Below are 57,671 nucleotides of genomic sequence, written 5' to 3'. Positions count from 1 at the left end.
AAATGATGCAGTCACTTTGAAAATAAAAAAATGGAGCAGTTGCCCGCTCCATTTTTCAGATCATACGTTTATATTACTCGAATGAAGAATCTTTCGCTGGACGACGTCCTTCGTTGCTGCTTGGACGCGGTTTGCGGTCACGGTTGTAACCACCTTCTCTGCTTCCACCGCCAGTGCTGCTGCCGCTGTTACGATCACGGTTGTAACCGCCGCGTCCGCCACCACTGCTGTTGCGATCGCGGTTGTAACCACCACCACTGCCGCCGCTACCACTTGTGCGGTTACCGCTGTAACCTGATGGTTTACGTCCGCCAGAGCGAACATCCGGTTTACGACGTTTTGCACGGATTGGATCTTCAGGAGTCAGATCAACTTGAGCATCTTTCTTGTCACCTGTCAGGAGCTTCAGTGCAGCCGACAACAGTTGAACAGAATCATACTGCTCAAGCATTTGAATCGCGATACCTTTGTATTCGTTCAGTTCGCCTGATTGTACGATTTCCAGCAAGCGCTCTGCTGTCAAACGTTGTTTACCTTCAACCGCTTCTGCCATTGTTGGCAGTGGTTTACGTGGAATACGGTGACGTGTTACACGCTCGATGAAGTGCAAGTGATCAATCTCACGCGGTGTAACGAAGGACCAAGCAGCACCCTCTTTACCCGCACGACCTGTACGACCGATACGGTGAACATAACTCTCCGGATCTTGCGGAAGGTCAAAGTTAACAACGTGGGTTACGCCAGATACGTCGAGACCACGTGCAGCTACGTCTGTTGCAACGAGTACGTCAATGCTGCCGTCACGGAACTTACGCATTACCGCATCACGTTGATTCTGGGACAAGTCACCATGAAGACCGTCTGCAGAATATCCACGTTTTTGCAAAGCTTCAGCCAATTCGTCAACACGACGTTTTGTACGTCCGAATACGATCGCCAGTTCAGGAGATTCCATATCCAACAAACGGCTCAATGCTTCGAATTTTTGACGCTCAGGTACTTCGATATAGGATTGGTCAATCAATGGTGCACTAACATGTTTCGGAATCACAGAAATGTGTTCAGGATTGTTCAAGAATTGTTGTGCCAATTTTTGAATGTTAGGAGGCATTGTTGCTGAGAACAGCATGGTTTGGCGCTCGTCTGGAACTTGTTTCAGGATGGATTGGATATCCTCCATGAAACCCATGTCAAGCATTTCATCTGCTTCATCCAGTACAACAGTTTGTACATCATCTAGTTTGATTGTTTTGCGGTTGATGTGGTCAAGGAGACGTCCAGGTGTACCAATGATGATTTGTGGTTTTCTTTTCAGTGCACGGATTTGACGCACGATATCTTGTCCGCCGTAGATTGGCAGGGAGCGAAGACCTTTGAAGCGAGTAAGTTTTTCGATCTCTTCAGCAACTTGAATTGCAAGTTCACGTGTAGGTGCCATAATAAGGGCGCGGATTTTCTCGTCACTTTTTGAGATTTTGCTGATCAACGGAATACCGAATGCAGCTGTTTTACCCGTACCTGTTTGAGCTTGACCAATCAAATCTCTGCCTTCGAGTGCCAAAGGAATCGCTTTGGATTGGATCGGTGTTGCTTCTTCAAACCCGAGCTCAGTGATGGCTTGCAGCACCAGTGGTTCAAGATTGAAATCTGTAAAGTTTAAATTTGTCAAAATTATTCATGCTCCTTTTATATGGTGGACATGGTGGACAATCCACTTTGTTGTCTGTATTCTTAAGTAGCGTTAATATTTATAGGGTATCCCAACGGGACGAATTATTTTCACTAACGAATATAATTCCATGAATGGGTCCCCAACATAAGACTAAAACTACATACATGTGTTTGAAACATTTCAAAATTTTATTGCTCCATTTAGGAAAAGTTTCCTACTCAAGAATATCCACAAATTATTATATCACAAAACAATTCAAGATTACCAGCAATCTGGTTTTAAATATAAATGAGGTGATTAAATTGCCCAAAATAATTTGGCACTCTTTAGTGATCATTTTGGGTGCTGCAGCTATTGCCTGCGGCTTTAACTGGTTTTTGGTCCCCCATCAGCTTTTAAGCGGCGGGGTGTCCGGTATTTCAATGCTTCTGGGTTATTTTACAACGTTGAATCTTAGTATAATGTATTTTGTTCTTAACATTCCCCTGCTCATTGCAGGTTGGTTTATTCTTGGACGACGCTTCATTACATTAAGTATTCTTTCGGTAGCAGCCACTTCCTGGTTCATTGCGCTTCTGCCTGTTTTTGCTGTGGCTACAGACCCTTTACTTAGTTCTGTATTTGGCGGTGTCCTTATTGGAATGGGCACAGGCGTTTCCTTCCGAGTCGGCGGCTCCACAGGAGGACTCGACATTGTTGGGTCCATTTTCACGCGAAAACGAGACTTTCCGATTGGTACAGTGATGGCAGGCATGAACGGTACCATCATTATGCTAGCAGGATACCTGAGTGACAATTGGAACACAGCCTTGGCCTCGATGGTATCCATCTACATTACAGGCAAAGTGCTCGATCTGATCCATATCAGTCACGTCAAAGTAACACTGTACATCATTACTAACGAAACCGAAGCCATGTTAAAAAAATTACTTATTCGGCCTCGTGGAGTTACCAAAATTAAGACTCAGGGAGCATACACGGATATTGAAAAGGACATGCTCATGACCGTAACCACCCGCTATGAGTTGGTTGAAATTAAACGTATTATCAAGGATACAGATCCAAACGCTTTTGTTAACATTGTGGAAACGGTTGGTGTTATGGGCTCATTCCGCAGAAGTTGAGACACCTGTACGGTTAACAATTCACAACATTGTGGTATAATAACGGTGTACGGCTCCTAAATATGTTGTATAGCAGGTTCAACCCTTCAATTTCACAGGCCATATGCTTTCCCGAATCGCGCCGAATGACTTACCATTTTGGAATTCGAGTAGGAGAGGGTGATTATTGTGGATATGGAAACGGTAAAACTGTTTGAGATTGTCAACAGATGGTGCCCGGAAATGCTCCCTTTCTTGAAACCGAATGAACTCGACTCACTGATTGTCCTCCGGGATGGGCTGGGCATCCTGGAACAGGGAGACGCAATGGAAATCATTCAGTACAGTATTTGTGAGCATCAAAATGAGATTTACATTCAATAATTTTTTCAGATTGATCACGCCGCTTCTTGCAGGGGATTTCCTCAGCAGGAAGCGGTTTTCATTTTTTCCATGTGTTTCATTACTTGATTAATATGGTTAAAAGCCCAGAGGCTTTAATGTATAATTCATACATGGAATGCACACATAAGGGAGTGGAAATGAATGAACATGTTTTGGGCTTTACTGGCTATGGCCTTTGGAGGCTTTGGTGTTGCTCCGGCAGTGGCAGATCAGGGAAATCCTCAATTCCAATCGTTAACCAACAGTTTTAACACCGCAATTATCCAATCTCAAAAAGATCAGGTTGTTATCGATGCCGATAATCCACCTGCTAAAACAGACCCTCAACCTGATGCCCCCGTCGTCAAAGGTATCTATGTAACGGCATACAGTGCCGGCGGCGCACGCATGAAAGAATTGCTGGAGCTGACAGACAGTACAGAACTGAATGCCATGGTCATTGATATCAAAGACGATCTCGGATACATAACTTATCCCACAGAAAACAAAGCGCTTCAGAAAATGGGTAAATCCCAACCTTTTATTCGGGATATCGATGCCTTGATGAAACGATTGCAAAAACATGAGGTCTACCCGATTGCACGTGTCGTTGTATTCAAAGACACAATTCTTGCGAAGAAGAATCCGGAGCTTTCTTTCCGCAACAAGGATGGATCGGTTTGGGCGAATGGCAAAGGCGACAGCTTCGTGAATCCATACAGCAAGGAAGTATGGGACTATAATATCGAAATCGCCAAGGAAGCGGCCAAACTTGGATTCAAAGAGATTCAATTTGACTACGTTCGTTTCCCGGAAGGTTTCGAAACTCGTGCTGATGTACTCAAATACACCAAATCTGACAAGTCCCGGGTCGATGTTGTAGCTGAATTCGTGCAATATGCACGCAAAGAGCTGGCACCGTTAGGTGTGCGTGTCTCGGTTGATATTTTCGGTTATGCAGCTTCCGTACCTGCGGCTGAAGGCATTGGACAGGATTTTGTTAAAATATCCGAAAATGTGGACGTGATCTCACCGATGGTATACCCTAGTCACTATTCAACTGGCTGGTACGGGGTCAAGGACCCTGACAAAGATCCTTACACAACCATCAAGGGTTCAATGGAAGATACACATAAGAAACTGGACCCTACCAAAGAGCTCAAACCTGTCATTCGTCCGTGGATTCAGGACTTCACAGCAAGTTGGCTGGGAAGTGGGCATTATATCAAGTATGGCAAGAAACAAGTGGAAGATCAGATCAGAGCGATGAAGGACATGGATGTACATGAATATCTGCTCTGGAATGCGTCCAACCGATATTCCTCAGGTGTACAATATAAGTAATCCGCACTCTTTCATACTTCTCATTTCATCCAACCTCGTTCTGCTTGAAGCGGAGCGAGGTTTTTTGGTGTTCATTTTTCTCGGAGTGCCTCTCCTCTGTATCTGTCCCTATCCAAAACGGACAAAATCCACTACAATGTATAGCTGTCCAGACATGACACTTGGATGACATCTCTTTAGAATAGCGAGGCACTGCCAGTGAACATGAACACAACAAGTTTTTCCCAAAAAGTGAAGCAATTCCTGATTATATTTTTGCCCATCTTCACCACTCAAATCGCCCTCTCTGCCATGTCGTTCTTTGACACCAATATGTCAGGCAAGTTTTCTCCGGCCGACCTTGCAGGAGTTGCGATTGGCACAAGTCTATGGATGCCCGTTCAAACTGGACTAAGCGGGATTTTGATCGGTATTACACCTGTCGTTTCCCATCTGTTAGGTTCCAAACGTAATGATCAGATCGGGTATAACGTCATCCAGGCGCTGTATCTTGGAATTGCTGTCAGTCTCGTCGTGATCGGAGCCGGGGCGTTGTTACTTGGCCCTATACTGAACGGAATGCCTTTGGAACCTCGGGTTGCCCAAGTCGCCTTCTATTTTCTGTGCGCACTTGCTTTTGGCATTATCCCACTCTTCGGATATACGGTGCTGCGCAGCTTCATGGATGCACTTGGCCAGACACGGACTACGATGTTCATTACGTTGGTCTCCCTGCCCGTTAACATCTTACTGAATTATCTGCTGATATTCGGCCGCTGGGGTTTCCCCCAATTGGGCGGTGTTGGTGCCGGTGTGGCTACAGCATGTACATACTGGCTGATCTTTCTTATTAGTCTCTTTTTTGTCCATCGGGTCGAACCTTTCGCCCAGTATGGCATTTTCCGTCAATGGACCCGTGTCTCATTGTCCAAATGGAAAGAGTTACTCAAGATTGGAGTGCCCATCGGATTTGCGACTTTTTTCGAAACGTCCATCTTTGCTGCTGTGACTTTAATGATGAGCCGTTTCGATACCACAACAATTGCTGCACACCAAGCGGCGCTGAATTTCGCTTCTACGCTCTACATGCTGCCTGTGAGTATATGTATGGCTCTTACGATCCTTGTGGGCTTCGAGGCAGGTGCCGGGCGTCTGAGAGACGCCAAACAATACAGCCTGCTCGGAATAGGTGGGGCCATTGGGCTATCACTGCTGACAGCGATCGTGTTGATTGTGTTCGGCGAACAGATTGCAGGCGTGTATTCAAACGATCGAGAGGTCATTGCACTTACGCAGCATTTCCTCATCTACGCCATTTTCTTTCAGATCTCAGATGCGATTGCTACACCAACCCAAGGAGCACTACGTGGCTACAAAGATGTTAACCCGGCATTGATCATTACGTTTGTAGCGTATTGGATTATTGGGTTGCCTGTAGGTTATCTAACTGCTACGTATACTTCACTCGGTGCCTTCGGATACTGGATCGGCCTTATTGCCGGCCTTGCTGTAGGAGCAACAGCGCTTCTCTGGAGACTCTTTCGGGTACAAAAACAAGCCGCACTCCGCAAGGCGTAACATTGATATACTCACTCCGTGAAACAACAAAAAGAGCACAATCCACGTTAAAGCGGGATTGTGCTCTTTGCGTATGAATCGAATTATTGGGACAAACGTTGTGCAAGCTCGTAAGTCACCATATCGAAATCTTTTTTTGTGTTAACCACTTTATCAATATCCGTCAGGGTAAGTTCACCCTTGATAATGCCACAACCTTTGTCTGTCTCGCCTGCGATCAGACTGCGAACAGCGAAATCGCCAAGACGGCTTGCCAGGTTACGGTCGAAAGGTGTTGGCGTACCCCCACGCTGAATGTGACCCAGAACGGTTACACGTGGCTCATACGTTGGGCAACGTTCCATCAGTTCTTTTGCTACATCCTCACCTTTGCCTACGCCTTCTGCAACGATGATAATACTGTGACGTTTGCCATGTGCAAAGTTAGCTTTCATCCGATCTGCTACTTCGTCCATATCAAATGGAACTTCTGGGACAAGAATCGTTTCAGCACCCGAAGCAAGTCCGGCATGCAGAGCGATATCCCCACAGTGACGACCCATAACTTCAACGATGGAAGAACGTTCGTGTGAAGACATCGTATCACGTAATTTGTTTACTGCATCAACTACTATGCTTACAGCTGTATCAAATCCGATGGTATAGTCGGTGAATGAAACGTCGTTATCAATCGTTCCTGGCAGACCCATGGTGTTAATGCCCAGCTTGCTCAGTTTATTCGCACCGTTGTAGGAACCATCCCCACCGATAACAACCAGACCGTCAATGCCACGCGCACGCAGAATGTCCGCACCTTTTTGCTGACCTTCAGCGGTATAGAACTCCTTGCAACGTGCCGATTGAAGAACCGTTCCCCCACGTTGGATGATATCCCCTACACTCCGCAAATCCATTGGGAAAATGTCATTATTCAAAAGACCCTGGTATCCACGTTGAACTCCAAATACTTCGAGACCGTGAAACAGTCCGCTGCGAACAACCGCACGAACAGCCGCGTTCATCCCCTGTGAATCACCACCGCTCGTTAATACTGCGATTTTCTTTACTGCTGTCATGATGTTTCTTCCTCCTCTAGTTTCACTTCAGGCTCCGCAATATCACACCTGACTTACATATTTTTCCGTATCCAGCGACTGAAAATGAAGAAAAATATTCTTGTGATCGGACTATTTTTCAGCAGACGTTTGGATACAACGCGAACTTCCTGTTGTTCGCTGACTTTGGGATCAGACAGGTAAATGGCAATCAGTCCTTCGATGATCATCCGGTGAAAGGAGCTTCCCGGAATCTTCTGTACATCACTGCGTGCCATCTCCACAATAAAAGCAATTCGGTCCAGCATTGTCTCCACATTCTCATAATAGTTGCAGAAGTTGAGATCTCCCCCGATGCGGTCCTCATCCTGATCAATTAAATAATCGAGCATAATGTGCAATGCGCATACATGTGGGAAATAGGCCGTATGGATCGAGGCCGCTTGCTCTTCAGTCAACTGATCGTCACTCGCAGCCAGAAACAGCATGAAAACGCCCAGTGTAGAGCCAGTTGCAGCAGCGAATTCGTTCCAACGAAACTGAGGTGTGCGATGACGATGCTCCGACCACCATTCGAGCAGTGCCGTTTCTCTCAGTTCCGGCTTGATATGCTTATATACCTGCAGGTCCGTGTATAGGCCTGCCAGATCCTGAATTTGGGGCTTGGCGGACGTATAGCCTGGTAACTGACGGGTCAGTTCCTGACATGTGGTCACCAGATTCCGCAGATATCCACCGTCATCCTGCTCCTCACGGAGGGCATAATAATTGACGGGAATTGCTTCGGGATCTACCGCATCAAGCATGGATTGATGGAGAAGACGAAAATCATCCGGGTCCATCGAGGTGCTGCGGTCGCACAGATTGTCCAAATAATCACTAATAGTTTGATATGAAACGATCAGCGGAATCAGAATGTGCCTATTGGGCAAATCAGCTAATGCGTAGACGGTTCCGCCTTCACAGTGAAACTGTTTATCCTTCAGACTGGCAAGTGCCTGTGTACGCAACTCCTCATTCGGAATCGCCTCAGCTTGAGCACGCCATCCATTCAGTGCCTTCCGTGTTTCCGGAATGGTGTATTTGTACACCCCTCTCATCAATGCCAGCGGTCCACGCGGATATTGATGACGTTTTCGATTTGATTGGCTCAAAATAAATGTGCCTCCACTTGGTTGAATACGTATTAGAGCGATTTTTAACCATTCCTATTATAATATGATCCCTTTAATTGTACAAATGATCTGCCGCATATTCCGCATAAAAAATCGCATCGGCGTTCAAAGCTTTGTGATATACTATCCATATTTCATCCATCAAAGGAGTCGTTGACATGTCGTCAAGTGAATCACTTTCGTGGAGACGGTTATTTTCTTTTTTTGTGCCACTTGGCATTTCCGCCTCTCTCGTCACCATTTCTCACGTCATCATAAACAGCACATTAGCACGTTCCGCTCATCCCGAGACGGTTATTGCCAGCTATGCCATCGCCGGTAGCTTGTTAACCCTCACGGAACGCCCCTCCACCCTGCTGCGGCAAACCTGTTCCGCACTGGTTCGCGATCGCCTTTCCTTTCAGGCCCTCACGTTTGTGACCAAAATATTTCTTGCCTGTGTGCTTCTCATTGGGTTTCTCATCGTATACTCTCCCGTTGGTACCGGGGTGTTCAAATACTTGTTTGGTGTAAGTCCGGATCTGCTGACCAAAGTCATCGACGTATATGAAATTCTCATGTATGTGAGTATCTTTTCAGTGATCCGCAACATCTATCAGGGGATCATCATTACGAATAACCGCACCAAGTGGTTAACCATCGGCATGGTATTCCGTTTAGCCGGCATGTACGGCCTATCCCTCTATTTCATATACACAGACAGCATTGACAGTGGACGTGTAGGCGCTATCATTTTTGCTGCTGGCATGATGATTGAAGCGCTCGTCAGCTTTCTGGAGGGAAACAGCATCAAGCGCAAGATGCCAGCCAAGCTTGAGGATCATCCCGTCGAGAGCAAGGGAGACGTATTTCGCTTTTATAAGCCACTGCTGTTATCCAGCTTTGTAGCGCTGTTCATAGGACCGGTTATTAACATCGTACTTGGCAAAACGACCGGGATCGCACTAGCCATTTCATCCTTTGCCATAGCAAGCAGTCTGATGCAGTTGATGCTAAGCTTCTTTACATACATCCATCAGATCGTGCTGAATTTCTACCTTGTGGATGCCAAACTGGTACGAAAATTCGCACTTGTCACCGGATTTATTCCGTTTGCGATGATGGTGTCGATTGCCTATACCCCCTTGGGACCATGGGTACTTGAAAATGTCATGAGCGTTCAGGGCGAACTGTTGGAACAAAGTCTGTGGACACTGCGTGCGTTTGTCTTATTTCCGCTGATCTTCCCTTTTCTGGATTTCAGCAATGGCCTCATTCTGCTTCGCGGTCAGACAAAAACGATGTTTCGTTCGCAAACGGCGAATGCAATCTGCACGGTAATTGTGCTGCTTATACTGGTTAGTATTTTCCCTGCGTGGAACGGCATGATTGGAGCTATTGCCCAATCCCTTGGCCTGCTCGCCGAACTTGTCATTGTCTGGCTTGTCATCCGGCGCACGAAGCAAGAACCTACGATGTCTGTGCCGAAAGCCCGTAAATCAACATCCCTGAAAGGGTAATAAAATCATTGAATTGTTATCAAGATTGGAGTCTCTCATCATGAAATTAAGTCACAACGCCCGCCCGGATCAGAACTGGCTGCGGGCTCTCATGTTCACCATCTTTGGTTCCACCGTTCTGGTGGTATCCTACTTCCAGCTTTACTTCAGTCATCTGGGCTTCAGTCGGGCTGAGATTGGATATCTCTACGGAATTGGCCCCCTCATCTCTGTGTTCTCCAATATGTTCTGGAGCATGGCCAGCGACCGCTACCAAACGGTACGCAAAGTAATGATCATTCTGCTTGGTGGTCAATTGATCACAGGGATCATGCTTGCCAACGCGACAACTTTCGGTCAGGTATTTGTACTCGTGACTTTGTTTTACTTTTTCTATTATCCGGTCTATCCACTCTCCGATACGATGGCTATTACAACGGCCAGCAAGTACGGCCGAAATTTCACTTCCATTCGAGTCTTCGGATCGATCGGTTATGCCTTCTTTGCATTAAGTATCGGGTATTTCCTTGGATCTTTCGGTCCAGGATGGACGATATGGCTTTGCGTCGGTCTTGCTGCCACTACATTATTGATCAGTTTTCAATTGAAGGATCAACCTTCAGGGAATAGTAGCAAAATGGATCTATCGGGGTTATGGGCTATTCTGAAACGCAGAGATGTGCTCACCTTTTTTGGCTGTGTATTTTTGCTTGCCATGGGACATCGCATGAACGAAGCATTTCTTACCATCACGCTAAAAGATCTGGGTGCCAGCGAGGGGCTGATCGGCTGGTCTTTGCTGATCTCTTCCGTAAGTGAAATTCCCATTTTCCTGCTGCTTAGCAAGTATGGAAACCGTTATAAGGAACTGCCACTAATCGCTTTTGCTGCACTGATGTATACAGTTCGTTTGCTTCTTATGTCCATATCCGATACACCTGCAGCTGTCGTTGCCATTCAGACGATGCATAGTGTTACCTTTGGTATTTTCTACGTTACGGCGGTCCGCTACATCATTCGCCTAGTTCCGGACGGCTACAGAGCAACGGGTATGGCTTTGTTCACCATTGTCTGGTCCAGTGCTTCGGGACTTCTTAGTGGAACGTTGGGCGGACTGCTGCTGGAACATGCAGGCAGACAAACCTTCTATCTCACCGCTATGGCTTTCTCCCTGGCTGCATTGATCGGTTTCGGATTGAAGTTATGGTCCAGCATGACCAATCGTGTATCCTGAAACCACAGGGAAACATACTCCATATTCAACCGATATTTACACTGGAAATTTTAGAATCAAAAAAAGCACAGCCTCCCATGGGGGACTGTGCTTAGGTTCTAATATTCAGCTATAAATTTATCATATATAAGAAGTCCGTTGACCGGAAAAATTCTTACAGTTTGTTTACGTTAGCTGCTTGAGGACCACGGTTTCCATCAGTAATTTCGAATTCTACCGCTTGACCTTCTTCCAATGTTTTGAAGCCGTCTCCTTGGATTGCGGAGAAATGTACGAATACGTCCTCGCCGCCTTCAACTGAAATAAAGCCATAGCCTTTTTCTGCGTTAAACCATTTAACTGTACCTTTCAAATGAAAAACCTCCTAAAAATATCGCCATCTATGGCGAATACCCTTATTATACTGTATGGGCTTCCATTTTGCAATTTATCTTTCCATAAATGTCGAAAAAATTTGCTTTGAATCGTAGGGTACGGTATCATTTTACCAAAACCGTTAGTTTGGAGACTACCTATGATAAAAAAACATGAAATATACAAAACAGACAAGTGGAATATGATGACCGTAGAAGTTCAAGGCAAATATCTCGTACTGCGAGAAATTTCGGAAGAGTGGGGCGAAGAATGCCATACTTTCCTTAGCCGTCCTGCATTAATGCACTGGGCTGAACGCCGTTTCCCAAAAGCAGATTTTGAGAACCGTGAGGATGAATGGCGTCAATTGATGGCTGCCTTCAAAGGGGTCTAACCCATGCAGCTTGACTCAAGCAATGTCGTCATCTTTATTATCCTTGCCTTCTCCCTTGGTATTGTGCTTATTCTGGGACGGAATTCCATCCCGGATCGACTGAGACGGGGAATGGCTCTTATTGCTACACTGCTCATTTGTTTTGCCTTTTTCCTGATCGTTTATTTTCTGTATAACATGGGAACCTAATAACGGGGACCCAGATATTCAAATATTTCAACGTGCCTAAGGTCATACTATACGAGATTATTCGTATCGTAAGGAGGAAGGCCGTTGAAATACCAGAAATCGCTATCTGTTATCCTGGTACTTAGTCTGATTCCTTCGTCTCTCTCCGCACACGCGAGTGCGACGAAGGCAGCTTCGTCCATACATTCATCAGATCATCAAAGGAGGATTTCCATGAGTCAATTATTGAAACGTTCCGAGGTACCGGCTGAACATAGCTGGAAACTGGAAGATTTATTTGCCGATCAGAAAGCCTGGGATCAGGAATATGAAGAAGTATCGTCTTTGACCAAGAAGGCCTCCGAATTCCAAGGCAAACTGAATCAACCTGATGTACTCAAATCTTGCTTCGAATTTGAAGATGAGATCAGCCTCAAAATAGAACGCCTCTTTGTGTACGCACGTATGCATCAAGATGAAGACACAGCAAATCCTACATATCAAAACCTGTCCCAAAAAGCCCAGAAATTAGGCGTACGGGTTGGTGAAGCACTTTCTTTTGTCACACCGGAGATTCTTTCCCTGCCAGATGACCAGTTGGATGCATTTATTGCGAACGAAAAACTCTCTGCTTATACATTTACGCTGGAAGAGATGAAACGCGAAAAAGCCCACGTTCTTAGCCAAGCAGAAGAGGCTTTGCTTGCACAGGTAGGCAACCTTTCACAAGCACCACAGACAATCTTTAGCATGCTGAATAATGCTGATCTCAAGTTCCCCCGAATCAAGGATGAACATGGTAACGAAGTTGAGCTGACACACGGTAGCTACATTCAGTTCCTGGAGAATCCTAATCGTGAAGTTCGCGAACGCGCCTTCAAAGCGGTATATGAAACCTATGCCAAACAGAAGAACACAATAGCTGCAGCCTTGAATGCAAATGTCACCAAAAATATGTTCTATGCTAATGTTCGGAAGTACCCTTCCGTGATGGAAATGTCCTTATACGGAGATAACATCCCAACGGATGTGTATACCAATCTGGTAGACACCATTCACGAGAGCCTTCCGTTATTGCATCGTTATATGGACCTGCGCAAAAAGTTGCTGGGTGTGGATCAATTGCACATGTACGATCTGTTCGCTCCACTCGTAGACGAATACAAAATGGACATTACCTATGAGGAAGCGAAACAAACGGTCAAAGACGGTCTGAAACCACTCGGCAAGGATTATGCTGACGCATTGCAGACTGGATATGATAACCGCTGGATCGATATATATGAGAATGAAAATAAACGTTCAGGCGCATATGCCTGGGGCGCTTACGGCACTCACCCGTATGTCTTGTTGAATCACAAAGATAACCTGAACAGCATGTTCACACTCGCACATGAAATGGGTCACGCTCTGCATTCACATTACTCGGATACAACACTTCCGTATCGTGATGCCCAGTACACCATCTTCCTGGCTGAGGTTGCATCCACAACCAACGAAGCGTTGCTGATGGATTATCTGCTTAACAAATCAACAGATCCAAAGGAAAAATTGTATCTGTTGACCTATTATGCCGACCAATTCCGTACAACGGTATTCCGTCAGACCATGTTTGCTGAATTCGAGAAAATCATTCATGAACGTGCGGAACAAGGTGACGCATTAACACCACAATTGTTATCCGAGATCTATTATGATCTGAACGTGAAATATCACGGAAAAGGCATGGCTGTCGACAAAGAAATTGAAATGGAATGGGCTCGTATTCCCCACTTCTATAACAGCTTCTACGTTTACAAATATGCTACAGGCTTCTCCGCAGCGACAAGCTTTTCCAAGCAAATCTTGGAAGAAGGCCAACCGGCTGTTGACCGTTATCTTGGCTTCCTGAAGAGCGGTGGCAGTGATTACTCCATCAATATTTTGAAAAAAGCAGGTGTGGATATGTCTACACCACAGCCAATTCGTGAAGCTATGAGTGTGTTCAAGGAATTGATTGAACAGATGGAGCAACTAACCAAATAAGGTTGTCTATCCATGTGACCTGCATCCCTTGCCCGTTTGGGCAGGGGATTTTATCATCATTGCAAGATGCAACCTACCCGAATATGGGTAATGCATATCTAGTTCTCAATTGTTCAACAAGGAGGCAACACCATGAAAATGCAATGGGCACTCATAGCAGGTCTTGTTTTTGCACTGCTCACGGGAATCTTTGCGGTCATTAATGTGGATTCCGTACAAGTCAACCTGTTATTTAACACGGTACAAATCCCGCTGATCTTGCTCATTCTCGGCTGTACCCTGATCGGTGGAATTATTGTAGGGTCATATGGCATCTATCGCCAATACAGACTGCAACGTGAAAATAAACAACTGAAATTGCGTGTATCTGAATTGGAAAGTTCCACGACAAGCAAATCTACATTGGATTCTTTCAAATCGATGGATTCGCTTGACTCAAATAAATCCGATAGCCTATTGGAGAAGGATTCGATCCAGAGTCAGCGCAAAGGAAACCCTACGGGAACACTGTAACCAATCAGAGACAGCCTGCTGGCGAGTCAGGAATGGTAGTATCACATTCTCTCCCCCAGACAGGCTGTATTTTGTTTCACCATACCCACGATCCGAGGAGGAAATTACACAATGAGTTTTACAATTGATGAATCATACGTTCTGTCTTTTCTGAAAAAATTGCTGGACACACCAAGTCCAAGTGGTTACACACATCATATAATCGAGATGATCCGGAAGGAAGCAGCAGCACTGGGCATCGCCTGTGAGCTGAATAACAAGGGCGGTGCGGTGCTTACATTGCCCGGACAGGATTCGTCCAAGACAATCGCTTTAAGCGCCCATGTGGATACGCTAGGGGCCATGGTACGCTCTGTTACATCCTATGGCACATTGAAGCTTACCTCTGTCGGTGGCTTTTCGATGCAAAGTATCGAAAACGAATATTGCAGCATCCATACTCGGGATGGAAAGACATACACAGGCACCATTCTTTCCCTTCATCCGTCTGTCCACGTCTATCCGGATGCACGTACCTTTGAACGGACTGAGAACCATATGGAGGTCCGAATCGATGAAGTTGTCTCCTCCAAGGAAGATGTGTTGAAACTCGGGATCTCTGTCGGCGACTTTATCTCCTTTGATGCTCGCGCAGTCATCACGCCGAGTGGTTATATCAAATCACGTCATCTGGACGACAAAGCCAGCGTAGCTGCCCTCTTTGGCATCCTTGAGTCTGCACATCGTGAAGGCTGGAAACCATTACATAACGTCTCTCTGCTTATCTCGAACTATGAAGAAGTTGGACATGGCGCATCGTATATCCCTGCGGAAATCAGTGAAATGATCGCTGTAGACATGGGAGCCATGGGCGATGACCTGAGCTGTAAAGAAACTGACGTTTCCATATGTGCCAAAGATTCTTCTGGCCCGTATGACTACGATATGACCAGTCGTCTCATTGAACTGGCCAAACAGGATGGGATGGATTACGTCGTGGACATTTATCCCCACTATGGCTCAGATGGCAGTGCAGCATTACGCGGAGGAAACAATATCCGAGCAGCACTGATCGGTCCGGGGGTTCACGCATCTCATTCCATGGAGCGTACGCATAAGGATGCTGTACTGAATACGGCACGATTGCTCGCAGCCTACATTACAACCAAGTAAAACAGAATCATTGATCGACGAAATTGTCATGGATAACATCCACATGTTCGTCTAAGCAGAAGGCCCCTTCCAAGCACAGCAATTCGGTGTGCTTGGAAGGGGCCTTTTTTGTCATATCTCTTAATCTGCCTGTTCCACATATGCATGATATTTACGATCCAATATCTCTAACTCTGCCTTATGGTCATGTATTTCATTTCTTAACACATGCATGGTCTTCCTAACCGCGCTTAGTCCATCCTTCACCTGACGTTCGGCTTTGCGAATTTTGTCCTGAACCATCCAGTCCACGAAGAGGTTATCGAAGAAATAGTCTGCGAATGAAAGCAGACCTCCCAGATGCAGATCCGCGTGTACTGCCATCTCTACATCCTCCAGTTCCTTCTGGAAACGTCGTAGACGCTTACCTGCATCCATGATGGCGACCTGAGCGTCATCCATTCGTCCTCGCTTGATATGCGTGGAGATGACCCCACCGCCCATCATGTCATATACACCCCAATTACCTGCCGAAGACAAGGCCTTCTCGGCACGTTCAAGGGCATCAACCAGATACTCTCCCTCCCGGAAAGCTTCATCCAGTTCCTGTAGCTCGCTCGCCAGATGTTCCCGATTCTCAGCCATCTGTTGCAATTCCGCATCCTGGTCCAGCAGTCGACCTTCCTTCTTCCCCCACAGAGCGTTGTAATCGCTTTTCCAGTACTGATACTGCCGTTGACCCTCCAACTCCTGCTCCACATGGATTCGTTGCTCCTGTACGTCTTGTAACATGCGACAAGCGGTGTCGTATGCAGCCTTGCTCTCCATGAGTTCGAGCTCTTCCTTCTCCAGACGTTCCGTCTTTTTGCCAATCAGTTGATAGAAAAATGCTGACAATGTCATGCTGTTCAATCGCTCAACGTCCTTCTGCTCCTTCTGGAGATGCTCCAGACGACGTTTTACCTTTGCTTCCCATTCAGTTTCCTCCGTTTGAAGCTTCTCCAAACGTTTGGTCCATTTCTCGTAAATTCTCCCCTTTTCCTTGAGCACTGCCAACTGTTGATTAATTTCCTTATACATAAGTGTGGTGTTCTCTCCCTTCTATGGAATTCTTTACTTATAAAACGTAATGAGCATACAGAACGTTTCACTTTAATGCGCAAATTCACAGACAAAAAAATCGCCCTTTTCTCCAATGCGACATAAAGTCACTATAGAAGAAAGGGCGATGTTTAGTTATAAATCAAGACTTGCTCTGTTCAATCTGCTCTGCAAGTTCATTCAGAACGGTCCAGCGTTCCATCAATTCGTCCAGATGGCGCTCAGCCTCAGCTTGCTCAGCCATCAACTCCTGCAGACGGGCAGAATCACTAAATGACTCTTCCATCTCTTTGTTAATCCGGACGAGATTGGCTTCAGCCTTCTCAATATTTTCATCAATCTGGTCGTATTCACGTTGCTCCTTGAAGCTGAATTTCAACTTCGGTTTAGCCGCTGACACAGCAGGCGTCGTTTTATCTGATGACTGCTTCACCTTCGCTGCTCCTGTGTCACTCTCTTGATTAGCTCCAGGCGCATTTTTCAGCATCCACTCTGCATATTCACTGTAGTCACCGACGTGTACACGTACAGCACCGTTGCCCTCAAAAGACAGCACTTTATCCACAGTACGATCAAGGAAATAGCGATCATGGGATACCACAAAAACTACACCCGGAAAATCGTCCAGATAGTCTTCCAGTACAGCGAGTGTCTGGATGTCCAGATCATTCGTCGGCTCATCCAGGAGCAATACATTCGGCGCAGCCATCAGCACACGCAGCAGATACAGGCGACGCTTCTCTCCACCAGACAGACGTGAGATTGGCGTCCACTGGGATGCCGGGGTAAACAGGAACCGCTCCAGCATCTGGGATGCTGTTATCAGAGAGCCATCGGCTGTTTTCACATTCTCGGCCACTTCTTTAATATACTCAATGACACGAAGAGATTCGTCCATCTCCTGATGTTCCTGTGTAAAGTAGCCCAGATTGACCGTAGGACCAACGTCAACCACACCAGCATCGGGTTCCAGCTTGCCAGATATCATCTGAAGCAACGTGGACTTACCACTACCATTCGGTCCAACAATCCCTACCCGATCTCCAGGTACGGCAATATAACTCAGATCTTCGATCAGTTTGCGGCCACCGACGGATTTGGAAAGATGCTCGATCTCCAGAATCTTTTTACCCAAACGAGTGGAGCCAACCGATACTTCCAATGAACCCGAGCGCTGGACTCCTTGTTGGTCTTTGAGTTGTTCGAAGCGATCAATTCTCGCTTTTTGTTTCGTTGTCCGCGCCTTGGCACCACGACGAATCCATGCAAGCTCCGTCCGAAGCAAGTTCTTGCGCTTCTGTTCGGAAGAAGCTTCACGTTCTTCGCGCTCCGCCTTCAGTTCCAGGAAACGTGTATAGTTCGCTTCATATCGGAACAAACGTCCATGATCCAATTCCAGCATGACATTCGCCACACGATCCAGGAAATACCGATCATGCGTAATCATAAGCAGTGCGCCGCGGCGCTTCTGCAGGTACTGCTCCAACCAAACGACCGAGTCATTATCAATATGGTTCGTCGGCTCATCCAGAATGAGCAGTTCGCAAGGGTGAATCAGCGCAGCAGCGAGTGCTACCCTTTTGCGTTGTCCACCAGACAATGTGCCCATTAGTGCATCGAATTGACGAATACCCAATTTGGACAAAATGCTCTTCGCTTCGCTCTCCATCTGCCAGAGCTGAAGCTGCTCCATTTGCTGATTCAAACGTAATAACCGCTCTTGCAATGCTGGATCGGACGAGTTCAGTTCCAATAGTTCCATCGTTTCCGTATATTCACGCACGGTTTTCATTTCCATGCTGTCACCTTCGAATACTTGTTGCAGTACCGTATTATCCGGATTGAAGTCCGGATTTTGTGCCAGGAACTGAATACGTACGTCATTACCGATCGAGATCTGTCCCGCGTCTGCAGGTTCCATACCAGAAATCACACGCAAAAACGTGGATTTTCCGGTTCCATTTACCCCAACGACACCAATCTTGTCCTGATCAGCCATACCAAATGAAGCGTCCTTGAACAATATTTTCTCGCCATAACTTTTTGCAATTTGTTCTACCGTCATTATGTTCATTGCGCGTACCCACTTCTCTGTAAAATAGAATTCAATATTACTCGTACCCACACAAGCACTTACGTTTTCAAAAAGGACCGACACCCATCCAGAAATAATGCTGCTGAGAAGGCAATTCGTTTGTTCAAATCTTCTTCGTTGAACTCTGGATTAAGCATAATATCCATCTTCAGACGATCCAGAATCCCAATGTATGATTTGGCTAATAAGACTGGCTCAGGTACACTTGCACTTTCCAGCACCTCGCACACCATGCTCATGTATTGATTCATAAATTCTTTCATAAATTGCATCAGATCCGGATCATTATTAGGTGCCATAAAAAAGAGCTTGGTATGATTGCGACGCTCATAATAATACGTAAGGTGGGTCTTGGCTATAGCGCCAAGTTTATCACCTGTGTTCTCATGCGAGTTCAAAGCATATTCAAGACGACTGATAAAACTGTTACAGTCCCGCTTGGATACTGCTACAAATAATTGTTCCTTACTTTTGAAATATAAATAAATGGTGCCTTTTGCGATGCCAGCTTCGTCTGCAATATCAGACATTTTGGTCTCATAAAAACCCTTCGAGCCAAAAATACCATAGGCTGCATCCAAAATAGCCTCCGATTTGTCTCCATGTACAGTGTTCAAATGTTACTCCCTCCTACAACGCCAAAATGTTACCCAATCCAATCGCCACACATCCGCCAATGACCGAGCTAAGCACGTTCACCAGGTCGTTACTCATCCATGCCCAGCCACGAGCCCGAACCGTTGGATGCCCGCAATGTTCATGCACCTCAACTTCACGACCACACACGGTACAACGATACATCATCTGCACCGTTGCGCCCAGATAGGAATCGGCAAACGCCCCTGCCAATCCGCCTGCAAGGCCGACAAAAATCCAACTAAGCAGACCAAGCCCTTCTACCCCGGCGATCCAGGAAAAGAAAAATGCTCCCGCACCAATCAGAGCCCCACCTACAGCTGCAGCCACGGTGCCAAGAAGTGAAACGCCTCCTGAGGCACCTGGAGTAAGTACCTTCCACGTGAGAACAGAGCGCGGCGGCTTACGACTGAGACTCCCAATTTCGGTTGCCCATGTATCCGATGTAACGGTAGCCATTACACCAATGAAAGCATATACCCATGCCGGATGGGGAAATATCCAGTATCCCAGACACAGAAACATGCCCATCCCACCATTAGCCATCACTTGCCCAGCATCCCGATTTCCTGACTTGGCATAGGATTTCTCCAGCTCCTGCTTCCGATCTTTACGAAACCTGGAGAGCAACGTTGAAGTGATGAAAAACAACAATAACGTGCCAAACCAGAACAGGTTACCCGCTCCGTAATATATCGTTCCCATCATAATTGCTGCCAGGCAGCCAGACAGGGTTAGCGACTTTTTCGCATAGGCAGCACCTGCCACCATAGAAGCGCATACGGCGCCAATAATCCAATCCATAATGTCTCCTGCATGCAGCGTATACACAGTCCGCATGACGTTTATTGTATTTTTGAAACTCAATTATACCACGGTTTGATGTCAATGCCGAAACTCCAGAGGCCAGCACACAAAAAACCTGTTTTGGCCTCGTGTAGAAGTGCCAAAACAGGTTATTGATCAAACGTTAAAACAAGATAACTTCCCTTTTCAAGTTACGTCTGGAATTCGGTGTTCCCAGGTTCTGTTTCAGACCCGCTTCGCTCCTCCAATGACCCCATATCGGTAGAGTACTCTGCGACCAAACCAGTTGAACAATCGATCCGTCAGGAATCCCATAAAACCCAGGGAAATCAGCCCGACAAAAATCCAATCTGTTCGGAAAAAGAGTCTGGAATTCCAGATTAAGTAACCCACTCCCTCATTCGAGGCAATCATCTCAGCACCGATTATGGCCATATACGAGGTTCCCATCGCCAGTCGCACACCCGTGAAGATATACGGGGTTGTCGCCGGCACAATCACATGCAGCAGAATCTGCCGTTCATTGGCTCCCATACTGCGGGCCGACCGGATTTTGTCTTCTTCAACGGAGAGTACACCTGTCAGTGTATTCAACACAACAATGAAGAAGGTTGCGTACATAATGAGCGCGATCTTGGATTGCTCACCAATTCCGAACCACACCAGAAATAAGGTAATAAAGGCGATCGGCGGGATAAAACGTATAAAGTTAAGGAACGGTTCCGCGAACAGCCGGATGAGATGAACTTTGCCAATAATCAGCCCTACCGGAATAGCAATGATACTTCCGAGTACCCAGCCCGCCAGTACACGAGTGAAGCTGATTCCGATATACTCCATCAGCGTACCGTCAGCAATCAGTTCGCGTGCTCCCAGGATCGTGTGCCACGGACCAGGGATTACGTCAGGCCCATAGATAAGGGCACCAAGCTGCCAGATTAAGATGACCGTTACCCATAGAAGCGGGATAGACACCCATTTTTTCTCCAACCATTTCATTTACATATCACCTCAATTATTCTTCAAAATGGCCTTGAATTCGGTCATACAGGGTGTTGAACTCAGACGAGGCGATGTTCCTCGGGTAAGGTAACGTGTTGTGGTAAATATCCGTGATATTCGAAGATGGACCTACAGACATAATGCCTATGCGCTCCCCAAGCAATAACGCCTCCTGAATATCGTGTGTGACAAAGATAACAGTTTTATGTGTTTCTTTCCAAATATTCACAAGTTCCTTCTGCATGGTTCGTCTCGTCATGGCGTCCAGCGCACCGAATGGCTCATCCATCAGCAAGATCGCTGAGTCATTCGCAAGTACGCGGGCCAATTGAACACGCTGCTTCATACCACCTGATAGCTCTTTCGGAAATTTCCCCTCATGAGCACTCAGTCCCACAAGCTGGATGTATCGATCAGAGATCTCACGTCGTTGTGTCTTGGGCACCTTGGACATTCGAAGTCCGAATTCAACATTTTCCCTCACGGTTAGCCATGGAAAGAGAGAAGAATCCGCCTGCTGGAACACCATCGCCCGATCCCTGCCCGGTCTGTCGATCTCCTTGTTGTCTACCTTGAGCTGTCCGCCCGACTTGGAAATAAAACCCGCGATCATGTTCAGCAGCGTTGACTTCCCGCAACCACTGGGACCAAGCAGGACAAAGAACTCTCCTCCCTTGATAACCAGATCGACATCCTTAATGATATAATGCACATCCCCATTGGTCGGGGCATGATACGTTTTCCGAAGCTGTTCAATATGAATGGTATGCTCAGTTGCAGGTAAGGACATAACGGACACCTCCCATTTCATTTCAATAAGAATTATTTACTGTATGTCACTTTTTCCGGCAGAGCCTGTTGGAGAGAAGTCAAGTCGAGTTTGGTGTCGAGATCAAAATCCTGTTCGATGATTCCGGTGTCCACCATATATTGCTTCTGACCTGCCAAACTATCATAAGCAGCCTGCGTAAATCCAACTTCCCATGGATTGATCGGAAGGTCTTTCAACGTGGCATCTTTAGGCTGTTTGGTCTCTTGATACATCAGATCCGCAACTTCTTCAGGATGCGCTTGAGCATACGTGGATGCTTCATCCAGCGCCGCAAGGAAGTCACTTATCTTTTCAGGGTTTGCCTGGATGAATTCATTATTCGATACCAGTCCCATACCAAGGCGTATAGGGGTCTGAGACATATCCGTCAGCTGATGTACTCCTTCGAGTGCATCGAATTTATCGGTTAACGCGGAACCTATAACCCAAGCGGCATCAAGGTCTCCCTGTTTCAGTGCGATGTAGGCTTCATCAAAAGCCCCCTGACCAATTTGCGTCACATCACTCAGCGCCACTCCCTGATCTTTCAAATATTCATCCCATAGATACGGAATAAATGTGCCTCGAATGAAACTCACTTTCTTGCCCTTCAAATCCGCTCCACTCTGAATATCCTCTCTTGCATACAGCTTCCAGGCGGCTGCCGCTTCATCCGTAGTCTGACCTGCGGAAGCGACGACTGAATATTCCCCTTTAGCCAAAGCATTTAATACAGGGAAGTCCGCCCCGTACGCAATATCTACCTGTTTGATAAATAGTGCATTTACACCTTCAGCCGGTGAGCCAAACGTAATACTCTCTGCATCAATGCCCCGTTTTTCAAAGAAACCTTTGGCAATGGCTACCCTGAACGTTGGGTTCGTACTTGTATCTGCAATTCGAATTTTTACATTATCGGTATTCTTGCCGGTAGCGTCTTTTGCTCCAGATCCTGCTGCGTTTGAACTGCATCCGGATAATAGGAGTGCCGTAGCCAGGAATAATATCAATACGCCTGTAATTATGGATGGTTTTCTCACAATATACACCCCATTCGATCTAGTCATGATTCTTGACGCTTAACTGCCCGACTTGCCTTCATCCGACGTTGCCACACAGGCTGCACCCTCCACAAATGGAAGAGTTGTTTCTACGCTCACGATGGATGCAGAACCTTTGGGTGCTGCTCCCGGGACCCTGTAGGTGGAGACATCAATGGCTTCGATGGCAACTTCCTGCGGTTTCTCCAACTGTGGAACCCACTGATAAGGAACTCGATATGAGCGATAGACCATATTGGTATTCCGCCCATCCGTGTACGGGGAGACATACTCCCAGACCAGCTCATGCTCCGCTGTGACTTCGAACAATCGGCCATTGGAACCTTCGGTTATCAGGGTGTTGCCGTTAGGTAAACGCTGGGCGGAACTGATGTATGGGCTATAAAATTTATAAGAATCCGTCGGAACCGAGAAACCTGCTTCTGCCGAGGTATACTGCCAGACAATCTCCAGGGTGACCGGGTTAATCTCCAGTACACGGGAGTGATCCCGAATCGCATGTTTCAATCCAAATGGAGAAGCCGGATTTGGGAGGCCGTAACCTGCCCAGCCGCCATTGTCGAATACGAGCAAGTTGCCTTCTCCCGGTAGACCTTGGGGAATGATATGTGCATGATGCTGTCCGATAATTGTGCCAATGTGTTTCGCTTCAGTTGAAGCATAGTCTGGCCCTAGTCTCCACACGATCTTTCCACTCTGTCTGTCCGTAATGGCAATTATATTGGCCTCTCTGGCATCCCAGATAATATTGTCGGGGTGAAACCGTTCGTCTCCTTCTTCATAGAAACGGTTGGGTCCGACATAAGAGGCAGAATTAATATGTAACCAGTCACCGACGCCACCGCCCAGATGACCGAAAGAACGTGTATTCGGATCACGGAACAGGACATTTCGAGCAGCTTCATCAAAACCTAATTCTTCAAAGTGCTCGTTAGGCAGCCACTCCCAGATTACCTTCCCCTCCCAATCCACTTCGATAATGGCGTCATCAAGTAATGGCTTATCTGAAATTTGAGGATTACTCACATTTTTGTGTGCCAGGATGAGCGTTTTACCACTCTTCGCCTTCGGCGCAAGGCCAGGTGCATAGTAACCTACCGGATTACCCTCACGCTGATAATCATGATGCTGGCGGGCATACCATAGTGGCTCATACCCCGGATCTTCAATATGTTCGTAGCTATTGTATTTCCATACAATGTTGCCGTCCCAATCCACTTGCACCAGATCGACATTGTCCTGAATACCGAACTTCGGATCTCTCCGACCCGTGCTGCCCAGCACGTAGCCGCCAGGTAATATTTTGGCCGGAAAACCTAACAATCCTTTCCACAGGTGGACCTCCTTTCCATTCATATCGATCAATACTACGCCTTCCTCACCTGCCTGATAAACGGTATAACCGCCCCAAGCCTTATCCGGATTGTATAACGTTGCTCCAGTTGGATATATCGTTGAGTGTCCCATTGATCATCTCTCCCCTAGAATGTTTGTGGTATATCAAATGTCGTTACTTTGACCCAACCTCAATAACTGAGATAGTTACTCTTCCCGGTACTGTCCTGCTGCTTCTGCTCAAGGTTACTTGTCGAGGACCGATCATGTTCTTGTATCCCGTTGTTCTCCGCCAATTCCAGCACCGCGTCCGAGAACCCCTCCAGATTCGCTACTACCCGCTCGTAGAATTGACTTTGCTGCTCCAGTTCCTCACTCGTAAAACCCTCAAACAGAAGCGTGATACATCGGGCACCGATGTTGCTGTTTCTCGCATACATCTCCCGCCCGCTTGATGTGATATCCAGTAAAACCGTCCGGCGGTCGTCTTCCTTTCGTCTGCGGATGGTGAGTCCCTTTTTCTCCAACTTATCGGTCAGAGCTGTAATGGCACCCGATGTAAAGTCCAACTGTTCTGCCAGATCTCCAAGCCGCTGTTCTCCCTCACGAATGATTTTGTGCAGGATAAGCATGCCTGGCAGGCTGATACCTTCTACAGAGATGCGATCCCGCTCTTTGACGAATCGTCTGACCATTTTGCGAAATAACCAATCCGTCCGCTCCAACGCTTCCCAGTCTCTATCGCTCATTCCATAACCTCCTTGTTCGTTTGAAGCTTCAATAAAGATACGAAAAAAGGCCCCCGAGGACATTCCTTAGAGGAGTAGTCCCGGGAGCCTTTGGTGGTCCAATCAGCTCAATGCAGTTTTCAGTTCAAATTAGTTCACTGTTCATTTAATGAGTATTAAAATAATTGAGATTATCATATAACCAACTAACCCAACCTGTCAAGTGTGAATTATATTAATGATCTTTTCTTTTTGCAGCCATTCTCCGCTAGGTTGAAATTACTTATCCTGTTTTAAGTTTCACTTCAGGTTTCCCGTTTACACTATTCTCAGATCGAAACATGAACAAATACACTTACGACAAGCTACGATTCAGTTCGTACTCAACTACAGAAATGAGGATTATCCATATGAATATGAAAAGAGTCATTATTATAGGCACAATGATTGTCACCATGTCCTTCGCTGGAACAGCCTGGGGCCAGTCTGCCATCTCTCCCATACCTACTGCTAAATGGTCCATCGTTGACTTGGACACTCGTGAGGGAAGCAGCGACGAGCTGCTCAGCGCTCTGAATCAGCCTTCAGAAGCAGATCTGTATCAGGAGCTGTACAACGGAAAATCACTGAGGACAATTACGGAAGAAAATAACGGGAATTTGGATGAGGTCATTGCTATACAAGTAAGACAACTCAAAGAGCAGTTGGATGAACGGCTCGCAAGTGGAAGTATCCGTTCGGAGCAACATGCTGCACAACATGCTGAACTGGAAGAGTTGGTCACACAGAGCGCAAATACAGCATACAGCTTGGCGTAAATTAGTAGCGTTAGCGTATCCGTACAATGAAGGTATAAACATATATCCACGATAACAAAGCAAAAAGGAGCGTATTCACGCCCCTTTCTTGTAACCTATTCATCTCAAGCAGGTTGATGTGTAATCCTTATTGCGCTGCCCCAATCTTGCAGGCACCCAAGGATTCGCCGTCCCATGCCAGTTCGAGCACATCTCCTGCTTGTGTTGGTCCAACACCTTCAGGTGTTCCTGTAAAAATGACATCGCCCGGCCCCAGGCCGTAATGGTGACCTACATAATCCACAATATCCTGTAAACTGAAGATCATATTACGAATGTTACCACGCTGGACTTCCTCACCATTTTTGGTCAATGTAAAGTCTTTTTCCAGTAATGCTGCCGCACCCGGGAATGCCTGAAATGCAGTAACCGGAGCGGAATTTTTGAACCCTTTGGCCGCCGTCCACGGGTGGCCCTTTTTCTTAATCACGGTCTGTACATCACGTAACGTAAAATCAATACCAAACCCATACGCATCCACCAGTTCATCTACCGCCATACCTGGCTCAAAATTCCGGCCGATTTGAACGACCAATTCAGCTTCATAGTGAACTTCACCCTTGGTAGCAGGCAATTCAAGCGTTTCGCCATTCAGGGGCACGACTGCATGAGAAGGTTTCATAAAGATCATTGGCTCATCCGGAACCGCGTTACCCAATTCTTCCGCGTGAAGTTTATAATTGCGTCCTACACAGTATACATTGCGAATGTTAGTCAACATGGGTATATTACCACCTTTATCGGATTCATTAGTGCATATAGGAAAGTTAGGGTCTGAAAAATCGGCTGCTCGTCTCCTGAAATGCCAGCTCCCATACGTCAGGACGGTTCGTACATAACATGAGTTCTGGATCAACCGCCGCCAGTTTCTTCATAATGGTCTTGTCATCCACTGTCCAAGCCATCACCCGAATGCCTGCACTCCGCATCTCGTTCATTAAGGATTTATCTACATTGGTGTATCCAATCGAGAGGAATGTACAATTCATCTTCCGCAGGGCGGTTAACAGATCGCCTGGTCGTGCATCGATAATCAGCCCCGTCTGGATCTCCGGTGCAAGTTTCTTCACTTCGATCAGAGCGGCTGGTTCAAATGAAGTAATCACAACATCATTTTGCATATGTCTTTTTCTCACTTCATGTACAACAGCCGCAGGCAGACCCGGGTACATGTCTCCCTGCGTTTTCAGTTCAATGTTCAAACGCACTCTGCCGCACGAGCGATCTAACAATTCACTTAGCGCCGGAATCCGTTCGCCTTTGTAAGACTTATTTTTCCATGCTCCGGCATCCAGACGTTGCAGATCAGCCCAATCGGTTTCCCGAACCAGGCCCTTGCCATTCGTCGTGCGATCCACTGTAAAATCATGAATAACCACTGGCACACCATCACGCGACAACTGCACATCCAGCTCCATCCACTGAACTTCAGGCCGCTCCATGGCCATCAGGAATGCAGCCATCGTATTCTCTGGTGCAATAGAAGAAAATCCACGGTGCGCTACACAAAGGTTGTTCATTCGATTCCCTCCTCAAAAAGGTTTTTAATTAGGTGAAGCGACCCCATTCCCATCATATCGAATACCCGGGGAGAGCTTAGCCATCTGTTCCAACAGCAGTTTGTTCGCCTCATCGATCATCGGAATGGCCTGACCAAGCCCAGCCTCATAAGGGATAACTTTCATGCTGCAAGCTGCATCTTGACTACAGCGAGCCTGAAATACCGCCGTTTTCCAAGTCTCTTCGGTTGTTGATCTGGAGAAAATGAAATTTCCCGTACTGTATGCAATCCACTTCCCCTTATAGTACTCCAACCCTTGCAACACATGAGGATGACCACCTATGACCAGATCAGCGCCAGCATCTACAAACTCATGAGCCAATCGGGTCTGGTCACTATTCGGAGTACTTACACGTTCCTCTCCCCAGTGTGCAACCACGATCACCAGATCAGCCTTCTTACGGGCCTCCTGGATCGCTTTGACTGCTCCTGTGGAATCGTAGGCTTCAGCCACGCCAGCCCGATTGCCTTCAGCCTTCCAACTCGTTTCCGGTACAACGCGGGAGAACCCAAGCAATGCAATCTTCATGCCTTTGCGTTCCAGATATGCTGGTGCATAGGCCTCATCCCTGTTCATACCTGCCCCGGTGTGAGCTATGCCATATTCCTTGAGATAAGTTAACGTATCCACCAAGCCCTCTACGCCCTGATCCAAAATATGATTGTTAGCCAAATTGACAGCATCAAAACCGGCTGAAGCCATTGCCGCCAATGCTTTGGGCGATGATTTGTAGACATAGGTTTTATCAGCTGCACTGGTACCACCATGAGTTATTGGTGTCTCCAGGTTACCGATGGTAAGATCATCATCCTTGAATAATCTGCCGAGTTTGGCAAAGGGATAGTCATAACCGTTCTTATCCAGCAACTCAGCAACTTTGCCCGAGAATTGAATATCACCAACAAAGTTAATCGTGACATCCTTCGCTGAATTGGAAGGTTTCGACGTCCCTGATTCCTGATCCACACCTGCATTTCCCTTGGTGCTGGATGGTGTCGAAGTTGCTACAGGTTTTTTCGTTCCGGATTCTGCTTTCTCACTATTGGTATTGCCTGAAGTGTCAGGTGTCGCTACTCCAGATGTCTTATCTGCATCCGCTGTTGTCTCTTCATCCGTAGCTTCGTGTTCTTCTTCCGAATTCTCATCGGATTCCGAGTCTGGAGAAGTTACTTGATCGCCGCCTTTGGCATCGTCTCCAATGGAAGGCTGATCCTGATCGACGATTTCTTGTTTCACCGGCTGGTCTGCCTGTTGCTGACGTGTATCAATGACATAAAAAATGCCCACCAGACCAATTGCAATGATCAATACAATATTAACTGTCCAGATGATTGTGATTGTATTGCGGGTGCGTTTACTACCTTTTTTCTTCTTTACACTTCGCTCTGATCTTGGGGGATACATAAGCAACTCCTCTTCTTCTTCACAGCCATACATACCATTATATCAGGCATATTCTGGATTTCCATCATTCGTTGGAACTGTATCGATTGAAAGGGTATGAACTCAGTTAGCTTCCAGATCTTCACATAAAAAAAGCCATCTCTCCAGTAGATAATTCTACGTTTGAGACAGCTCTCTTGCTGTACTTAATCTGCTGCAAGCTCTTGTGTAGCCTGAACAGACATTTCCTTCGCTTGTCTGATGCAATCAGGCAAACCTACGCCCTCATAACCTGCACCTGCAATGTACACACCCGGTAATTTGCTGCCAAGCTCCTCACGGAGGGCGGCAATATGTTGGAGGTGTCCCACCGGATACTGTGGCATGGATTTACGTAGCCTTGTAATCTCGGAGAAGATCGGCACTGCTTCAATACCCATCGTCTCTCTCAGATCCTTGAGAACCAGATTCGTCAGCGCTTCATCCGGAAGCTCTACGTTCTGTTCGTCACCGGAGCGACCAACATAACAGCGGAGCAGTACTTTATCATCCGGGCTCGTATGCAGCCATTTCGTCGATGTCCACGTACAAGCCGTAATATTACGGCCCTCTTTCCGCGGAACGAGGAAACCCGACCCGTCGAATACATGCTCCACCTCTTTTTTCTCAAAAGCGAGCACTACATTGGCTACAGACACATAGTTAATCGCATCCAGTGCCGCTGTATCCACGTGAGGCTTCAACAGCTCCGACGCGACATATGCCGGCACAGTAACCACTACATCATCGGCTTCAAGCATTTCGCCATTACCAAGTTCAACAATGTATCTGGTCTGCGCTCCATCAAGGCGTTGCAGTGACTTCACCGCAGTGTTCAGACGTTGATCCACATCCTGCAACTCGTGGACGAGTGCATGAACAAGGCTCTGAAGTCCCTGACGAAAGTTCAGAAAAGCGCTCCGTTTTGTTCCGGTATGCGTTTCAGCCGGTTTGCGACCCGTCATCATGCCCCGGATCAAGCTGCCGTAATCGCGCTCTACTTCTCCGAACTGCGGGAAGGTAGCCTGGAGGCTCAATCGCCGCATATCACCTGCATAGATTCCTGCGAGCAGGGGTTCCGTCAAGTTCTCCAGCACTTCAGCTCCAAGACGGCGTTCAATCATATAACCGAGCGATTCATCCTCTGTTGTACGACGTGGCGGGATGACAAAATCCATCAATGCCCGCAGTTTGCCTGCCGGAGAGACCAGACCACTTCTCAAGAATGGTCTTAGTTCCGTCGGGATACCGAGAACAAGTCCTGCTGGCATAGGATGAAGCTTGCCACGCTGCATGATATACGTTTTCTTCGACTCCGGATTCTGACTGACCAGTTCATGATCGATCTCCAATTCTTTAGCCAGGTCAATCATTGCTGTTTTGCGAGCCAGGAAAGAATCCGGCCCTTTTTCAATCACAAATCCATCCCGGTGCAGTGTCTCAATCATACCTCCCATGGACGAGCTTTTCTCGACCAAAGTAATCACGGGTTCAACGCCTGCTTCCCGGTAATGCTTGCGGATATAAAATGCCGCGCTGAGGCCGGTAAGGCCACCGCCGACAACAACAACACGGCGTTTCTTATCACCCATTACTCATCCGACCCTTGCTGCCATTGGCTTATAATAACGTCGCTTAACGTCTCCATGTATAGAGGATCGCTATTGAGGGAGTCAATACGCATCAGGCGCATGTCGATCTCTTTGGCAATCGATTTGGCCTCAATATCGAGATCATAGAGCACTTCGAGATGATCCGAGACAAACCCGATTGGTGCCACAAGTACATCCTCTACCTGTTCACGAGAAAGCTCCTGTAACGTATCCAGAATATCCGGTCCAAGCCAAGGCTCAGCTGTTCGTCCGGCACTCTGCCACGTAAATTGCCAATTGGTTATGCCTACACGTGAGGCAATCACTTCCGAAGTCTCCAGCAATTGTTGCGGGTATGGATCACCCATCTCCACAATACGTGCCGGCAGACTGTGCGCACTAAACAACACCTTCACATCTCCGCGTTTTGCTCCAGCTTCTTCGAACGCATCCAACTTGGCACTGACACGTGTGGACAACGCCTGAATTAACTTCGGATGCAGATGATAACTCTCAATAAAGGACATATGAACGCCCAGCTCTTCTGCTTTTTCACGCGCACGTTTGATATAACTGCCTACACTCATCGTGGAAAAATGAGGAGCCAGTACAATACCAATGGCTGTCTGAATTCCATCCTTCGCCATCTGCTCCACGCCATCCTCAATAAACGGATAGGCATGCTTCAGTCCTTGATAACAACGGAATTCCACATCAGCGCCACGCTCATCGCGGTTTAATGTCTCTTGAAGGGCCTTGACCTGATTGTCTGTGTTCTCACGAAGTGGGAAAACACCGCCAACAATGGCTTCATAACGGTCCGTCAGTTCCTTCAATTGCTCCGGTTCAGGCGGACGTCCTCTGCGGATATGTGTGTAATACGCTTCAACACTCTCCATATTTTCCGGTGTGCCATACGACATCACCAGTACACCTACAGTATTAGTCATTGGTTACCGTCACCCCAGTCTTCATTGCTTCGGCAGAATATTCATGAATATACGCCGTTAGTTCTCTGAGCTTCTCTAGCGATGCTTCAGGAAATAATCCGTGTCCGAGGTTGAAAATATAACCCGGCTCCTTGATTCCTTCGTCAATAATCACTTTGGCTTGCTCTTTAATCAGTTCCATCGGGGCAGTCAGCAAATATGGGTCCAGGTTACCCTGTACTGCAAATTTGCCGCCAAGCCGTTGACGCCCTTCCGAAATGGATACTCTCCAGTCGAGTCCAATCACATCGGCTTGCAGATTATGCAGTGTTGGCAACAACTCACCGGATGCAACACCAGGGAAATAAATCTTCGGTACATTCAAATCCGATAATTCGGTAAAGATACGGGTAATCGTAGGCAACACATATGTTCTGAAGTCTTTGGGAGAAAGTGCTCCAACCCAGCTGTCAAACAACTGGAATGCCTTACCGCCATTCGCAATATGCGCACGGACATATGTAATAACCATATCACCAAGCTTCTGCATCAGCTTGTGCCACACCTCAGGCTCGCTGTACATCATCGTTTTGGTGCGGATATAACCTTTCGAAGGTCGGCCTTCAATCAGATAACTGGCAATCGTGAATGGTGCGCCCGCAAACGTAATCAGAGGCACATCAAGCTCCTTATCCAGAATTCGAATGGTTTCCAGAATATGTGACAGATCTCCTTCTACGTCGATGGGACGCAGCCGATCCACATCTGCAGCGGACCGAATAGGATTATCGATAACTGGACCAATATTTTTTACAATGTCAAAATCAATGCCCAGAGAGGCAACCGGATTCATAATATCGGAATACAAAATAGCCGCATCTACACCAAGTTTGCGTACCGGCATGAGTGTAACTTCAGCCGCCAGCTCGGGTTGTTTGCAGATCTCTAACAAGGAGTACTTTTCTTTAATTTTGCGATATTCAGGATCGTAACGTCCAGCTTGACGCATGTACCATACCGGGACACGGTCTACCTGTTGTTTGAAACTTGCCCGAATCAGTCGATCATTATAGCTCATGTAAGAAGCCTCCAATAGTTTTTGGACTCATAATTACCATTATGCCCTTTTTAAACAGCCGTAACAACCACATGCAGATGCGTTCTACGTGACAATACTATGACATTCCTTACACCCATCCCTCATATGCCAATTATGTTATAATGAAAGAATGGTGTTTTTTTGAGAATTACAGAAATATCTTTGAAAGGAAGTGAAAGCACTTTGAAAACGTGGAAAGTAAACCTCATTGTGCTTTGGTTCGGACAATTTTTGGTCAATTCGGGCATGACCATGATTACCCCATTTTTGTCTCTTTATCTCGCAAGAGATCTGGGCGTTGTTGGCGAACATGAAATTGGCATATGGGCGGGATTTATTTTTGCAGCCAATTTCCTCACCTCATTTTTGTTCCAACCGCTCTGGGGCAAGTTATCGGACAAGTACGGCCGAAAAGTAATGCTGCTGCGCTCGGGATTCGGGATGGCCATTGTAATTGCCCTTATGGGTCTGGCACAGAATCCCTGGCAGCTGCTCTTATTGCGTTTGCTTAACGGTACCATCTCCGGTTTCAATCCTGCAGCTGTTGCGTTGATATCAGGTACCACACCGAAAGACCGCATGGGTTTTGCCATGGGAATCAGTCAGTCCGGGCAGGTTGCCGGCACAATCCTGGGTCCACTCATTGGTGGTTTGTTAGCGGATGCGGTAGGCTTCCGCCCCATTTTCTACATTACAGGTGGATTGATCTTTGTCGCTTCCATGCTCGCCATGTTCCTGGTGAGAGAGAAGTTCGACCGTCAAGAAGCAGCCAAACTGCCGGCACAATCCGTATTGTCCGGTCTGAAGGAATTGAACAAGTCACCTCAACTGCCCGCACTGTTTGCTGTAACGTTTCTGTTGCAGTTTGCAATGATTAGCCCCATGTCACTCTTGCCGCTGTATGTGCAAAAATTGCATGCTTCGGATGTAAACGTGGCCTTCTGGGCAGGACTTGTCGGTGCAGTTACGGGACTATCCAATATGGCGATGTCTCCGATTCTCGGGAAGCTGAGTGACCGGATTGGTCCTCACAAGGTGCTGACGTTCTCTCTCATAGGAACAGGACTCATGCTTATTCCGCAGGCATTTGTTCAGACCGTGTGGCAGCTCATTCTTGTTCGTTTCATGATGGGTGTGTTCATGGGTGGCTTGCTTCCGAGCGTTAATGCCCTGATTCGTTCCTATACATCCGATAGCATGATCAGCCGTGCATTCAGTTTTAATACGAGTACTCTGGCGCTGGGCAACATGCTTGGAGCGATCATTGGAGGATTTATGGCAGGATTCATCGGGATCGAAGGTCTGTTTATCGTATCTGGCGGACTGCTGCTGCTTAATATGGTTTGGGTCCGATTCAAATTGTATAACAAACCTCCTTCTATTCGGGAATCCTGATTCCCTATCCATTTCTTAGTTAGTCCATCTTAATTTTTCATTTGAAAAAGCCGCTTCCAGCGCCTAATTGGCCTGAGAGCGGCTTTTGTCATTCATGCGCCATTTATTTAATTATTTATTTATTAGATTGAATTCTATCGGATAATGTTTCACACCATACACAAAGGCACTTTGTATCGGTTGCAGAGCCGTTCCCGGCACAAGTTGAATGTGCTCCATGTGCTGAAGCAAGGTATGAAGAACTACCCTTGCCTCCAATCGAGCGAGTGGTGCACCCAAACAAAAATGAATGCCAAAACCAAAGCCCATATGTCGGTTCGGCTTGCGATCAGAGATGAAATCTTCCGGGTTTTCAAATTGGGCACTGTCCCGATTGGCTGCTCCAACCCAGGAAATCACCTGCTCCCCAGCTTGAATCATCTGACCATTCAACTCTACAGTTTCCTTGGCGACCCGCCCAATCGCGACAATTGGCGGATAATATCTCAGCGTCTCTTCAATCGCAGAAATAATCCGTTCAGGATGTTCCCGCAACTCCTGTTGTAGCTCGGGTTGTTCAGACAGAATACGAACCGCATTGGTAATCAGGTTGGTTGTTGTTTCATTACCGGCAGCAAGCAAGAGAATACAGAAGCCTACCACTTCATCTGAAGTCAATTGCTGACCATCAATCTCCGCAGCAAGCAGTAATGAGATCAGATCATCCTTTGGCTGCAACCGACGCTCTTCCATAATGCCAGTGAAATAGATATGCAACTCCTGCATATTTCTTTTTTTCTCCTCCAATAACTCCTGGAAGGCCTGCTCACTATCGTCACGTGCACCTTTCACCAACACATCAGACCAGTCTTTGAACTTTTGACGATCCTCCGCAGGGACTCCGATCAATTCCGCAATGACAATGACGGGCAATGGTGTTGCAAGGTCATCAATAAGTTCCATATGTCCTTCTGACAGGTGTGGAGTAATTAACTCATCTGTGATTTCCTGAATACGCGGAGCCAATGCTTCAATTGCCTTGGGTGTAAACGCCTGATTCACCAGATCACGCAGCTGTTTGTGTTTGGGAGGGTCTGTCGTCAACATGCTCGTATTGGCACGATCACGTGCAGAAGAGAATAGTTTCGGATTTTTCAGAACATACTTCACATCTTCATACCCGAAAACATCCCAACATTCTCGATGCTCATCATATCGGACTGGAGTGTTATCACGAAGTTCTGCATACACCTCGAAGGGAGATAACCTCTCTTCCAAAGTCTCCAGTTCCCGAATCGGAATGTAATTTGCATACTTTCTCGGTGCCTGTTTCATCGTTTCTCCTCCAATCAATATTATATATTTATTTACATATGTCGATCACTCCTATTATAAGCATAACTCTATTACGAAACCACTCTTTAGACCGTAATTGATCCCCATTACCTAATATGCGTTACTATCATCCTCTTATTCTGTTACCTACTTCTGATATGAGTCCCAATTCGACATTCTTCTATTAAAATACTTCATTTTATCAGGACAAAAGACTCATTATGTAATGTTAACTAACATTAAAAAGACATTTCTCTCTTCAAAACTTCTAAAACCAGCTCTTATATATCTCTAGCAGAATGAATATTCTTTCGTAATTCCTCATAAATAATCATTTTACTCTCATTATCTACGAATGTAATCGATTACTCTACCATTATCTAAGTTTGTCATATTACTTAACATGAAATACAATCAATTTGAAATGGTATACATATTCTTCTTAACAAACTTAACATCACACTTACTTGAAGGAGAGTGCTATTCATGAGTAAAACATCCAATCTTCGTCCCTGGGCCGTATGGAGTACCGCAGCTTTAACAGCATTAACCATCTCGTTGTCCCCCATTGGAACCTACGCCGCGCACGCAGCTACGGTAGAGGTGAAAGGCACAACAGGTGCTGTTCAGACAGCAACTACTACCCCAGCTCGCAATACTTCCATTCCCGCAATACCAGACTCTTCCAAGCAATCTGCACTACCTAATGTATTGGTAATCGGAACTGGCGGAACGATTGCCGGTCAATCCGAGGATGCCACCAGCTTCCAGAATTACAAGGCAGGCACACTTCCCATTGGAGAGATGGTAGACACCTTACCGGATAAACAGAAGATTGCCGATGTTAGCACACTCCAATTCGGAAACTCAGGTTCAGGTTCCTATAGCATGAGCGACCTCTATGACTTGTCGCAGACGGTAGACAAAGCTCTGGCAATGTATGACAGTGTTGTCGTGACCACGGGTACAGATACAATGGAAGAAATCGCTTATTTCCTCGATATGACGGTTCAGAGTGACAAACCTGTCGTGATCACAGGCTCCATGCGTCCATGGACCGTCATCGGTTCTGACGCTCAAGCCAATCTGTACAACGCCATCAAACTTGCAGGCAGTGGTCGTACCACTTCATTCGGCACAGTGCTCATGTTGAATGACACAATCCAGCTTGCTCGCGGTGTAACCAAGACAAATGATTATCGGACAGATACGTTTGAAACGCCGATGCTCGGCGCTGTAGGATATATAGATGAAGAGAACATTCGAATCTACCGTGCTCCTGCACGTGCCTTGAAACCAGAAGGCACAGCAAAGCCCGTATTTGATCTAAGTAAAATCACTAAGGCAGATCTGGCCAAAGTAGAAATTGCGATCTCATATCAAGAAGCTGGCGGCGGAGCCATTGAAGGATTCGTGAGCAGCGGTGCCAAAGGAATCGTGACTTCCGGTACCGGAGCTGGCGGTATATCCAGAGCTATGGGACAAGCTCGTACCAAAGCCATTGAAGAAGGTGTCATCTTTGTGACCACCACTCGGACGGGTTCAGGAAGTGTGTACGGCGGTGGCAAAGGTATCATTGCAGGCGACAACCTGAGTCCACAACAAGCTCGTGTATTATTGATGCTGGGTTTGTCCTTCAGTGATGATTTTGACACCATCAAAAAATGGTTTGAAACGTACGGAACACCTGAAGTATAAGAAAGCACTTATCCTTTATAAATTTGGACAAAAATAAGAGATGACACCACCCTTTCATTCAAGGTGTGTCGTCTCTTTCTTTGTGTTTTTCAGAAAACGCCAAACAGAAACACGATCCCCCTCACAAACATAAACGCGTGAGATCGTGTTCCATCGGAGTATTATCTTTAGGAAATTTCCACTGTTACTTCACCCAGGCAAGTACCAGCCCATCGTAATCGGGCAACATGGTCGTCACCAGGCGCGGGTCACTTGCCATCTGTTCATTGAAACGGCGAACCGCAAGCACGGCCGGGCCCTGCTTGTCCGGATTCAGCGTACGACCACGCAGGAAACAATTATCACCTACAATGACAGCACCTGGCCGGGCCAGCTTAATGGCATAATCGAGATATACCGGATAATTCTCCTTATCTGCGTCAATAAAGAAGAAATCAAATGTGCGTCCTTCCTGCTCCAATTGCTCCAGGCTGTCTGCCGCCGGGCCAATCCGATACTCGACCTTTTCGCCAAATCCGCCTTCTTCCAGATGACCACGCGCCATTGCCGCATATCCCTCTTTCAGTTCCAGCGAAGTCAGGGTTCCATTCTCACGCAGACCGCGCGCAATGCAGATCCCACTGTAACCGCCCAGCACGCCGATTTCGAGCGCAGCTTCTGCTTTGGATGTCTTCGCTAGAAACGTGAGTAATCGTCCATACGCCGCCGCAACGGATACTTCCGGCATACCGTTCGAACGGATGGCCTCTTTCACTTTCAGCAAAAGATCATCCTCTTGAAATAATTGATTTACATATTCATCAGGGGTCAGATTCACCACTAAAATCCTCCTTGGACACTTGGACTGCTTTCCATATGGATGCCAATGTTCTATAATAAATGTTTGTTATCAACACAGGCGGTTGACAGGTGCACCACTTCGAAAAAGGAGTGCCTACGTTCACCGCATTTCTCATTGTAAGTTTTTTCACGGAAAGCGGCAAGGCCGCACCGTCACTATACAGCAGAGAGAAGGATTTCCCTTCTCCAGCTTGAAATGGAGTTGAAATGAATCACATGGCTCAATTGCAATTGATTGCAACCTCGGCGATGGGACTCGAGGCTGTTGTTGCCCGGGAACTGAAACAACTGGGGTATGAAGATGTTACGATCGACAATGGACGGGTTTTCTTTACAGGAGATTATATTGATATATGCCGTTGTAATCTGTGGCTGAGAAGTTCGGATCGTGTATTGGTGAAAATGGGTGAATTCCCTGCCACAACATTCGACGAATTGTTTGAAGGCACCAAAGCACTGCCTTGGGAAGAGTGGATTCCAGCCGACGGCGAATTCCCTGTAGAGGGTCGTTCTCAAAAATCCCAGTTAAGCAGTGTGCCTGCATCACAAGGGATCGTGAAAAAAGCAATCGTAGAGAAACTGAAGCTGACTTATGACACAGAGTGGTTCCCAGAGGATGGGTCTCGTTATGTGATTGAGGTCATTCTGCTGAACGATCGCGCCCTGCTTACTTTAGATACAACGGGACCAGGTCTGCATAAACGGGGTTATCGTAAACTCGTCACCGAAGCGCCACTCAAAGAAACACTTGCTGCAGCTCTTATTCAGCTCAGCCGCTGGAATGTATCCCGCCCATTCTATGACCCGTGCTGTGGATCAGGTACAATGCTGATCGAAGCCGCCATGATCGGCTGGAACATTGCACCAGGACTTCGTCGGACCTTCAACTCTGAGGATTGGGCTGTGATTCCTGAAGAATTATGGGAACAAGCACGCGAAGAAGCATTCGATGCTGTTCGTGACGATGTCCCGTTACAGATTTCAGGTAGCGATATTGATCCTGAAGCGATTGAAGTTGCTATGGCAGCGATCAAAAGTGCTGGCTTCGCCAAAGATATTGAAGTCAGCGTCCTGCCCGCTCATCGCGCAAGACCACAGGGTGAATATGGTGTCATCATCACCAATCCCCCATATGGTGAACGTTTGAGTGAAGAAAAAGAAGTACAGAAGTTACTCCGCTCATTAGGGCGCAGTTACCTCGACATGCCAACATGGTCCTTTTTTGCAATCACGTCGACCAAAGCTTTTGAGGAGTATTTCGGTCATAAGGCAGACAAACGTCGCAAGTTGTTCAACGGACGAATTGAAACCCAGTACTATCAGTATTTGGGCCCACTGCCCCCACGAAATAAAACACCACAATCTTCGTAATTGTTTCAAATCTAAAGTGCTCCTGCCATCCATGGCCGGGGCGCTTTTTTTTGTGCGCTTTTCCAATCATATGAATTCATCAACTTCGGTCTTCGCTTTCGCAGAAATCAATTCTTCTGAGGCATAGTTGAAAACACATGAGGCCACGCTATAATGGATGGAGCCCTATTTTACATTCCGATAACAAAACAACAAAAGCAAGGGGGACATACATATGGTTGTCACTCGGCCTACGCGCAGCTCCATGCCACGCGGGCTTCTAAATCATCCATTAACGTTATATCTTATTTTTCTTGTGCTCATGCTTCTCAAACTCATGTGGCTCCATCACAATCTTCACGCTTATAACATTACGATGGGACTGCTGGATAAAGTCATTGCCATTGGATCTTTACTACTCTTGTCCTTCTGGGCCTGGTTGCTGCCACGTAGAGGCATGATCGCGTCTCTCGCCGTGCTTAACCTGCTGCTTACCGGACTAATCTATGCCGATATGGTGTATTATCGCTATTTCCAGGATTTCTTGACCATCCCGGTATTGTTGCAGGCGAGACAAGTTGACGCATTGGGTGACAGCATCGCTACATTGATCTACACAAGTGATCTCTGGTTCTTTGCCGACTGGCTTGTCGTCATCCCGTTCGCAGCTATCGTACTGTTCAGCAGACGTTACCGTTCGAAGTACTCCAGTACATCTGTTACGAGTTACGGGAGTTATTCGTATAACGATGGCAAGATACGGTTGCGCCGCCGTCTCACGGCTGGCAGCATTGCCCTTGTGCTGGGACTTGGCCTCGCCGTCGGCCCGATTTATTTCTACAGCAAAACATGGGCCAAAGGCCTGTTCGATAACAACTGGTGGAATGTATCCATGTACAACGTGACCGGACTACTCGCTTTTCACGGTTATGATCTGTACAACTATGCCAAAGACCACATCGGCTCCGGGCCGCAGGCTGATCCCGCTGATGTTGAGCAAGCAAAGGCATTCTTCGCTGAAAGGCAAGGAACTGCCCCGCAGAATGATGCCTTGTTTGGCAAATATAAAGACAGCAATGTGATCATTGTCCAGGGTGAGGCTTTTATGAACTTCATGATTGGTCAGAGCATTGGCGGTCAGGAGATCACGCCCCATTTTAATGAACTGATGAAGGAAAGCCAGTATTATAGTCACTTTTATCACCAGACCGGTCAGGGCAGAACGTCAGATGCCGATTTTGGCGCAAACATTTCCCTACATCCACTTCCGGTTGGATCAGCCTTTGTACGATATGCAGACCATACGTATGATTCCCTTCCTTCCATCCTGAAGGATAACGGGTATAGCACCAATGTATTTCACGCTTATGAGAGTGGCTTCTGGAATCGGTATACGATGTATCAGAATATGAAGTACGACAAGTTTTATAGTAAAAATGATTTTGCACAGGATGACCCGCTTGGCTGGTCCCTATCTGATGAATCCTTTTTCCGGCAATCCGTTGAGAAAATGAGTAGTGAGGTGACCGAACCATTCTATTCCTTCCTCATTACACTCAGCAGCCACCATCCGTATGCTTTGCCAAAAGAGAAGCAGCAACTGGATGTAGGCGAGTTCCAGGGAACGATGTTCGGTGATTATCTGCAATCCGTTCATTACGTGGATTCGGCGCTCGGCAAGATGGTGGAGGATCTGAAAAATCGGGGATTATGGGAAAATACCATTTTTATGTTCTACGGGGACCACGACAACTCGATCAAGGAACAATCACAATACGAACAGTTCCTGGGACGTTCGCTGAACGAACTGGATATGGCACAGATCATGAACGAGGTTCCCCTGCTCGTGCATTTACCGGACGGAGCAGCTGCCGGAACCATCGACGAACCTTCGGGACAACTGGACATCACGCCATCCGTATTGCATCTGCTCGGCTTGTCCGACCAGTCCTATTATCATATGGGTAACGACGTATATGACGGTTCTGCACGTACGGTTGTGCTGCGTAATGGGGCATTCTCGGATGGTTCTGTATTCTACATTCCATCGGATGACTATATCTATGAGAATGGCGCTTGTTATGACCTGTCCACACGTGACAAAACAGATATCAATGCTTGCCGCCCCGGTCATGATGAAGCAGCCAAGCGATTGCATGTCTCGGACACGGTCATTACCTATGATTTGATTCAGCGCTTTCGAGAGGAAGACAGTTCAACAGCAACATCGCAATGAGCAATATCGTAATGACAAGCTAAACAAATACACGAAATGAATTGAATTGGATTTAAAAAGGGGAACTTACATTACATGACATCACACACTGAACCAATCAATATTGAACAGAAATTGTTCGAAGAAACCGCAAACTTCGTGCAGCAACGTTATCCTCAGGGATGGGGCGGGGCGGGTGCCGTCTATACCGAAGCCGGTTCCCTGCTGATTAGCGTAGCTCCAGAGGTCATCAACGATGCCACGCATCTGTGCATGGAAACAGGAGCTTATCTGGAAGCCCACAAATTGAACGAACGTGTCACCCACTCCCTCTGTATCGCTCGTGATGACGAGCATTCAGAATTTAAGATCCTTACACCTTGCGGTGTATGCCAGGAACGATTATTTTACTGGGGCGAAGAAGTCAAAGCTGCCGTATACGATCCTTCTGGTCAACTGGTCTTCAAGAGACTGGATGAGATTCAACCTTACCATTGGTCCAAGGCATATCGGGATAAAAAGTAATCTCCTTGCGAATTATAGAAAGTGGCTTTATAATTGTAACCATATTAGTTTCAACTAAAAGGATGATGGAGGTTTTAATAAAATGAATATTGAGATATGGTCTGATTTTCTGTGCCCTTTCTGTTATATCGGCAAACGCCGCCTGGAGAATGTACTGGAACAGTTCCCACACCGTGATGAAGTGAAGCTGCAATTCAAAAGCTTCGAGCTTGATCCAAACGCTGCATTGAACCCAGGCAAAACCAATTCGGAATATCTGGCTGCCAAATATAATATGAGCGTGGAACAGGCCAAAGGTATGAATGCCCAGATGAATGCCAATGCTCGCACGGCAGGACTGGAATACAATATCGACGCCATGATCCCTACGAACTCCTTCTCAGCTCACCGCCTGACACACTGGGCAGATACACAAGGCAAAGCGCTCGAACTGAGTGAACGGATATTCCAAGCTGTGTTTATTGAAGGTAAACACTCCGGCGACCCTGAAGTGTTGGCTCAGTTAGCAGAGGAAGTCGGCTTGGATCGAGATGCAGCTAAGGCAGTGCTGTCCAGTGATCAATTCACCGACAATGTCCGAGCTGACCAAGCGGAAGGCGAGCAACTCGGCATCCGCGGTGTACCGTTCTTTGTATTCGACCGCAAGTTCGCCGTATCAGGTGCTCAGCCTGACGAGGTGTTTCTGGATGCCATTCAAAAAGCATGGGACGAGCGTTCCCCTTTCACCATGGTTGAATCCAACACAACAGAAACAGACGGCAGTGGCATCTGCACAGATGACGGTTGCGCAGTGCCGAAAAAAAATTAAGCCAATTCACATACAAAAAGCAGCAGGATCAGGGAGTATCCCCTGATCCTGCTGCTTTTTTATATACTACAAACGATTCTAGCTCATTGTATATATTTGTGTTTGATGAACAGTTACTGTGGAGGGGACGGAATCGATTCTGAGGAAGCGAAGCGTTCGCCTGAAAGCTTTCTGCAAGAAAGCTGCATCGGAAGCATAAGCTGTATCCAAATTTTATCCTCTGAAAAGAGGAATCAAAAAATTTGGATACAACAGCGATCAAAAGAACGATTACGTAACCGGAACAACCACCAGTAGTTCATCAAACAATTATATTCAATTAGCGCCTACCCACTCAATCCCAGAACAGTTGATCCGGATGTGGACCCGTCCGCTTATCGGAATCCAGCGCATCAATCTGTCTCAACTCATCCGGTGTCAATTCAAAGTCAAAGATGTCCGCATTCTCACGAATACGCTCCGGGGTAACCGACTTCGGAATCGTCACAATCTGATTCTGAATATCCCAGCGCAGAATGATCTGTGCTGGCGTTTTCCCATATTTCTGGGCCAGCGCTTTGAGGGTGGACTCTTGGTTCAGCTTGCCTTTCATGATCGGGCTCCAAGCCTCCAGTTGAATTCCCTGCGCCCCACAGAAATCCTGAAGTTCCTGCTGGATCAGACCTGGATGCAGCTCTACCTGATTTACCGCAGGCACCGTTCCGCCCTCATCTATGATATCTTGCAAATGGTGAACTTGAAAATTACTCACACCAATCGCACGGATGCTTCCTTCGCTATATAGACGTTCGAATGCTCTCCACGTCTCCTTATACTGGTCTCTGCCAGGCCAGTGAATTAAGTAAAGATCAATCACATTTAGTCCAAGTGCCTTCTGACTGGCTTCAAATGCTCTTAATGTTGAATCAAATCCCTGATCCTCGTTCCAGAGCTTGGTCGTCACAAACAGTTCGTTACGGGCAACACCACTGCTTGCAATAGCTTGTCCCACTTCTTCCTCATTGCCATAGATGGACGCGGTATCAATACTGCGATATCCAACCTCCAAAGCGGTCTCAACCGCCTGTTGTACTTCCTTACCTTTTGCTTTATATGTTCCAAATCCTAGCCATGGCATCGTTACTCCGTTGTTCAGAATTGTACAATCCGTAATATGTTTTGTCATTCTGTACCTCCCGTATGGAATTTTGCCTGCTCTTGTTCTATTAACCTTCTCACAGAATTTTAAGCGACCATTCGACATACTGTCGGAGTAGACCCATGGATGGGGAGTCATTGCAAAAGAGATGAAAAACCCGCAAAGCATTGCTGCCCTGCGGGTTCTGGTGTGACAGGAACGTTATATATTCCCTTGACCGTGCTGACTCTGGATTGAATTCAATCTTCTCTTCTCCTCGATGAACATTTCCTCTGCCAACTCAACACCTTGCCCTCCGAGTGAAAGCTCTGCTTGTCGCATCGCCTGCTCCGTGTGTGCCAGACGTCGTTCCGCCTGTACAATGGTCTGTGCCGTCGGATGAGACATGGCCTGAGATACAGCATAATGAAGCTTGTTCACCGCATTTTGCGCCTGAGATACGGTGGTATCGGCTTGCAAACTGGAATCATAACGCTTCGGCATGAGTATTCCTCCTTGGGATTATCATGTTCCTGTTACCCCTTTAGGATGGATAACACAAGCCTTCCTTATTCTTCTTTTGTGTTTTCATCGTAACTTTAATTGATTTCGCTACGTTTATTAGGTAATCATTCCAAATCAGGAGGAATTTATTTGAAGAAAATATTATTGACACTCTGTATGTTGCCCCTGCTCATTTGGGTACAAGGCTGCGCTCCTGCAACATACGAGATAGAAGGATATACAGCGTCATCCATGAACCCAGACATTCCTGTTCCAACCAATGCAAAGCTTATTGAAAACATAGCTTATTCCGATGATCCCAACCTTAAAAAAGGCGTTAAGTACGAGCTGAAACATATTGGGGGTGAGCAAGGACTATACCCGCCAATGGATTATTTTCAGAAGTTAGCGGATACAGGCTGGGTAGAATTGGAGGAAGAACGACTTGGAAATGTACATTTCCTGAAAAAGGATATTACCGTCATTGCCATTGAAATTCGAGAAGATACCTTCCAAATTACTGAAATGGTCCAAGGTGCTATGGAGTAACACATCCTTTCACTGCTACCCAAACGAAAAAAAGGAGAGGCACGTAGCCCCTCCTTGCGGATGTTTGAACTTTTCGTTCTCTCACCTTGTTTTATCCTATTACTTCACGAACTTTGCGACTTTGGCGAGTACTTCTTCTTCTGTCGGCGCACTGATATACCGACCATTGATAAAGACAAATGCACGTTTCGCGCAAGGACCGCAATAGGATTTGCACCCAATCTTGATCTCCGTGTCTGGAGCCATTTTTTGCAGCTTGGGTACAATCGATTTCAGTCGGACATGATTACACTTTTCGCATACGCGGATATCGTTAGCCATGAGTTCCCCTTCTTCGCGCCCTTAGTGGTCGCCGTGATTACCTTGGGATGGATTCGTAATGACAAATCCCTCTTCCGGGAAGTAGAGGTAGTCAATTTTAACACCGTTCAACAAAGGCTGATCATTCGCGAGAATGACATCAATCTCTTTATCGGTAGATACAACTGTATCATTTTCTTTTGGTGTGTCGAGATCAAGCCCGTAGTGAGCATGGTCACCATGTGCATGTGTGATGACAACGCGCAGGGTTTTTCCTTCGTTCTCCGGCTTGTCCAATTCAAGCTTCAATACTTTAGCAGCATTACGCGTAATTTTGCAGTTCATTCTCTTCATCTCCTATATTGTAATTGCAGGTTTCAACAATTTCAGCATTCTTAAACTACAGCATCTATTGTAAAGAAAGTTACCGCTCTTCGCAATAACATTGATGCGAATTCAATGTTAAAATGATCCATTCGGCCGCAAACTAAGAAGGTGCCCCCTCCTGAAGCACAGGATATTTACGTTCTGCCCGGCTTACAAACCAGTTCATCAGAATCAAAGTGACCCCGATATCATCGATGGGCATAAACGGCATTACGTCAGGAAGTACCCAGTATAACAGCGCCGGAATAATAAACAACAACTTTTCTCCCAAAGGAATCTGCGGAGCCCGGAGCAGCCGGGGGAGCCTTTTGAAAACTTGTGTCCATCGTTTGAACGACAGCAGTCTTCTCCACTTCATTTGAATCCCTCCGTATAATTGTATATGTCGCCGAAACGGCACATCCATCATTACCCGTTCAAAAACATTCAGAACGAATGACGTAGAATGTCATTATAAAAAATAATAAAAACGGAACGTCGCTCATAGCGTCCGTTCCTGTTATACGAATGATCTACTGTTAAGTTTCACACCTTCATAATTCAGGGTCTTGCCTCATTGTCCATTGGATAACAGTTCAGCCAGCAACATTCCCACTTCTATACAGATATCATCAAACTGTTCTACGGGAAGCGGATTAACACCCAATCCAACTTCCACCGTGAAGCCCGGTTTACCGAAATCTTGAATAAACCAGTCCTTATATCCGGCATCACTGCCACCGAGCTTCACCGCCTTGTAGCCGGAAGCTTTGGCGAGTCTACGCGACAGCGGTCCACTCTCCCTGGGTTCAAGATCACGATAGTTCCAATAAATCTCCTGTCCCTGACTATGCAGGGATACTACCGCATCAAATGTATGTTGCTGAGTCCACTGCTCAAGCGCCTGTGCCTCTGGTTCTGTCAATGGCGCTGTCCCTGCATAATCCCTGGGGCCAGGTGAGGTCACACCTCTTCTCACTGCTTCTTCCTCCCAATGGGCTGGAAATTGATCATTCAGATCCACCCCTCTGATGTTGGCCTTCCAATGGGTGAAATGTGATCTGCCGGCATTCCAGGCTAACAACTGCTGCGCATGTGGATGCTGATTGACCACACCTTCCTGAACCAGTTCGACCCCGTCCGGATTAACCATCGGCACGGCCCAGAGTGTCGTCTCTTGCATCCAGCGTTCTGTCTGGTATTGATGCCATGTCCTATCCGCACTATACGCCTCGGCATATTCCTCGATAAACTTCATCAGAACTGCTGTTGTTAACCACTCATTAGCATGAACCGAAGCGTTAACATGGATATGTCTCGACCCTTGCCCAATACGCAAATAAGGCAGCAACTTCCCCATAACACTTGTTCCAATGGACCCCGTCTCGATAAACGGGTATTGATTCTCCAGCTTGTCTATATCCCTGATTAATTCTCGATAACCATACTCTCCCTGAATCTTCACGATAGTTTTTCCATTCGAAGCCGGAATATGAATGCAGCGACCACCCCAGTCGGTTACATTGGTGATTTCGGGATTGGCCTGGCGCAACACCTCTTCGTCCAGACCAAATCTCCCTGCAATCTCTCCTACACTTTCTCCAGGCGGTACAGCGTATCTGCGACCTGTCCCGGGGACAATACGCAGCATCTGACCTGCCAGCAAGTATGGCTGGGAAGCCACCTCCGGGTTCAGTGCAGCAAGGAACTCTTTGGTCATATGGTGTGCTGACGCAATTCGCGGCAACGTATCTCCCCGCTGAACGATAATCCACTGCAGATCCATGTTGTTCTCCTTTCCACAGGAAAAGACAGGTCTCCTGTCCAGTTCTGACCGATTTCGTGTCTGTAACATATGTATGCAGGTCAGGTTGTCCGTCATGTGACAAGAATCATGTTTATCTTCGGTTAATGCATAATGACGACAAAAAATCCCGGAACTTCACAGTTCCGGGATAGTCCACAACCAAATTACATTAATTAAAAGTCTTATTCATGCATAATTTGAATATAACTATGATAATTGCGTAACTTGCCAGACAACAGGGGTCTTGGAGATCTGCTCCCCCAACCATCGACGGGTGATATTCTGGAACATTCGCGGGTCACCCGTGCAGAAAAATTGATGCACCGGAGTCTCATCCCCACTGGCCAGCTTTCGTTTATCATATAAAATCGTACTGATTTCACGTGCCGTTTCATCTGCTGAACTGATTAACTTCACTTCCTGTCCCATAACTTCCTGAATCGTGTCCATGAGAAAGGGATAATGCGTACAACCCAGAATAAGACAATCTATTGGTTGTTGTTTAATCCCGCCCAATGATTGTTCCACCGTATGTGTCGTGTGCTCGGAACGAAATTCACCTTGTTCCACCAACGGCACCAGCGCCGGACAAGCCTGACTGACCACATCAATATAGGGGGACAACTGCTTGAGTGCTGATGTATAAGCCCCACTACCTATGGTACCCGTGGTACCAATCACACCAATACGTCCTGTACGTGTCGCTGTGATTGCGGCCCGCGCACCCGGATGTATAACACCAATGACAGGCATATTCACCTTGCCACGGATATACTCCAACGCGGCTGCTGTTGCTGTGTTACAGGCGATAACGATAACCTTCGGATCGAATTGGATCAAGAAATCAACGATTTGTTCCGTAAATTGTTTTACTTGTTCGGACGAACGGGGTCCGTACGGTGTCCGGGCAGTATCCCCAAAATAAATGATCTTTTCCCGCGGGAGCTGACGCATCACTTCCTTGGCGACGGTCAATCCCCCCACACCGGAGTCTAATATAGCGATTGCTTGCTGCACGAACACACCGCTTCCTTCTTCATTGAATTGGTTCTCAAAACGATTGTTTCTCAGAGCTTTCTTCCTACCGTATGAACATTCCGGCAAAAAGGTACCTACATCTTACCCGATTTCATCGCAGGGTTCAAATTAAATCCACGCGCTACGTCATCTATGTGTGGACACGCAACAAAGCAGGCTCTCCTCTAATTAGAGGAAAGCCTGCTTATCGAGCATTGCTTAGTTGTCGTCCTTGGACTCATCCGAAGGAAGCTTCGCTACGATGTCAATTCCGGGTTCATCCACTGTTTTATCGATATCGATATCGTTATCAACAATGGCTGCCGATATGCGAATTTCTTTCCCTTCAGCGCAATTGCGCCAGGATTGAATATCCTGAATCACGACATCTGCGGTCTCTTTAACTTTGGATACGATCTGCGAACTTTGTTCTCCCACGATACCAGCCAGTTCCTGACCTTTCTCCGATACCTGACGAGCACCTTCTGTAATATCCTGACGAAGTTCACGTCCCGATTTCGGCGCCAGCAACAATGCCGTTACTGAACCAACCACGGAGCCAATAAGAGCTCCCCACAACAAACTTTTGTTAGAATCCTTCACGTCACATCTCTCCCTTTACTATTGTTTAAGTACCGGACTAGAAGCAACGGTCTGTCGCTCAGCCATCCGGGCGAATGCCTACTCTGTTGATGCATTATAAGCAGCACAGGCTTGACTTGACACTCCAGATGTTAAAAATAATCTGAACGCCCTTTTTGAATGGATGCAAATGACTTGGCTTAAACTCAGTTCTGACGAGCCGGCTCGAGATTAGACGCGGCATGCTCATCCCCCGGGTCCAAATCAATCACATATCGTCCAGGTGCAATCAATGCTGCCTGATGTTCACAACGCCAGCGACGTCCACCTGAAGAACCCAGCGTCTGTCCATCTTGCAGAACATCCCCCTGATCAAATATGTAATACGCTGCACCCAGTAAGGTCTGAGCCACCGTATCCGGATCAAGACCGACGAAGTGACACTGGACATCAGGTACACCCAGCGCAGATAATCCCACGGTATCCATGACCAACCCGCGCTGTTCCTCTGTACCTCCAGCTTGATACATTCGAACGTTCATGGCTGCATACAGATGTTCCTCACGTTCCTGAGCTTGCGTATATGCTTCCGGTTCAACCAGCTTGTCACTGCCATACCAATACAGCGCGTCACAGGTCAAACTCTCCATGATTGCCAGTACAGTCTTCTGAAACAGCTCCAGACGCTGTTTACGAGGCATGGCAGCCGTGAACATATCATGTATCCGAATGGAGTAACGCGCAGCTTCCACAGCTTGTCCTGCATCCGGCCAATGCCATGCTTGTTGCAGAGCACCGCCAAAGCGAGCACGATCTGCGATTTCATTCACAGGAAGCATGCAAGTCTGAGCAGGGATATCCCCTTCCTGGAAGGATACCTTGTGGTCCAGATGATAGAAGACAAGCATCTCATGCTTTTGCCCTCCGCTCTCTTGTTTCACATCCAGTCGGACTTGTCCTGTATGACGGATCATAGCTTCCTGCAAACGCAGGCGATCCACCTCTGGACGTTCCCGGAACAAAAGTTCAACCATATACACCGGATGGAATCCGGAAGGTGTTTCATTTGTTTCGTTACTTTCAGTATTAGCTTCATTGAATTCTTTTGATTCATTTGTCATGCGATTTCCCTCATTCCTTACGCTGTCCCTCGGCCTGTGCCGTATTGAAAGGACCAAGTTCTTTTTCCACGTAGGCGCTAACCTGAGTAGTAAAATGTTCAAGTATACTCGGCAACTCTACGCTAAGTGGATGGAGCTCAGACCGCTCCCAGGTGTAATAATCCTGCACCAGTGGCTTGCGTAACGTGACAAGCTGACGCAATATCTCATAGGTCGGATTATCAAAAACCTTTTCTTCATAATTAATCTGAATAATATCATCATAGCTGCTTGCATCTCTCATGATGAAGCCGTCGATCAGATAACTTCCCACATCGGTAACAATCTCGATCGCCAGGTGAAGACAACGTTCCTGTACCATACCCAGCATGAGACTGCCATCCCAAGCTTCTGCTGCCCCGCGAAGCCCTTCAGCTACTTCCGGTACAGCAGCAAGCCGGCGGGCAATCTGTTCTCTGTTCACATAATACATTCGTTCACTTCCCGTTCAGTGAGTTATCGGTTCCGTTTCCCTCTTCGCTTAAGCCAGAATATCATCACAGGACAAGCGATTAGAAACACAACAAAAATATATAGAAATTCCATAACGTCTCTTAAATCGCTCATGCAGAGTCCCCTTTATCTCAACGTAGTTTGAATGACAGATCAGATTTCGTAGTCCACTGCAATTGACTGTTCTCTGACTTCGTTCATGTACTTGATAACTTCCTGATGAAGCGGGTGTACCTGATACGCCTGGAGATCCTCCAGTGACGCAAACTCCGCCGTGAGTGAAATGTCGAACGATCTCTCCGAGCGAAGCACATCAATCCCGATTTCAAGTGAAACTAGGACATCAATTTTACCTTCCAGATTGCGAAGCACCTGGGCTGCAGCTTCAATACTTTCTGCTGAACGATCTTTCATTTTAAACAGGACAATATGTTTTATCATCTGGGCAAGCACCTCATTTAATATAATAGTAGAAATGAATGAATTTTCATGTATCCAAAATATATCATAACGCTCTCTATTACGAAAGGATACTTGGAAACGTTCTCTTGATAAGAAAAACTAATCCAAACCGTTTCCTTTCGATTCGGATTTCTTTTGAGAACTATCCTCCGTCTGTTTCGCGGATTCATCCTGCAAAGTTTGTCCTGTTTCAGCCTGCTGCTTGATGTTGTCTGGAGTTTGCTGCGGTTTGGACCACTCACGATTCGTCAGATACTCCTGATCCTCCTGTTTTTTCAACACTGCAATGGCCTGTCTGAGCTTTGCAGGCAATGGAAGACCGATTTTGGCATAGTTCTCGGTAATCGAAATGAGTTCATTCACCAGATAGAAATAAATAGCTCCGCCTTTGATAAAATCGGTTCCCATGATCAGATCAATTCGATGAGCAAGCAAAACAACAGTCAGCATGAGCCCTTTGCGAGCAATCCCCCAGAATCCAATGTTGCTATTTAACCCGGTACCTGTTCTTACCGCCGCTGCCAAACCTGTTATATAATCCACAGCCATCGCGACCGCGAGCAGGCTCAGCAATTGATCCCATCCGCCAAAAGCAAACGTAACAAATGCTCCCGAGATGGCAGCAAAGGTATTCACAGATAGATGCACGTTCCTCACCTCTCCCTTACACTTGAGTATCATACAATATATGTAAAAGTAAGAGATTTGACAGGTCACATGTCATGCTGAACATGCGGATTTATCATTTCAGATTTGTGCACATCCTCTTCGCAGCAGGGGAACGAAAATCACATGCTTTTGGGGAATTCAGGGAAATAAACCGCATCATATCAACAAAAAACAGATAAAAGTTCTTTAGACCTAATAATAAGTAATTAGAACTATATTATTTTTATTCCTGCCGAATTTCTCCCCTCATTTTTAGTGAAACATTGTAATCTAGGAATATACTAGGATGTGAATTGCGCATGGTCTAGTTCGTAGTTCCCTCTTTATCATGAATTGACGCATTGATGCATTTGTAACCGGTAAACCCGGCACTTGAAAGTACCCCGTTGTTTATTGTAGTATTTGGTTAAAAAAAATCGGAGGAAATATGCCTAATCAACCAGAACAACATTCCATCCAGGCGTGGTCTCTGATCAACCGTAAATACTTGGGAAAAGGCGTCCGTGTTAAACGATTCCGAAAACCGACACGCTGTCAAATCCGCAATCGTGTTCTTCTTGCCGTGCTGATGGCCAATGATATCAAGTTGTCCCAGCTAGCTGAAGACCTCTCCATCTCTTCACGCAGTGTCAGTGCGTGGGTATATGAAGGACGGATACCCGGCAGTACCAATTTGGACAAGACTTGCCAATTACTCGGCTACCCGCGTCATATTCTCTTCAATGAAGAAGTTGTGCGTAATAGCCCTGTCATATGTCAACCCGAGTCATCTCGCTTCATGAAGCGTACGGTGACCCGTTCTCCGGTTAGTAACCGTATTTTGACAGGCTTGTGTATGGTCCATGATCTGTCGGTGACAGATGTCAGCCACTGGATCGGGGTTCATCCCGGCACTTTCCGCAAATGGCTGCATCAGGGAACACTGCCTTCTGCTGCGTTTCAGGAACAAGCGGAGCAATTTTTCCGTATCCCGAAAACTATTTTGTTCGCAGATGTCATCTTGAAAGATCGTCGCAACAACTAAATAAGCGAACAGCCAAAAGGCTCTGATCTCCCCATAGGGAGGCCAGAGCCTTTTTAAAATGAAATACATGCCTTCTCTCTCGGACTTGAAGCACTGTTCTGGCTATTCCCTGAGAAATGTCAGATAACCTACCCTAATTCGCCTTTTGATCCCAAGGAGAGCCATCACAGCCAGCTACAAGCTAAGTTTATACATTTCATCATGACCGTTCTCGCTAAAAGGTTATCCTAACCTCGTGTTTAATACTTCATTGATATATCTCAATCCGGTATATCGAGGACGAAGCGTATGCGCTGTGTTGAACGCATGTTCCACCATCTCCGGAGTTACACCGAGTTGCTCAGTAGTCACAGGTCCACCTACTTGTTCCAACCATGCGATGAGCTGAGAAGCCTCCGGCAATTGGTCATATATCCCAAACACCGGTTCACCCGATGTCTGTGCAAGCTCTTTATATTTCACCGTAAGCAACGCACAAGCTACGCCAACTTTGGCACCATGCAGAACCGGTCTTTCTCCCGCTTGCATCAGATCCATCTCCAAGATGTGGGACAGATGATGCTCACCTCCGGATGCCGGACGGGAATGGTCAATGATCAGCATGGAGATACCGGAAATAATTAATGCGTCCATTAATACAGCTACTCCCTCTGCTCGCCCCTCCGAAATAGCTTGTACATGATCTACGCAGGTCTTCAGCGCTTCTTCTGTCATCCGATAAGCAACTGGACAGAACGGTTCTCCGCCCAGTTCACGAGAAACAATCCAGTCTGCAAGTGAAGTATATTTACCAAGCATATCTCCGAATCCGGCAGCTGTCATCACTTGGGGGGCTTGCTCCAGAATATCCAGATCGGCAAAGATAGCCTCAGGCGGAACAGCCTGAAATGTTTGTTTGATGCCGCTTACAATTAAGGGTGCACCCGCAGAGGTAAACCCATCCACTGAAGCCGCTGTCGGTATCGACAGAAAGGGCTTGTTCATTTTGGAACAAACAAATCTCACCAGATCATGAATGGTACCTGAACCCACCGCAATTACAGCCTGACTTTCGAGTCTCACACCCAACATGACCTGTACAATAGCTGCTTCATCCGCAATGATATCACCCGTACGATTCTCCGGTATAGAGATCTCATCCACATGCATTCCAGCTTCGCGAATACTACTCAGCACATCAGATCCAGCGGCCCGAAACGTATGTCGATCATAAACAACTGTCACCTGACGATATCCTTGCTCAGACAAATAACCCGGTAACCTCTGAATGGCCCCAGGTTCCAGATGAATCAGCATATCCACCATCCGGTGTTGATGACCGCAAGCACACTGCTGTGCTTCCTCATTCCATGCTGCAATTCGTTCGTTCATATTCATTCGCTCTTACCCTCCCATATGAGATATCATGCATAATTAACGGGTTAAAACCACAAGATAAAAAAGGAAATAAAATGTGATGATTTTCCTGATCACACTTTACTGCCTGTACCCAATATTTGCAAATCCATATCTCACATTTCCAAGTAGGTGAAGCAATGAAATTAACGAAAGAATTAGGAATTTCGCTCGGATTTCTCGCCGGAACCACTTTTGGCAGCGGTATCGCTTTTTTGTTTCGTCTCCAGTCGGTTGAAGTGGTTGCCAGTGTTACGCTATTTGGTATTGCAGGAGCCATTGCCGGGATCATCACGGCAGTCATTCTGCGCCAGCGGCAACATTAGCATTGGCATGCTGGTAGCAAAATGTAGGCTTCACACGAATGATCCACAAAATAAAGAAAGGTTCGTGAATTGCCCTAGAGCAACTCACGAACCTTTCTTTGGTTAGATGCGGTCGAGAGGACTCGAACCTCCACGGGGGGTTAGCCCACACGGACCTGAACCGTGCGCGTCTGCCAATTCCGCCACGACCGCATAATATGTATCTCCTCATCCATCGATGAAAAGCGTTCCGGTGAAGCAATTCCTTGTTTTACCGTAATTCAGAGTATACATGCTCCAAAATAAAAATGCAACTTCTTTTTTATTCATTCAAGAACAGGACATATGTCCTTTTTTCTCAACTTCAAACACCCTATCGTAGCATTAAACAACAAATATTCCATCCATACGAATGCAAAAATGAAGGAGAGATCCACCTTGAAAACAACTAATCTGTGCTTTATCGGTGCCGGGTTTCATGCATCCACGAATATTTACCCTTCTGTTGTTGAAGCCGGAGCGCGGATCCAGGCCATTGCCACACGCAGTATGGAACGCTCTGAAGCAGCTCTGCTGCGATTTGGCAGCAACGGACAAGCGTATGACAATGCTCAGCTTATGTTGCAGCAGGAAATCTGTGACGGAGTCGTTGTGGTCGCCCAGCCTGTAGATCAGACCGCTCTTGTTCTCGAATGCATTCGGGCTGGCAAGAATGTATACGTGGATAAGCCGCTCGGATGGAACGCAGCGGAAGCAGCCACTGTATCAGAAGCTGCCGAGCAGGCTGGCGTCGTTGTCATGGTCGGTTTTATGAAACGTTATGCCCCCATATACATGAAGTTGAAGGAGCTCATTGATAGTGGTTCGTTAGGTAAGGTACGTTCATTTCAGATGAAATTCGCTGTAGACAGTACCCCATTTTGCAAGGATGAGGAACAGTTCATGAAGCTCGCTGCCATTCATATGGTCGATCTGATGCGTTACTTATTCGGAGAAGTAATGCGAGTTACAGGCACAACCGTGAAGGATGGGGAACACATTAATCAAAGCATTTCCCTTGTATTTGAAAATAACGTCGTAGGTAGCGCTTATTTTACCGGCATGAGTGCTTGGTCACGGGAGAGTGAAAGTGTACTCGTCACCTTTGACAACGGATTTGCGTCAGCTGAAGAGATCAACACACTTACTGTTCATCAATCCCGGAGCTCGACCAGCCTTCCCTGGAAATCTCTCGAGGAGCAAGATACTGTATATACACCTTCCGCAACTCCCATGTCAGGAGCTTATCGCGACCTTTATCTACGCGGGTTTGTTGGTGAAATGGCGCACTTTATCGCGTGTTGCCAGAATCAGACTGTCCCACATTCCAGCGCCAAGGATAATATTGCAACGATGGCTCTATGTGACTCCATTCTATCGTCACTGAAGTAGCGTATTTACGCTCATCATATTTTATACATCCAGAGAAGAGCCTGAAACCGGGGCTCTTTTTTATATTATAGACATCAGCACATCTGCCTTCGCCTAGAGTTAGGGTTTATAATCTGCATCATAAGTGATATGCTCTTTCATGAACTATACGTACGTTATGTAATATAACCACCCAAATAGATACTATAGAAAATCACCGTAAAGTGGAGGTGTACTTATAATGAAAAAGGACGCAACCAAGCTATGTCCCGCGCCATACGGCTGTTCCGTGGAAGTTACCCTTAGTGTGATCGGAGGCAAATGGAAAGGTGCCATTTTGTATCATTTATTCTCCGGTCCTTTGAGATTTAACGAGATCCGAAAATTGTTTCCTGACATTACCCAGCGTATGCTCACCCTGCAACTTCGAGAGTTGGAAGGCAGCGGAATTGTTCATCGTGAAATATATCCCCAGATCCCACCTAAAGTGGAGTATTCCCTCACACCATTTGGTGAGACGTTACGCCCGATTATCTTCAGCATGCGAGATTGGGGAGAAACCTATACAAATGAGGTTCTGGCCAGATCCTCACAAGAGGTATAGAAAACAAAAGAAGCTGTCCCTTATTCTTAGGGAACAGCTTCTTTGCTTGCTTATTTAATAACCGTCTGGATCGTAACCGTTCGGTTACGCCCTTCTTCCTTGGCTTGATACAATGCATTATCCGCCAAGTGAAACAGTTCTGTGGATGTTGTGGAGTGCTTCGGATATTCAGCAATTCCAGCCGAGATGGTGACGGAACGATCTATAGGCAATACGCTTTCTTCGACCGTTATTCGGATACGTTCAGCAATCTCAAAAGCCACGCTAGACTCGGAATTTCTTAACAAGACTACAAATTCCTCTCCACCAAACCGGGCACAGACATCTTCTGGTCGAACAGACAATTGAATGATATTTGCAATGTGTTTCAATACTTCATCCCCAGCATGATGCCCGAATGTATCATTAATGGACTTGAAACGGTCGATATCCAGAACAATAATGGAGAACGGCATATCATCCTGAATCCATTCCTGAATGACTTCTTCGAAGGTTCTGCGATTGTTCATGCCTGTTAAAACATCGGTTCTGGCATCGTAGACAAGCTGGTTTGTCTGTTTTCTAAAGTTCGCCAATGCGCCAACAACTGCTCTCGTTAGAAGGTCTGCCTCTCTATTCCAGTGAGGTTTTATCACCGGTAGATCCACTTGTCCCTTATCGACCTGATTCACCAAATCAGCAAGCATAGCAAAAGGACTGGCCAGCTTGCGTGCAACCCGAACCACAATAAGGGTCAGGATCAGGAAAGGCACTGAAGTGTACAGCAACAACATACGGATATGATGATTCAACTGATCGTACACCGTTTGGGTTGGAGACACGATTACGACGCCCCAACCTGTTGATGGAACTTTGTAATAACCTGCAAGTGAATCCACACCTGCCAAGTTTTTGTATTGTTCTTTACCGTTCTCGTTTGCTAACAGCTTTTGCACCACTTCATTTTTACTGACATTTTCACCAATTCGGTTGGTGTTTGGGTGAAATAACAAAGTGCCCTTCTTATCCACAATAAAAAAGTAGGAACCATTACTTGTCTTGAGCTGACTGCCAAAAGACAGACTTAATATATTATTTTCCTGTAAAAAGATATTTCCACCAATCGTTCCTTGGTACTCCCCTGCCAAATCAAAGATCGGTTCACTGACAAATACAATTCTGCGTTTGGTTCTGGGTGTCTGGTATGCTTCGGAGATATA

Annotated in this window: 57 protein-coding genes, 1 tRNA gene and 1 pseudogene (1 of these 59 only partly in view); 23 read left to right on the top strand and 36 right to left on the bottom strand. The window is 46.6% G+C overall.

The features are described 5' to 3' along the window. Window positions 1-73 precede the first annotated feature (73 nt). Window positions 74-1,669: a degradosome RNA helicase CshA gene (gene cshA, locus AC4E8D_RS10660; protein ID WP_076209022.1), complete on the bottom strand. Its 1,596-nt coding sequence runs from the start codon at window positions 1,667-1,669 to the stop codon at window positions 74-76. A 305-nt stretch (window positions 1,670-1,974) separates the two neighbouring features. On the opposite strand from cshA, the gene AC4E8D_RS10655 reads away from it, so the two are divergent. The 4 genes from AC4E8D_RS10655 (at window position 1,975) to AC4E8D_RS10640 (ending at window position 6,060) form a co-directional block, all read left to right on the top strand. Continuing rightward, window positions 1,975-2,796 (top strand): YitT family protein, encoded by an 822-nt coding sequence (locus tag AC4E8D_RS10655; RefSeq protein ID WP_221823359.1) that lies wholly within the window; start codon window positions 1,975-1,977, stop codon window positions 2,794-2,796. 174 nt (window positions 2,797-2,970) lie between these two features. Continuing rightward, window positions 2,971-3,159 carry a hypothetical protein gene (locus tag AC4E8D_RS10650; protein ID WP_029880762.1) on the top strand — a complete coding sequence of 63 codons (189 nt, stop codon included), beginning with the start codon at window positions 2,971-2,973 and terminating at the stop codon, window positions 3,157-3,159. 162 nt (window positions 3,160-3,321) lie between these two features. Then, the gene (locus AC4E8D_RS10645; RefSeq protein ID WP_221823357.1) at window positions 3,322-4,503 is read left to right on the top strand and encodes a putative glycoside hydrolase; all 1,182 of its coding nucleotides are present in this window, start codon (window positions 3,322-3,324) and stop codon (window positions 4,501-4,503) included. Between the two features lie 204 nt (window positions 4,504-4,707). Then, a complete protein-coding gene (locus tag AC4E8D_RS10640; RefSeq protein ID WP_221823542.1) occupies window positions 4,708-6,060 on the top strand; it encodes an MATE family efflux transporter in 1,353 nt (450 codons plus the stop codon). An 83-nt stretch (window positions 6,061-6,143) separates the two neighbouring features. On the opposite strand, the gene pfkA is transcribed toward AC4E8D_RS10640, so the two are convergent. Next, entirely contained in the window at window positions 6,144-7,115 is a 972-nt protein-coding gene (gene pfkA, locus AC4E8D_RS10635) for a 6-phosphofructokinase (protein ID WP_036609663.1), read from the bottom strand. 53 nt (window positions 7,116-7,168) lie between these two features. Next, window positions 7,169-8,248, bottom strand: a complete 1,080-nt coding sequence (locus AC4E8D_RS10630) for a tetraprenyl-beta-curcumene synthase family protein (protein WP_017689390.1) — start codon at window positions 8,246-8,248, stop codon at window positions 7,169-7,171. A 179-nt stretch (window positions 8,249-8,427) separates the two neighbouring features. Here AC4E8D_RS10630 and AC4E8D_RS10625 point away from each other — a divergent pair, with 179 nt between their 5' ends. Further along, a complete protein-coding gene (locus AC4E8D_RS10625; protein ID WP_221823355.1) occupies window positions 8,428-9,768 on the top strand; it encodes a polysaccharide biosynthesis protein in 1,341 nt (446 codons plus the stop codon). A gap of 40 nt (window positions 9,769-9,808) precedes the next feature. Then, on the top strand, window positions 9,809-10,981 hold the full coding sequence (locus AC4E8D_RS10620; protein ID WP_221823353.1) for an MFS transporter: 1,173 nt from the start codon (window positions 9,809-9,811) through the stop codon (window positions 10,979-10,981). Between the two features lie 154 nt (window positions 10,982-11,135). Here AC4E8D_RS10620 and AC4E8D_RS10615 read toward each other — a convergent pair whose 3' ends face one another. Next, entirely contained in the window at window positions 11,136-11,333 is a 198-nt protein-coding gene (locus tag AC4E8D_RS10615) for a cold shock domain-containing protein (RefSeq protein WP_017689394.1), read from the bottom strand. 162 nt (window positions 11,334-11,495) lie between these two features. Between AC4E8D_RS10615 and AC4E8D_RS10610 the strand changes: the two genes are divergently transcribed. The 5 genes from AC4E8D_RS10610 (at window position 11,496) to AC4E8D_RS10590 (ending at window position 15,587) form a co-directional block, all read left to right on the top strand. After that, entirely contained in the window at window positions 11,496-11,729 is a 234-nt protein-coding gene (locus tag AC4E8D_RS10610) for a hypothetical protein (protein WP_017689395.1), read from the top strand. Window positions 11,730-11,732: 3 nt separating this feature from the next. Beyond that, a complete protein-coding gene (locus tag AC4E8D_RS10605) occupies window positions 11,733-11,918 on the top strand; it encodes a hypothetical protein (protein ID WP_047842378.1) in 186 nt (61 codons plus the stop codon). 213 nt (window positions 11,919-12,131) lie between these two features. After that, complete coding sequence (pepF, locus tag AC4E8D_RS10600) at window positions 12,132-13,922, top strand: oligoendopeptidase F (RefSeq protein ID WP_221823351.1); 1,791 nt, start codon at window positions 12,132-12,134, stop codon at window positions 13,920-13,922. Window positions 13,923-14,054: 132 nt separating this feature from the next. After that, window positions 14,055-14,435, top strand: coding sequence for a LapA family protein (locus AC4E8D_RS10595; protein WP_127543949.1), 381 nt, complete (start codon window positions 14,055-14,057; stop codon window positions 14,433-14,435). 111 nt (window positions 14,436-14,546) lie between these two features. Next, window positions 14,547-15,587 (top strand): M42 family metallopeptidase, encoded by a 1,041-nt coding sequence (locus AC4E8D_RS10590; RefSeq protein ID WP_339300500.1) that lies wholly within the window; start codon window positions 14,547-14,549, stop codon window positions 15,585-15,587. Window positions 15,588-15,707: 120 nt separating this feature from the next. Here the strand turns inward: AC4E8D_RS10590 and AC4E8D_RS10585 are convergent, their stop codons facing one another. The 9 genes from AC4E8D_RS10585 to AC4E8D_RS10545 form a co-directional block, all read right to left on the bottom strand. Then, a complete protein-coding gene (locus AC4E8D_RS10585) occupies window positions 15,708-16,646 on the bottom strand; it encodes a hypothetical protein (protein WP_221823346.1) in 939 nt (312 codons plus the stop codon). A gap of 163 nt (window positions 16,647-16,809) precedes the next feature. Then, entirely contained in the window at window positions 16,810-18,741 is a 1,932-nt protein-coding gene (locus AC4E8D_RS10580) for an ABC-F family ATP-binding cassette domain-containing protein (protein ID WP_253507266.1), read from the bottom strand. A gap of 59 nt (window positions 18,742-18,800) precedes the next feature. Beyond that, window positions 18,801-19,379 carry a TetR/AcrR family transcriptional regulator gene (locus AC4E8D_RS10575; RefSeq protein WP_221823344.1) on the bottom strand — a complete coding sequence of 193 codons (579 nt, stop codon included), beginning with the start codon at window positions 19,377-19,379 and terminating at the stop codon, window positions 18,801-18,803. A gap of 13 nt (window positions 19,380-19,392) precedes the next feature. Then, window positions 19,393-20,202 (bottom strand): DUF92 domain-containing protein, encoded by an 810-nt coding sequence (locus AC4E8D_RS10570; RefSeq protein WP_490206214.1) that lies wholly within the window; start codon window positions 20,200-20,202, stop codon window positions 19,393-19,395. Between the two features lie 228 nt (window positions 20,203-20,430). Then, complete coding sequence (locus tag AC4E8D_RS10565; protein ID WP_074094444.1) at window positions 20,431-21,204, bottom strand: ABC transporter permease; 774 nt, start codon at window positions 21,202-21,204, stop codon at window positions 20,431-20,433. Window positions 21,205-21,220: 16 nt separating this feature from the next. Beyond that, window positions 21,221-21,997, bottom strand: a complete 777-nt coding sequence (locus tag AC4E8D_RS10560) for an ABC transporter ATP-binding protein (protein WP_221823342.1) — start codon at window positions 21,995-21,997, stop codon at window positions 21,221-21,223. 32 nt (window positions 21,998-22,029) lie between these two features. After that, the gene (locus tag AC4E8D_RS10555; protein ID WP_221823340.1) at window positions 22,030-23,085 is read right to left on the bottom strand and encodes an ABC transporter substrate-binding protein; all 1,056 of its coding nucleotides are present in this window, start codon (window positions 23,083-23,085) and stop codon (window positions 22,030-22,032) included. 12 nt (window positions 23,086-23,097) lie between these two features. Then, a complete protein-coding gene (locus AC4E8D_RS10550) occupies window positions 23,098-24,546 on the bottom strand; it encodes an aryl-sulfate sulfotransferase (protein WP_221823338.1) in 1,449 nt (482 codons plus the stop codon). Window positions 24,547-24,605: 59 nt separating this feature from the next. Then, a complete protein-coding gene (locus AC4E8D_RS10545) occupies window positions 24,606-25,163 on the bottom strand; it encodes a MarR family winged helix-turn-helix transcriptional regulator (RefSeq protein ID WP_221823336.1) in 558 nt (185 codons plus the stop codon). Between the two features lie 389 nt (window positions 25,164-25,552). On the opposite strand from AC4E8D_RS10545, the gene AC4E8D_RS10540 reads away from it, so the two are divergent. Then, window positions 25,553-25,960 (top strand): hypothetical protein, encoded by a 408-nt coding sequence (locus AC4E8D_RS10540; protein ID WP_490206213.1) that lies wholly within the window; start codon window positions 25,553-25,555, stop codon window positions 25,958-25,960. A gap of 127 nt (window positions 25,961-26,087) precedes the next feature. Here AC4E8D_RS10540 and AC4E8D_RS10535 read toward each other — a convergent pair whose 3' ends face one another. The 6 genes from AC4E8D_RS10535 to hemE form a co-directional block, all read right to left on the bottom strand. Next, complete coding sequence (locus AC4E8D_RS10535) at window positions 26,088-26,720, bottom strand: fumarylacetoacetate hydrolase family protein (RefSeq protein WP_221823332.1); 633 nt, start codon at window positions 26,718-26,720, stop codon at window positions 26,088-26,090. Between the two features lie 46 nt (window positions 26,721-26,766). Beyond that, on the bottom strand, window positions 26,767-27,519 hold the full coding sequence (locus tag AC4E8D_RS10530; RefSeq protein ID WP_221823330.1) for a glycerophosphodiester phosphodiesterase: 753 nt from the start codon (window positions 27,517-27,519) through the stop codon (window positions 26,767-26,769). Window positions 27,520-27,543: 24 nt separating this feature from the next. Continuing rightward, complete coding sequence (locus AC4E8D_RS10525; RefSeq protein WP_221823328.1) at window positions 27,544-28,965, bottom strand: CapA family protein; 1,422 nt, start codon at window positions 28,963-28,965, stop codon at window positions 27,544-27,546. Window positions 28,966-29,150: 185 nt separating this feature from the next. Next, complete coding sequence (gene hemY / locus AC4E8D_RS10520; RefSeq protein WP_405131957.1) at window positions 29,151-30,575, bottom strand: protoporphyrinogen oxidase; 1,425 nt, start codon at window positions 30,573-30,575, stop codon at window positions 29,151-29,153. After that, complete coding sequence (gene hemH, locus AC4E8D_RS10515; RefSeq protein ID WP_221823324.1) at window positions 30,575-31,525, bottom strand: ferrochelatase; 951 nt, start codon at window positions 31,523-31,525, stop codon at window positions 30,575-30,577. The genes hemY and hemH overlap by 1 nt, the downstream gene beginning before the upstream one ends. Then, the gene (gene hemE, locus AC4E8D_RS10510; protein ID WP_221823322.1) at window positions 31,518-32,582 is read right to left on the bottom strand and encodes a uroporphyrinogen decarboxylase; all 1,065 of its coding nucleotides are present in this window, start codon (window positions 32,580-32,582) and stop codon (window positions 31,518-31,520) included. Before hemE ends, hemH begins: the two co-directional genes overlap by 8 nt. Before the next feature lie 204 nt (window positions 32,583-32,786). Here hemE and AC4E8D_RS10505 point away from each other — a divergent pair, with 204 nt between their 5' ends. Continuing rightward, entirely contained in the window at window positions 32,787-33,998 is a 1,212-nt protein-coding gene (locus AC4E8D_RS10505) for an MFS transporter (RefSeq protein WP_221823320.1), read from the top strand. 111 nt (window positions 33,999-34,109) lie between these two features. Here the strand turns inward: AC4E8D_RS10505 and AC4E8D_RS10500 are convergent, their stop codons facing one another. Continuing rightward, window positions 34,110-35,312 carry a cytochrome P450 gene (locus tag AC4E8D_RS10500; RefSeq protein WP_221823318.1) on the bottom strand — a complete coding sequence of 401 codons (1,203 nt, stop codon included), beginning with the start codon at window positions 35,310-35,312 and terminating at the stop codon, window positions 34,110-34,112. 486 nt (window positions 35,313-35,798) lie between these two features. Between AC4E8D_RS10500 and AC4E8D_RS10495 the strand changes: the two genes are divergently transcribed. After that, window positions 35,799-37,010: an asparaginase gene (locus tag AC4E8D_RS10495; RefSeq protein ID WP_490206212.1), complete on the top strand. Its 1,212-nt coding sequence runs from the start codon at window positions 35,799-35,801 to the stop codon at window positions 37,008-37,010. Between the two features lie 184 nt (window positions 37,011-37,194). On the opposite strand, the gene AC4E8D_RS10490 is transcribed toward AC4E8D_RS10495, so the two are convergent. Beyond that, complete coding sequence (locus AC4E8D_RS10490; RefSeq protein ID WP_405131954.1) at window positions 37,195-37,827, bottom strand: O-methyltransferase; 633 nt, start codon at window positions 37,825-37,827, stop codon at window positions 37,195-37,197. 239 nt (window positions 37,828-38,066) lie between these two features. Between AC4E8D_RS10490 and AC4E8D_RS10485 the strand changes: the two genes are divergently transcribed. The 4 genes from AC4E8D_RS10485 (at window position 38,067) to AC4E8D_RS10470 (ending at window position 42,748) form a co-directional block, all read left to right on the top strand. Further along, a complete protein-coding gene (locus tag AC4E8D_RS10485) occupies window positions 38,067-39,221 on the top strand; it encodes a THUMP domain-containing class I SAM-dependent RNA methyltransferase (protein WP_036609715.1) in 1,155 nt (384 codons plus the stop codon). Between the two features lie 214 nt (window positions 39,222-39,435). Continuing rightward, window positions 39,436-41,436 carry an LTA synthase family protein gene (locus tag AC4E8D_RS10480; protein ID WP_490206211.1) on the top strand — a complete coding sequence of 667 codons (2,001 nt, stop codon included), beginning with the start codon at window positions 39,436-39,438 and terminating at the stop codon, window positions 41,434-41,436. Between the two features lie 75 nt (window positions 41,437-41,511). Then, complete coding sequence (locus AC4E8D_RS10475) at window positions 41,512-41,940, top strand: cytidine deaminase (protein WP_490206210.1); 429 nt, start codon at window positions 41,512-41,514, stop codon at window positions 41,938-41,940. A gap of 82 nt (window positions 41,941-42,022) precedes the next feature. Next, window positions 42,023-42,748: a DsbA family oxidoreductase gene (locus AC4E8D_RS10470; RefSeq protein ID WP_490206209.1), complete on the top strand. Its 726-nt coding sequence runs from the start codon at window positions 42,023-42,025 to the stop codon at window positions 42,746-42,748. 334 nt (window positions 42,749-43,082) lie between these two features. Here the strand turns inward: AC4E8D_RS10470 and AC4E8D_RS10465 are convergent, their stop codons facing one another. Then, a complete protein-coding gene (locus tag AC4E8D_RS10465) occupies window positions 43,083-43,913 on the bottom strand; it encodes an aldo/keto reductase (RefSeq protein WP_036670089.1) in 831 nt (276 codons plus the stop codon). A gap of 174 nt (window positions 43,914-44,087) precedes the next feature. Then, on the bottom strand, window positions 44,088-44,369 hold the full coding sequence (locus tag AC4E8D_RS10460; protein WP_076326962.1) for a hypothetical protein: 282 nt from the start codon (window positions 44,367-44,369) through the stop codon (window positions 44,088-44,090). Between the two features lie 150 nt (window positions 44,370-44,519). On the opposite strand from AC4E8D_RS10460, the gene AC4E8D_RS10455 reads away from it, so the two are divergent. After that, window positions 44,520-44,918, top strand: coding sequence for a hypothetical protein (locus AC4E8D_RS10455; RefSeq protein ID WP_490206208.1), 399 nt, complete (start codon window positions 44,520-44,522; stop codon window positions 44,916-44,918). A gap of 99 nt (window positions 44,919-45,017) precedes the next feature. On the opposite strand, the gene AC4E8D_RS10450 is transcribed toward AC4E8D_RS10455, so the two are convergent. The 10 genes and pseudogenes from AC4E8D_RS10450 to AC4E8D_RS10405 all read right to left on the bottom strand — a co-directional run. Then, complete coding sequence (locus tag AC4E8D_RS10450) at window positions 45,018-45,239, bottom strand: YuzB family protein (protein ID WP_017689421.1); 222 nt, start codon at window positions 45,237-45,239, stop codon at window positions 45,018-45,020. A 21-nt stretch (window positions 45,240-45,260) separates the two neighbouring features. Further along, the gene (locus AC4E8D_RS10445) at window positions 45,261-45,563 is read right to left on the bottom strand and encodes an iron-sulfur cluster assembly accessory protein (RefSeq protein ID WP_339183749.1); all 303 of its coding nucleotides are present in this window, start codon (window positions 45,561-45,563) and stop codon (window positions 45,261-45,263) included. Between the two features lie 142 nt (window positions 45,564-45,705). Next, window positions 45,706-45,963, bottom strand: coding sequence for a hypothetical protein (locus tag AC4E8D_RS10440; protein WP_017689423.1), 258 nt, complete (start codon window positions 45,961-45,963; stop codon window positions 45,706-45,708). A 195-nt stretch (window positions 45,964-46,158) separates the two neighbouring features. Continuing rightward, window positions 46,159-47,370 carry a M14 family metallopeptidase gene (locus tag AC4E8D_RS10435; RefSeq protein ID WP_490206207.1) on the bottom strand — a complete coding sequence of 404 codons (1,212 nt, stop codon included), beginning with the start codon at window positions 47,368-47,370 and terminating at the stop codon, window positions 46,159-46,161. 228 nt (window positions 47,371-47,598) lie between these two features. Next, window positions 47,599-48,408: a glutamate racemase gene (gene racE, locus AC4E8D_RS10430; RefSeq protein WP_313771487.1), complete on the bottom strand. Its 810-nt coding sequence runs from the start codon at window positions 48,406-48,408 to the stop codon at window positions 47,599-47,601. 219 nt (window positions 48,409-48,627) lie between these two features. Further along, the gene (locus tag AC4E8D_RS10425) at window positions 48,628-49,011 is read right to left on the bottom strand and encodes a YtxH domain-containing protein (protein WP_237176087.1); all 384 of its coding nucleotides are present in this window, start codon (window positions 49,009-49,011) and stop codon (window positions 48,628-48,630) included. Window positions 49,012-49,196: 185 nt separating this feature from the next. Further along, window positions 49,197-50,111, bottom strand: a complete 915-nt coding sequence (locus AC4E8D_RS10420) for a DUF4261 domain-containing protein (protein WP_221823300.1) — start codon at window positions 50,109-50,111, stop codon at window positions 49,197-49,199. Window positions 50,112-50,121: 10 nt separating this feature from the next. Next, entirely contained in the window at window positions 50,122-50,583 is a 462-nt protein-coding gene (locus AC4E8D_RS10415; RefSeq protein ID WP_076318399.1) for a DUF86 domain-containing protein, read from the bottom strand. A 173-nt stretch (window positions 50,584-50,756) separates the two neighbouring features. Further along, on the bottom strand, window positions 50,757-51,044 hold the full coding sequence (locus tag AC4E8D_RS10410; RefSeq protein ID WP_017689429.1) for a Dabb family protein: 288 nt from the start codon (window positions 51,042-51,044) through the stop codon (window positions 50,757-50,759). A gap of 285 nt (window positions 51,045-51,329) precedes the next feature. Further along, window positions 51,330-51,746, bottom strand: a pseudogene (locus AC4E8D_RS10405) (phage holin family protein); the annotation flags it as partial. Window positions 51,747-52,161: 415 nt separating this feature from the next. Between AC4E8D_RS10405 and AC4E8D_RS10400 the strand changes: the two are divergent. Next, a complete protein-coding gene (locus AC4E8D_RS10400; protein ID WP_017689431.1) occupies window positions 52,162-52,758 on the top strand; it encodes a helix-turn-helix domain-containing protein in 597 nt (198 codons plus the stop codon). A 222-nt stretch (window positions 52,759-52,980) separates the two neighbouring features. On the opposite strand, the gene AC4E8D_RS10395 is transcribed toward AC4E8D_RS10400, so the two are convergent. Beyond that, window positions 52,981-54,135: a sn-glycerol-1-phosphate dehydrogenase gene (locus tag AC4E8D_RS10395; RefSeq protein ID WP_221823296.1), complete on the bottom strand. Its 1,155-nt coding sequence runs from the start codon at window positions 54,133-54,135 to the stop codon at window positions 52,981-52,983. Window positions 54,136-54,293: 158 nt separating this feature from the next. On the opposite strand from AC4E8D_RS10395, the gene AC4E8D_RS10390 reads away from it, so the two are divergent. Continuing rightward, on the top strand, window positions 54,294-54,479 hold the full coding sequence (locus tag AC4E8D_RS10390) for a hypothetical protein (protein WP_036609735.1): 186 nt from the start codon (window positions 54,294-54,296) through the stop codon (window positions 54,477-54,479). A gap of 107 nt (window positions 54,480-54,586) precedes the next feature. Here AC4E8D_RS10390 and AC4E8D_RS10385 read toward each other — a convergent pair. Next, a tRNA-Leu gene (locus AC4E8D_RS10385) sits at window positions 54,587-54,671 on the bottom strand. 225 nt (window positions 54,672-54,896) lie between these two features. Here AC4E8D_RS10385 and AC4E8D_RS10380 point away from each other — a divergent pair. Both AC4E8D_RS10380 and AC4E8D_RS10375 read left to right on the top strand, forming a co-directional pair. Beyond that, entirely contained in the window at window positions 54,897-55,889 is a 993-nt protein-coding gene (locus AC4E8D_RS10380) for a Gfo/Idh/MocA family protein (protein ID WP_490206206.1), read from the top strand. Between the two features lie 220 nt (window positions 55,890-56,109). Further along, complete coding sequence (locus AC4E8D_RS10375; protein ID WP_017689435.1) at window positions 56,110-56,472, top strand: winged helix-turn-helix transcriptional regulator; 363 nt, start codon at window positions 56,110-56,112, stop codon at window positions 56,470-56,472. A gap of 50 nt (window positions 56,473-56,522) precedes the next feature. Here the strand turns inward: AC4E8D_RS10375 and AC4E8D_RS10370 are convergent, their stop codons facing one another. Next, on the bottom strand, window positions 56,523-57,671 hold the 3' portion of the coding sequence (locus tag AC4E8D_RS10370; protein WP_490206205.1) for a sensor domain-containing diguanylate cyclase. 420 nt of this gene lie beyond the right edge of the window; only the last 1,149 of its 1,569 coding nucleotides appear in the window; the start codon falls outside the window, past its right edge; its stop codon occupies window positions 56,523-56,525.

It is taken from the genome of Paenibacillus sp. SRL342 (assembly GCF_984798905.1).
This window is presented reverse-complemented; position numbering and strand designations above follow the sequence as displayed.

Coding starts and splice junctions, on each gene's coding strand:
- AC4E8D_RS10485 (WP_036609715.1), top strand. CDS start 38,067: ATGGCTCAATTGCAATTGATTGCAACCTCGGCGATGGGACTCGAGGCT.
- AC4E8D_RS10375 (WP_017689435.1), top strand. CDS start 56,110: ATGAAAAAGGACGCAACCAAGCTATGTCCCGCGCCATACGGCTGTTCC.
- AC4E8D_RS10545 (WP_221823336.1), bottom strand. CDS start 25,163: ATGAGCGATAGAGACTGGGAAGCGTTGGAGCGGACGGATTGGTTATTT.
- AC4E8D_RS10565 (WP_074094444.1), bottom strand. CDS start 21,204: ATGAAATGGTTGGAGAAAAAATGGGTGTCTATCCCGCTTCTATGGGTA.
- AC4E8D_RS10620 (WP_221823353.1), top strand. CDS start 9,809: ATGAAATTAAGTCACAACGCCCGCCCGGATCAGAACTGGCTGCGGGCT.
- AC4E8D_RS10500 (WP_221823318.1), bottom strand. CDS start 35,312: ATGAAACAGGCACCGAGAAAGTATGCAAATTACATTCCGATTCGGGAA.
- AC4E8D_RS10400 (WP_017689431.1), top strand. CDS start 52,162: ATGCCTAATCAACCAGAACAACATTCCATCCAGGCGTGGTCTCTGATC.
- AC4E8D_RS10555 (WP_221823340.1), bottom strand. CDS start 23,085: ATGACTAGATCGAATGGGGTGTATATTGTGAGAAAACCATCCATAATT.
- AC4E8D_RS10610 (WP_017689395.1), top strand. CDS start 11,496: ATGATAAAAAAACATGAAATATACAAAACAGACAAGTGGAATATGATG.
- AC4E8D_RS10525 (WP_221823328.1), bottom strand. CDS start 28,965: ATGTATCCCCCAAGATCAGAGCGAAGTGTAAAGAAGAAAAAAGGTAGT.
- AC4E8D_RS10470 (WP_490206209.1), top strand. CDS start 42,023: ATGAATATTGAGATATGGTCTGATTTTCTGTGCCCTTTCTGTTATATC.
- AC4E8D_RS10435 (WP_490206207.1), bottom strand. CDS start 47,370: ATGGATCTGCAGTGGATTATCGTTCAGCGGGGAGATACGTTGCCGCGA.
- AC4E8D_RS10595 (WP_127543949.1), top strand. CDS start 14,055: ATGAAAATGCAATGGGCACTCATAGCAGGTCTTGTTTTTGCACTGCTC.
- AC4E8D_RS10640 (WP_221823542.1), top strand. CDS start 4,708: ATGAACACAACAAGTTTTTCCCAAAAAGTGAAGCAATTCCTGATTATA.
- AC4E8D_RS10495 (WP_490206212.1), top strand. CDS start 35,799: ATGAGTAAAACATCCAATCTTCGTCCCTGGGCCGTATGGAGTACCGCA.
- AC4E8D_RS10480 (WP_490206211.1), top strand. CDS start 39,436: ATGGTTGTCACTCGGCCTACGCGCAGCTCCATGCCACGCGGGCTTCTA.
- AC4E8D_RS10410 (WP_017689429.1), bottom strand. CDS start 51,044: ATGATAAAACATATTGTCCTGTTTAAAATGAAAGATCGTTCAGCAGAA.
- hemY (WP_405131957.1), bottom strand. CDS start 30,575: ATGGGTGATAAGAAACGCCGTGTTGTTGTTGTCGGCGGTGGCCTTACC.
- AC4E8D_RS10395 (WP_221823296.1), bottom strand. CDS start 54,135: ATGAATATGAACGAACGAATTGCAGCATGGAATGAGGAAGCACAGCAG.
- AC4E8D_RS10535 (WP_221823332.1), bottom strand. CDS start 26,720: ATGTTGACTAACATTCGCAATGTATACTGTGTAGGACGCAATTATAAA.
- pepF (WP_221823351.1), top strand. CDS start 12,132: ATGAGTCAATTATTGAAACGTTCCGAGGTACCGGCTGAACATAGCTGG.
- AC4E8D_RS10550 (WP_221823338.1), bottom strand. CDS start 24,546: ATGGGACACTCAACGATATATCCAACTGGAGCAACGTTATACAATCCG.
- AC4E8D_RS10540 (WP_490206213.1), top strand. CDS start 25,553: ATGAATATGAAAAGAGTCATTATTATAGGCACAATGATTGTCACCATG.
- AC4E8D_RS10465 (WP_036670089.1), bottom strand. CDS start 43,913: ATGACAAAACATATTACGGATTGTACAATTCTGAACAACGGAGTAACG.
- AC4E8D_RS10450 (WP_017689421.1), bottom strand. CDS start 45,239: ATGGCTAACGATATCCGCGTATGCGAAAAGTGTAATCATGTCCGACTG.
- AC4E8D_RS10530 (WP_221823330.1), bottom strand. CDS start 27,519: ATGAACAACCTTTGTGTAGCGCACCGTGGATTTTCTTCTATTGCACCA.
- AC4E8D_RS10560 (WP_221823342.1), bottom strand. CDS start 21,997: ATGTCCTTACCTGCAACTGAGCATACCATTCATATTGAACAGCTTCGG.
- AC4E8D_RS10460 (WP_076326962.1), bottom strand. CDS start 44,369: ATGCCGAAGCGTTATGATTCCAGTTTGCAAGCCGATACCACCGTATCT.
- AC4E8D_RS10645 (WP_221823357.1), top strand. CDS start 3,322: ATGAACATGTTTTGGGCTTTACTGGCTATGGCCTTTGGAGGCTTTGGT.
- pfkA (WP_036609663.1), bottom strand. CDS start 7,115: ATGACAGCAGTAAAGAAAATCGCAGTATTAACGAGCGGTGGTGATTCA.
- AC4E8D_RS10585 (WP_221823346.1), bottom strand. CDS start 16,646: ATGTATAAGGAAATTAATCAACAGTTGGCAGTGCTCAAGGAAAAGGGG.
- AC4E8D_RS10475 (WP_490206210.1), top strand. CDS start 41,512: ATGACATCACACACTGAACCAATCAATATTGAACAGAAATTGTTCGAA.
- AC4E8D_RS10445 (WP_339183749.1), bottom strand. CDS start 45,563: ATGAACTGCAAAATTACGCGTAATGCTGCTAAAGTATTGAAGCTTGAA.
- AC4E8D_RS10605 (WP_047842378.1), top strand. CDS start 11,733: ATGCAGCTTGACTCAAGCAATGTCGTCATCTTTATTATCCTTGCCTTC.
- AC4E8D_RS10415 (WP_076318399.1), bottom strand. CDS start 50,583: ATGTATTATGTGAACAGAGAACAGATTGCCCGCCGGCTTGCTGCTGTA.
- hemE (WP_221823322.1), bottom strand. CDS start 32,582: ATGAGCTATAATGATCGACTGATTCGGGCAAGTTTCAAACAACAGGTA.
- hemH (WP_221823324.1), bottom strand. CDS start 31,525: ATGACTAATACTGTAGGTGTACTGGTGATGTCGTATGGCACACCGGAA.
- AC4E8D_RS10390 (WP_036609735.1), top strand. CDS start 54,294: ATGAAATTAACGAAAGAATTAGGAATTTCGCTCGGATTTCTCGCCGGA.
- AC4E8D_RS10580 (WP_253507266.1), bottom strand. CDS start 18,741: ATGAACATAATGACGGTAGAACAAATTGCAAAAAGTTATGGCGAGAAA.
- AC4E8D_RS10570 (WP_490206214.1), bottom strand. CDS start 20,202: ATGGATTGGATTATTGGCGCCGTATGCGCTTCTATGGTGGCAGGTGCT.
- AC4E8D_RS10440 (WP_017689423.1), bottom strand. CDS start 45,963: ATGAAGTGGAGAAGACTGCTGTCGTTCAAACGATGGACACAAGTTTTC.
- AC4E8D_RS10420 (WP_221823300.1), bottom strand. CDS start 50,111: ATGACAAATGAATCAAAAGAATTCAATGAAGCTAATACTGAAAGTAAC.
- AC4E8D_RS10590 (WP_339300500.1), top strand. CDS start 14,547: ATGAGTTTTACAATTGATGAATCATACGTTCTGTCTTTTCTGAAAAAA.
- AC4E8D_RS10625 (WP_221823355.1), top strand. CDS start 8,428: ATGTCGTCAAGTGAATCACTTTCGTGGAGACGGTTATTTTCTTTTTTT.
- AC4E8D_RS10650 (WP_029880762.1), top strand. CDS start 2,971: ATGGAAACGGTAAAACTGTTTGAGATTGTCAACAGATGGTGCCCGGAA.